Here is a 54,557-nt window from a genome sequence, read left to right as displayed (position 1 = left end):
GATTCCCCGCCGTCTTTTCGCGGCGCGCGCCCAGCCCAAAACGACACCTCCGCATTCGAGTTCGAAGCCGCCGTTTATTGCGTGGTGCATGAATGCACCTGTGTGGATTGCTACTGCAAAGCAAGACATACCTGAAACTAATTTCGCGCAGGTTCCAAGCTGACGTGTGTCCAGCCCTATAACGCAGCGCAGACGGACGCTGGCCCTCCCTCTCATCGCTGCAAGCAGCCACTGCCGGGCAGTGGATGGTTTCTGCAAACCAAGTCCCAAACCGCTTCTCGGACAATAGATGTCTCTGACATTCGACGGGATGTCTTGGCTGACGGGCTGACTATGCTCAATCATTTCAATGGTCTTGCTGTCTCGTGTGTTCTGTTCTCCTCAGTTTAGGCCTTATGGGGTCTGTAGTGTTCGTTCTTGGTCAGGACTGCCCAAATGATCCGGGCGGTTTGTTTGCCATTGCCACTGTGGCCAGGCTGACGGGTTTGCGTTCAAGCAGGGCCTGCGTCCACGGATCGTGCGCAGTCAGGGTGGGGCACGACCGCGGTTGAGACCGACATCAATCCGGTTATTTCTGTGCCGTTGAAAGAACTAAAGGCGCGTGAATCCCATCACGACAGGTTGATCATCAGATCACCATCCGGCGGCTGGCTAAGCCGGATCGATCCGAACGCATCGGGCATTATGCTCAACATCCATTTTGAGAACGCGCTAAAGCACACCAGAGGCGACTTGCCAGTGCATGTGGATGCCAGTCAGATGGGCCGCGTTGTGATCTCCAACCATCGTGACACACTCGCTCCGGAAGACCTCGATGTGATCAAACAAAGGTTTAAGCGCAAGGGACCGATGTCAGACGGATATTGCTTGGGCCTGTCGATTGTTCATGAGCTGTGCAACCATTCCGGCTGTACGGTTGAGTTGATTTCACCGCAAAGCGGCAAACACCGTGGTTCCACTGCGATCCTGAACATCCCGCTCACGCGCGAATAGCACTTTGGCCAGCTTCGCCACTGAAATGCCTGCTACTCTGCGCACCTCGTCAAAACACCTGCTTGTGTCCCTGATGTGATCCGGGCAATCCTAGCGGCCATGACCAATCAACAATCCATCAACATCAGCTCTGACACCCTGTGCGCCACCATATTGCCGCAAGGGGCCGCATTGGTGGGTGTGCGTTTTGCGGGTCAGACCCGAAATCTGGTCATCGGGTTCGCAAATCCCGCAGATCATATCAATGTGCCGATTTGCGCAGGATCGCTGGTCGGGCCGATCGCCAACAGGGTGGAGGACGGGCGGATCACACTGGACGGCCAGACCTACCAAATGCCACAGAATGAAAACACCAATTGCCTGCATTCCGGGCCGGACGGGCTGCACACACGTTTCTGGCAAATCGAATTGCAGACCCCTGAAAGCGTGACGCTGTCTTGCGTCCTGGCGGACGGTGTGAATGGCCTGCCCGGCAATCGGCGGATCCTGGCGCGCTACAGCGTCAAGGCAGACACACTGACCCTTACCATCAAGGCTACCACCGACCGGGCGACACCGATGAACGTCGCAGCGCACCCCTATTGGAACCTGGATGGGATGCCCGACGTCGGCGGGCACCGCATCGCCGTCAATGCAACCCATTATCTGCCGACCGATCCACAAGGGCTGCCCAAAGGTGAAGAACGCCAAACGCGCGGCAGTGAGTTTGACTTTGAAACCGGGAAACCCGTGCCACTGACCCCGTCGCTGGATGTAAACTTTTGCCTCGCGTCAGCCCCTTTTGCCTCGCCAAGCCATGCCGCGACCCTCACGGGCAGCGACGGCACCCGGCTTGATATCGCCACCACGGCCCCCGGATTGCAGGTCTACGCAGGGGCATCCCTGCCTGATCTGGCAGTTGAAATGGCCGATTGCCCGCCGCTGAAACCCTATTCCGGGATCGCCCTTGAGCCCCAGCATTGGCCGGATGCACCGCATCACGATCATTTCCCCCAAATCACTTTGCTACCGGGCCAAACCTATGCCCAAAGTACCCATTTCAGGCTGACCCCGCCCAAAGATTAACGTTCAATCACCTCAATTGCGCCCTGCCCCGGGCCAAATTTGCCGGCATCCTTGCTCTGGGGCAAACCCGACCGGCCTGCCTGCCGGGGGGAAGGAGCATCCTGCAATGGCCCGTTTTGTTAAGAGTGACCTTGGGAAAGACGACTCCGCGCCGGAATCGCCCCCGCACCCTGAGCCTGTGCCGCAACCAGAGACCGACACCTCAGATGAGACACCGCCGCCGCCGGAACCTGCAATTACGGATTATGCCAGCCTCTGACCCCCGTGACATGATCGCGCGTTCATCCTAAAATCGCCGGATGAAGACACCCGTTTCGTCGATCCGCAACCTTGGCCCCGCGTATGAGGCCAGTTGCACCAAAGCTGGCATCAACAGCGCCGAAGAATTGCGCGCCCTTGGTGCCGACACCGCCTATGCGCAATTGCTTAAAAGCGGCATGCGCCCCCATTTCATTGGCTATTATGTATTGGTCATGGGCCTGCAGGGACGCCCATGGAACGATTGCAAGGGGGCAGAAAAAACTGCCCTGCGCGCAAAATTCGATGCCATAAAGGCCCAAAACCATGATCCCGGCACATCAGAATTTGAACGGATGATGAATGTCATCGGCGTGCGCCATTCCTGAATTAATGCAACAGAAGCCGTTGAAACAAAGTGCTAAACCCCTAACTTCAATCATATGAACCTTGATCATCACCCCCATGCCACTGATCTGGCCCGGCTCCGCAAATTGGCGCAGCGCATGGACAGTGCATTCCGCGTGCCGGTCCTTGGCATTCGCGTCGGCTGGGATTCGATGTTTGGTCTGGTGCCCGTCGTCGGCGACGCGCTGACACTGGTGCCGTCGGTCTTTATCTTGCGGGAATCGCTCAGATTGGGGGCATCGAAATCGATCATGGCCCGCATGGGCCTCAATATTGGCATTGACCTGGCCATCGGGGCGATCCCGCTGGTGGGCGATGTCTTTGACATCGGCTGGCGGTCCAACACCCGCAACGTTGACCTGCTGCACAGCCATCTGGCGCAACAGGGTCCGGTTGGTCCGCTCCCCGATCAAAGCGTGACCACCGATACCGCGTAACGAAAAAGGGCCGCATCGCTGCGACCCTTTCTTGTTTGTACTGAACTCTGGCGGCTTAACCGACCAGTTCCAGACCCGAAAAGAAATAGGCGATCTCAACCGCTGCGGTTTCCGGCGCGTCCGACCCGTGAACAGAGTTTTCGCCAACACTTTCAGCAAAATCTGCTCGCACAGTGCCTGCGGCTGCATCTGCGGGGTTTGTGGCCCCCATGACTTCACGGTTCTTGGCAATGGCCCCTTCGCCTTCCAGAACCTGTGCCACAATCGGTGCCGACGCCATGAATTCGCACAGCTCATCATAGAATGGACGCTCTGCGTGCACCTTGTAAAACTCGCCCGCCTGCGCCTTGGTCAGGTGGATGCGCTTTTGTGCAACAATGCGCAGGCCCGCATCTTCGAACTTCTTGTTGATCGCACCTGTCAGGTTGCGGCGTGTTGCATCGGGCTTGATGATCGAAAATGTGCGTTCGAGGGCCATGTGGCGTGCTCCTATCGGTGTTGAATTTGGCCGCTCCCTAACATGGGGTCCGGCCCATGAAAAGCTGTGATTGACGCCGCGCACCCGTTGGTCCACACCGCGCCCATGTTACGCATCTCAGAAATCAACTATTCCGTCGAAGGCCGCCCTCTGTTTGAAGAGGCCAGCGCCGTCATTCCAGATGGTCACAAGGTTGGCCTTGTCGGCCGCAACGGTGCGGGCAAGACGACATTGTTCAAAATCATCCGCGGCGAATTGGGGCTGGACGCCGGTGCCATCTCATTGCCGTCACGCGCCAAGATCGGCGGCGTCGCCCAAGAGGTGCCATCATCCGAAGTATCCTTGATCGACACAGTTCTGGCCGCCGACACCGAACGCGCCGCGCTGATGCTGGAATCAGAGACCGCCACCGAGCCTGCCCGCATTGCCGACATTCAGGCGCGTCTGGCCGACATCGACGCATGGTCCGCCGAAGGCCGAGCCGCCTCGATCCTTAAAGGTCTCGGCTTTGACCACGAAGAACAACAAATGCCCTGCTCCGAATTTTCGGGCGGCTGGCGCATGCGCGTGGCCCTCGCGGGCGTGCTCTTTGCCCAACCCGACCTGCTGTTGCTGGATGAACCGACCAACTACCTCGATCTTGAGGGCGCGCTTTGGCTGGAAAACTACCTCGCCAAATATCCGCACACAGTCATCATCATCAGCCACGACCGCGGCCTGCTGAACCGCGCCGTCAACGGGATATTGCATCTCGAAGACCGCAAACTGACCTTTTACCAAGGGCCCTACGATCAATTCGCCCGCCAGCGCGCCGAAAAACGCGCACAACTGACAGCGATGGCCAAGAAACAACAGGCCCGCAAGGAGCATATGCAAAGCTTTGTAGACCGCTTCAAAGCCAAGGCATCCAAGGCCAAGCAGGCCCAGTCACGCCTCAAAATGATCGAAAAGATGGACATGATCACCCCGCCGGAAGAGGCGGCGCGCAAGGTGTTCACCTTCCCTCAACCCGAAGAATTGTCACCGCCAATCATCAACATTGAGGGTGGTTCAGTCGGCTATTCCGAAGACAACCCGGTGCTGACGCGTCTCAACCTGCGCATTGATCAAGATGACCGTATCGCCCTGCTGGGTAAAAATGGTCAGGGCAAATCGACACTGGCGAAACTATTGTCGGATCGTTTGCCGTTGATGGCTGGCAAGCAGATCAACTCCAACAAACTGCGCGTCGGTTTCTTTGCCCAACATCAGGTTGATGAACTGGTCATTAACGAAACGCCATTGCAACACATGCTGACTGCGCGGCCCGGCGTGATGCAATCCAAACTGCGCGCCCAGCTTGCGGGCTTTGGCCTTGGCCCTGACCAGGCTGACACCGAAGTGGGCCGTTTGTCTGGTGGCCAAAAGGCACGTCTGTCGCTGCTGCTGGCCACACTACATGCCCCGCACTTACTGATCCTCGATGAACCGACCAACCACCTCGACATCGAATCGCGCGAGGCCTTGGTCGAAGCGCTAACACGTTACTCGGGGGCCGTGATCCTTGTCAGTCACGACATGCACTTGCTCTCCATGGTCGTGGATCGTCTTTGGCTGGTCTCTGACGGCACCGTCACCCCCTATGACGATGATCTTGAGGAATACCGCAAGATGCTGCTGACCCCGGCGAAACCCGTCAGCAAAAATCCAAATAAAGCAGCCAAGGAAGCCCCAAAACCCAAACGTGCAAGCCGCGACGAGGTGTTGGCCCTGCGTTCAGAAGCCCGCAAATCCGAAGAGCGCGTCAAGAAAATTAACGACATGCGTGACAAGTTGGCAAAGAAACTTGCCGATCCCGACCTTTACGAAGACGCCAAAAAAGGCGAGCTTGAGGTCTGGAACAAGAAATATGCCGAAGTAATGCAAGCGCTCGACCGAGCCGAAGCGCTCTGGATGACCGCACTTGAAAAACTCGAAAAAGCCACCGCCTGACCATTCTTTTCGCCTTAAATACTTGGGGGTTTGGGGGCAAAGCCCCCATTCGGAATAAACAATGACACTCGACACCGCCTATATGGTCACTGCCCTTGTCACCATGTTTGTGGTGGTCGATCCGATTGCCATTGCGCCGCTGTTTCTGGCTTTGACCCCCGGCATGACCGATGCAGAGCGCCGCCGCGTGGCCTGGCGTGCCTGCATCATTGCCGGTGCCGTGCTGATCATCTTTGCAGCCTTTGGCGAGGCGGTGCTTGGCTTTATCGGCATCTCGATGCCCGCTTTCCGGGTCGCGGGCGGTATCTTGCTGTTCATCACTGCCCTAGACATGCTTTTTGCACGGCGCACCAAACGCCGCGCCGATACCGCCGAAGAAGACGACCACAACGATCCATCCGCCTTTCCGCTTGGCATCCCGCTTATCGCTGGGCCTGGGGCAATTGCGACGGTGATCTTGCTCACCGGCGAAAAACCCGGCTGGGAAGGGTTAATGACTGTCAGCGGCATTACTCTTTTCGTGCTTGTGGTGATGGCGCTGACCTTGCAAGCCAGTGGCTATCTGGAACGGGTGATTGGCAAATCGGTGATCAACGTCATCACCCGGTTGCTGGGCATGTTGCTGGCCGCATTGTCCGTACAATTTGTGCTCGATGGCCTTTCCGCTTTTGGTTTTGGTCCCGGCATGGGCTGACAACCCGGCAAACCGCCCCTATATGACTTCAGTTACCATAAAGGGCACCAAATGGCCGATTTCGACACCTCACGCCTGATCTACCTCATTGTCCTTTTGGTGATGATTGCCGGCTGGTTCCTGATGCAGACCCGCGAAGGTCTGAACAAGACGCTGCAACATGCTGCGGTTTGGGCGATGATCTTTGTTGGCGGTGCCGCAGCCGTGGGCCTGTGGCAAGACATCAGCCGCTCCGCATCCCAGACCCGCATGACAGATGCCGGTCAGATCATTGTTCCGCGCAGTGCGGATGGCCACTATTACCTCACGGTTCAGATCAACGGCACCGATGTGCGCTTTGTGCTCGATACGGGCGCAACCGACATGGTGCTCACCCAGTCTGACGCACGACGTGCAGGGCTGGACCCCGATCAACTGACCTACCAGGGGCGCGCAAACACGGCCAACGGCGAGGTACGGACCGCTTTTGTGCGCCTTGATGCAGTGCAATTGGGTGATGTGACCGACCGCGACGTAGCGGCGGTGGTCAACGGAGGTCAGATGGAGGATTCCCTGCTTGGCATGGGATATCTGCAACGCTGGGGCCGTTTGGAAATCGCCAATGGCGAGCTGATGCTGACCCGTTAGGTTTCCGCCTTCTTTTCCCAGCGACCTGAGGCCTCGGACCAATACTGCGCCGAGGCTCCCGCGTCTTTCAGCGTCTTCCATTGCCCGCGTGCGCGGTCCAATGCAACCTCGTCATCGCCATCAAACAAGATACAGACCCGGTCCAGTGCTGCGACCTCATCCACACCAACATCCGCCCCATGTACCGACATGACACACTGTGGCGCGTTGGCGGCCTCTGTCCCGAAGGTCAACAAAACGGGCTGATCAGCGTCATGCGGCCCGCCTGCAAGCCCATGCGGCAAAAATCCATCCTCCGGCCCCATCCACAGCGCCTTGTCCAGCGCTTCAAGCCCCGCCATATCCGTTCCACGCACCGCAACTTTCCAATCGTTTTCCAACGATTTGCCCAAGAGCATGATCAGCGTGTCCACCAGTGGCTTGCGTGTCAATTGATAGAAATAGGCGGCACCCATGGCCTGATCAATCCTTCTCAAACATATCGGATATCAGACGGTTCAGTGTCGCCACGCCCCATCCGGTCGCTCCTTTTGGGGCCAGCGTTGTATCGGTCTTGACCGACGCCACACCTGCAATGTCCAGATGGATCCATGGCATCCCGTCCTTTACGAACCGTTGCAGGAACTGTGCTGCCGAAATGGCCCCGGCCATGCGACCACCGATGTTCTTCATATCGGCAATGCGGCTTTTCAGCAGATCATCATAGGCTTTGCCCAATGGCATCCGCCAGGCCCCTTCACCTTCGGTTTTGGCGGCTTTCAAAAACGCAGCGCAGAATGCGTCATCATTTGAAAACACGCCTGCATTCTCGTGGCCAAGACTGACGACAATTGCACCCGTCAGTGTTGCAAGATCAATCATCGCCGCAGGTTTGAACCGATCCTGCGCGTACCACATCACGTCACACAAAACCAAACGCCCTTCGGCGTCGGTGTTGATCACTTCTACCGTGTCGCCTTTCATCGAGGTGATGACATCGCCGGGGCGGGTGGCATTGCCCGAGGGCATGTTTTCGACAATGCCCACCAACCCCACGACATTGGCCGCCGCCTTGCGCCGCGCCAGTGACCGCATAACACCCGAGACCACGCCCGCACCGCCCATGTCCATGGTCATGTCTTCCATGCCAGCGCCGGGTTTCAGGCTGATCCCGCCCGTGTCAAAAACCACGCCTTTGCCAACCAGCGCCAGCGGGGCCGCGCCTTTTTTGCCGCCGTCCCAACGCATCACCACCACATGCGATGGGCTATCTGATCCCTGACCAACCGACAAAAGCGTTCTCATTCCAAGGCTTGCAAGATCATCCTCATTCAGAACCTCAACTTTCAGGCCAATGCTTTTCATCTGCGCCAATTGATCCGCAAACGCAGTAGTGGTCAGCACATTTGCTGGTGCATTGGTCAGATCGCGGGTCATAAACGCGCCTTCGGCAATGGCCATCAACGGGGCATAGGCTTCTTGCGCGGCATCCGGCTTGCTGCACATCACACGCACAGCACCTTTGCGCGCTTCCGCGTCGCTTTTATGGTCATCAAAGCGATAATCCCGCAGGGCGACACCATAGGCGACCTCGGCCACCCGCCGGGTTCCCGCCGCAAGGATCAACACATCCGACTGACCGCGCAATTTGGCCAAGGATGCGCCCGCGCGGCGCGCTACATGGCGGTCCGCCCCTTTTGGCAGGCACACCACATCCACTGCATCAGCAGCCAAGCCGCCGGGATAGGCCATCGCCACCGCATCCCCCGGTTTGAGCTTGGCAAAGGGCGCACCCTCGATCAGACGCGCCAAACCGCCACGCGTTAATTTATTCACCCGCCGCGCACCTGCATCCAGGCGGCCATCCCGGTCAATAAGCACCGCAATCCGGCCAGCATGGCCAGCTATTTGGTCAATATCTGTATCGGCAAAAGAGATAGGTGTCAGGTCAGTCATATTGCGCGCCTCAGCTAGAAATTCAAACAAGACCTATCGCGGCACAACGCCCATGACCAGATGGATGAACAGATATCAGTTTTCCCGCACCACATTATGGGTTACGATGCCGAAAAACAGCCGTCAGAGCATCTTTTTGGGGGATCGCAGTGGCCAAATTCGACCGCTATATGCTGTCGCAGCTTCTTGTGCTGTTTGGCTTCTTTGCGCTTGTGCTTGTGGCGTTGTTCTGGATCAACCGTGCTGTCGTTTTGTTTGATCGGTTGATCGGTGACGGCCAATCCGCCCTTGTTTTCCTTGAATTTGCATCACTTGGCCTGCCCAAACTGATCACCACCGTTCTGCCCATCGCGGCATTTGCCGGCGCGGTCTATGTCACCAACCGGATGATGAGCGAATCTGAATTGACCGTGCTGCAATCAACCGGGACCGGCCCATGGCGGTTGGCGCGTCCGGTGCTGGCCTATGGCATCTGCGTCGCCCTCATGATGTCGATTTTGACGCATATTCTGGTGCCGCTGGCGCAGGCGCAGCTGAACCAGCGGGAAAATGAGATATCCCAGAACGTGACCGCGCGGCTCTTGACCGAAGGCACATTTTTACATCCCACCGAAAAAGTTACCTTCTATACCCGCATTATCGACGCCGATGGGGTGCTGCGCGATGTGTTTCTGTCCGATCGCCGAACCCCGAATGAAGGTGTGATCTACACCGCTGCTGAGGCATATCTTGTGCGCAATGGCGATGGGACAACACTGATCATGGTCGATGGTTTGGCGCAACGGCTGAGCAACATCGACAAACGTCTGGCCACGGCAAAGTTTCGCGATTTCTCGTTCGATATTTCCGCCCTCGTGGACAAAAGCACATCTGGCAGCCAATCCATCGGCAATATCACCACGCCGGATCTCATGTCAGATTGGTCCAATCTCGAAAAACGCACCGGCACCAGCGCGGGCGTCATTGCCGAGGAATATCATTCACGTTTTGCCCAACCCTTGTTTTGCATCATCGCGGCGATGATCGGGTTTTCGACGCTGATGGTCGGCGGTTATTCACGGTTCGGCGTGTGGCGCGAAGTGGTGATCTCGTTTGGCCTGTTGATCACCATCGACGGCATCCGCGGGGTGTTGGTCGACCCCGTGCGCAGTGATGCATCTGCCTGGCTGTTGATGTATGTCCCCTCGGCGATTGGATTTATTTTGGTTCTGGCGATGTTATGGCAGGCGTCACACCCCAATTGGCTGCGTCGTTTGCGCCGCAAAGAGGTTGCGCCATGATCCTGCACCTTTATTTCGCCCGCCGCTTTGCAGCGGTGTTCATGATGATCACCATCGCGCTCTTTGCACTGGTGGTGCTGATTGATGGCGTTGATCAGGCACGCAAATTCGGCAGTCTCGACATCGGCTGGAAAAACATCATGGGACTGACCCTGCTGAATACGCCGCAAACCATCAACCTGATCCTGCCGCTGATCGTGATTCTGGCCACCGTCGCGCTGTTTATCTCATTCGCCCGGTCCTCAGAAATGGTGGTCACGCGGGCGGCGGGCCGTTCTGCCATGCGCGCGCTGATTGCCCCTGTGGTTGTTGCCTTTATCATCGGTGTGATGGCGGTGGGCGTGTTGAACCCTATCGTTGCGGCCACTGGCAAACGGTATCTGCAATTGTCCGAGAGTTACCGCGCCGGTGGTGCCTCGGCCTTGTCGATCAGTGACGAAGGGTTGTGGCTGCGTCAGGGCAGCGCCCTGGGCCAGACCGTGATCCGGGCGTGGCGGTCAAACGACGATGCCTCGGTCCTTTATGACGTGACCTTCTTGTCGTATGCGCCGGATGGCGGACCAACACGGCGCATTGAGGCGGCAAGCGCCGCACTCACCGATGTCGGATGGTTGTTGCGCGATGCAAAATCCTGGCCACTGCAGGCAGGCACCAATGCCGAAGGCAACGCGCAATACTACGAGAACCTTACCATACCTTCCACGCTGACCCTCGAACGCATCCGCGAAAGCATTGGGAAACCCGCCGCCGTTTCGATCTATGATTTGCCTGAATTCATTCTGCAGCTCGAACAGGCAGGGTTCAGCCCACGCCGCCACAAAGTGTGGCTTCAAACTGAGCTTGCGCGGCCATTTTTCCTGATCGCGATGGTTCTTGTTGCGAGCGCCTTTACCATGCGTCATACCAGATTTGGTGGTACAGGGGTGGCTGTACTGGCATCTGTGCTATTGGGGTTTGGTTTGTATTTCATCCGCAGCTTTGCGCAAATTTTGGGCGAGAACGGTCAGATACCTGTGGTTCTGGCCGCTTGGGCTCCGCCGACAGCCGCCATTTTGCTGGCGTTGGGCCTGCTCCTACATGCAGAGGACGGCTGATCACATGCGGCTTGTCCTTGCATTTCTTGCACTGATCTCGCTACCAGCTTTGCTGGCCGCACAGGACGCGCCCCCGGCGGCCGCCGTTCTGGTGGCAGATCAGGTGTTCATCACCCACGACCGAACATTGGTGGCACAAGGCAATGTCGAGGCGTTTCAGGGCACGACCCGCATCCGCGCCCAGTCTATCCGCTACAGCCGACAAACCGGGGCTTTGATCATTGAAGGTCCAATTGTGTTAAGCGAAGGCGATGACACCGTCATTCTGGCCGATGCTGCACAGCTTGATCAGGATCTGCAAACCGGCCTTCTGACGGGTGCGCGGTTGATCCTGGATCAGCAATTGCAACTGGCCGCAGTTCAGATCAATCGGGTCGAGGGACGCTACAGCCAGCTTTACAAAACCGCCGTGACCTCCTGCAAGATTTGCGATGACGGCGAAGCACCCCTTTGGCAAATTCGCGCGAAACGCGTTGTACATGACCAGCTCGAACAGCAGCTTTTTTTCGACGAAGCGCAGTTTCGCATCAAGAACATCCCGGTCTTTTACCTGCCCCGGCTGCGGCTGCCAGATCCGACATTGGACCGAGCCACTGGCTTTTTGACGCCCTCCATCCGCACCACATCGCAGTTGGGCACTGGCCTCAAGATCCCCTATTTCATCAAGATAGGCGACAGACGCGACTTGACCGTGACACCCTATCTTTCCAGCAGCACCCGCACCCTTGAGTTGCGCTATCGGCAAGCATACCGGACGGGACGCATTGAATTCAACGGCGCAGTGTCGCGCGATGATGAACGCCCTGGCAAAACACGCGCTTATCTGTTCGGGTCCGGGCACTTTGATCTGGCCCGCGACTACAAGCTGGACTTCGCGATTGAGACAACCAGCGACCGCGCCTATCTGACGGAATATGGGTATTCGGGCAAAGACAGGCTGACATCAGAACTGACCGTAAGTCGGGCGCGCCGGGACCAATATGTCCGTGCCAGCCTCTTTAATTTTGAATCCCTGCGGGACAACGAAAACAACGACACTTTGCCCACGCTGGTATTGGACGGTGAATACCAGCGGCGTTACTTCCCCGCGTCCATGGGCGGCGAGTTTCGCGTCGCGCTGCAGGCGCACAGCCATCGGCGCACTTCCGACCTGAGCATAGATGGACCGGACCCGGACCTGATCGTGGATGGACGCGATGTGGCCCGGATCAATGGCGAGGTTGACTGGCTGCGGCGTTTGACATTGCAATCAGGGGTGGTCGCAGATTTTCGTGTCGGTGCCAATTTTGGCTTTTTCGATATCACGCAGGATTCAACCTTTGCCCAGAACCATTCGGACTTTGTTCCGCATGCAGCGCTGGCGTTGCGCTATCCGATGGTGCGCCGGGGCCGCAACGGCGTCGTGCAAACCTTGGAACCCGTGGCACAGCTTGGGTGGATCGGTGGCGACCGGCTTGTCATTCCCAACGAAGAAAGCACCCGTGTCGAATTCGACGAAGGCAACCTGCTGGCATTGTCACGTTTTCCACGCCCTGATCGCCGCGAACGCCATGGGATCGCCGCCGTGGGCCTGAACTGGTCCCGCATCGATCCCGCAGGCTGGGACGCGCATATTACCGTGGGTCAGGTGCTGCGCGAAAAGGCGGACCCGGCATTCACCAACACCTCCGGATTGGCCGGCACCTCGTCTGATCTGTTGCTTGCGGGCCAGATCAAGACCGCGAACGGCCTGTCACTGACGGGGCGCAGCATTTTTGACAAAGAGTTCAAATTCTCCAAAGCCGAACTGCGCGGCGACTGGGACTTCGCGCGGGGCAGCATGGGCGGCAGTTATGTCTGGCTTGACGCTGACCCGGCCGAGGCCCGCCCCCAGGACATCTCGGAAATATCACTGGATGGCCTGTACAAAATCAGCAGCGCATGGTCTGCCAGCGCAGACTATCGCTTTGACATCGCCGATGACCGCTCCGCAACGGCGGGCTTTGGTCTGACCTATAACAATGAATGTGTCACGGTCGACCTTTCGGTCAATCGCCGCTATTCGTCCTCAACAAGTGTTGAGCCCTCTACCAATATCGGGTTTAACATCGGCCTAAGGGGTTTTGCCGCCTCAACCGGAAAAGAAAGATACGTGCGCTCATGTCGGAACTAATCAAAATGAAATTTTCCAAAGTGATCCGATGCATTGCCGCCTTTGGCCTGATCGCAGTGATGGGTCAGGGGGCTGCGGCGCAAGATTTGTTTGCACCGGTTGCGCGGGTCAACGATTCTGTGGTGACGGAATTTGAAGTCCAGCAGCGGCAGCGGTTCCTGCAATTGCTGAATGCGCCCGGTTCTGATCGCAAAAGCGTGGTTGACGGGCTGATCGATGACCGGTTGCGCAGCGCACTGATGCGCCAGGCGGGCGGCGAACTTTCCCCTGAAGAGGTCCGACAGGGCCAGACCGACTTTGCCGCAAGGGCAAACCTGACCGCAGAAGAATTCATCACCGCTCTGGGCCAGTCTGGTGTGGACGAGGAAACTTTTCGCGATTTTGTGACCATATCGGTGCTTTGGCGTGATTATATCCGCGCCCGCTATGGCAACACCGTGACCATTTCGGACGCCGAAATAGACCGCGCCCTTGGGGCGGACGGCTCAGGCTCCGGCATCCGCGTTCTGTTGTCCGAGATCATCATTCCCGCCCCTCCCCAAAACGCCGCGCGGGTTGCGGCATTGGCGGATCAGATTTCCCAAACCCAGTCCGAGGCAGAGTTCTCAAGCTATGCGCGACGCTATTCCGCGACCGCATCGCGCGGCAACGGGGGTCGGATGCCATGGACCCCACTTGAAAAGCTGCCTCCTTCCTTGCACCCGATCATTCTGGCTCTGGCCCCGGGCGAAGTGACCGCTCCGCTGCCAATTCCGAATGCTATCGCGCTGTTCCAACTGCGCGGCATCGAAGAAACCGGAACCCCCTCACGCGCCTATTCCGAGATTGACTATGCGGCCTATTACATTCCCGGTGGCCGGTCAGAGGCTGGATTGGCGCAAGCGGCCAAAGTGCGCGCCAAGGTTGATGTCTGCGATGATCTTTACGGCATCGCCAAGGGACAGCCCGCCGAAGTGCTTGACCGTGGGGCCAAAAAGCCCGGCGAAATCCCCCAAGATGTCGCCATTGAACTGGCCAAGCTCGATCCCGGTGAATCCTCCATTGCGCTGACCCGCGCGGATGGCCAGACGCTGGTGTTCCTGATGCTGTGCAAACGCACCGCCGAAGCCAACGCTGAGGTTGACCGCGACAGCGTGATCGCATCCATCCGCCAGCGTAAATTGCAGGGCTACGCCGATCAATTGCTCGAACAGCTGCGTGCGGATGCCCAAATTTCGATAAATGAGTAACGGCACCGGCCCGATCGTCATTTCCTGCGGCGAGCCTGCGGGGATCGGACCGGAGGTCGCCGCGCGCGCATGGTCGGCCATCTGCGGTGAAATCCCGATGCTCTGGCTTGGTGACCCGCGTCATCTGCCGGGCGACATACCGCACCGGACCATCCAATCCGCAGATCAGGCGATGACGATCTGCGCCGATGCCCTGCCCGTTCTGGCCTTTGATTTTGGCAGCGACGCGGTACACGGGCACCCGCAACCGGGTCATGCGCAAGGGGTGATTGACATGATTGCACAGGGCGTTGCGATGGTGCGTGACGGTCTGGCCGCAGCGCTTTGTACGGCACCCATTCACAAAAAGGCGCTGAAAGACGGGGCCGGTTTCGCCTACCCCGGCCATACCGAATATCTGGCGGCCCTTGGTGGTGTGGATGATGTGGTAATGATGCTCGCCTCTGACCAATTGCGTGTGGTCCCGGCGACCATCCACATCGCCTTGGAACAGGTCCCGGACCAACTGACCCCAAAGGGATTGCGCCGCACGATCGAGATCACCCATGCCAGCCTCAAGGACCATTTCGGCATTTCGACACCACGCATCACCGTTGCGGGTCTGAATCCGCATGCGGGTGAAGGCGGCACAATGGGCACGCAGGAACGCGACTGGATTGTACCCTTGCTGGCTGAGATGCGGTCAGAAGGGTTTGATCTGACCGGTCCCCTGCCCGCGGACACGATGTTTCACGCCGCCGCGCGCGCACGCTATGATGTGGCCATCGCCATGTACCATGATCAGGCGCTGATCCCGATCAAGACCCTGGACTTTGACAAAGGTGTGAATGTGACCCTCGGCTTGCCGTTTATCCGCACCTCGCCCGACCATGGCACCGCTTTTGACATCGCCGGCAAGGGCATCGCTAACCCAACCAGCATGATTGAAGCTATCAAACTGGCGCACCACATGGCCACGCGTACCACATGAGGTTTCATTGTTTCAAAAATACACATATCCCGGCCCCACCACCCGGCGCGAGGCCTGCAAGATGAGCGCCATCGACACCCTGCCGCCACTTCGCGATGTGATCGCCAGCCACAGCCTCTCTGCGCGCAAATCGCTGGGCCAGAATTTCCTGCTGGATCTGAACCTGACGGCCAAGATTGCCCGGCAGGCCGGTGACTTGAGCGCCTGTGATGTGCTTGAAATCGGTCCCGGCCCCGGCGGGCTGACCCGTGGATTGCTGTCTGAGGGGGCGCGCCATGTGCTGTCGATTGAGAAAGACGCACGCTGCCTTCCTGCTTTGGCCGAGATCGCAGCCGCCTATCCCGGCAGGCTGACGGTCATCGAGGGGGACGCCCTTGAAATTGATCCCCTCGCCCATCTGACACCACCGATCCGGGTTGCAGCGAACCTGCCGTATAATGTCGGCACTGAACTCCTTGTGCGCTGGCTAACCCCGCCGACATGGCCCCCGTTCTGGCAAAGCCTGACCTTGATGTTTCAGCGCGAGGTCGCAGAGCGGATCGTCGCCGCCCCCGGTTCCAAGGCCTATGGTCGTCTGGCCATACTCGCCCAATGGCGCAGCGATGCCCGTATTGTCATGCAATTGCCGCCCGGTGCCTTCACGCCCCCGCCAAAGGTATCCTCAAGTGTGGTGCATCTGACCGCCCTGCCCGCGCCGCGCTTTCCCGCTGATCCCCCCACGCTCAGCCGGGTTGTCGCCACCGCATTCAATCAGCGCCGCAAAATGCTGCGTGCAGCCCTCAAAGGGGCGGCACCGGACATCGAAGCCCATCTGCGCGCCGCTGGCATCAAACCCACCGACCGCGCCGAACAGATCCCGCTTGAAGGCTTCTGTGCACTGGCCCGCGAAATCGAAAAGGCTGCCAAAGCATGATCAGATTACTCGCCCTTTTCTTTTCGCTTGCAGTGCTGAGCGCCTGTGCCGCCGGCCACGGGGAAAACGGACCGCCACGCGGATCAGAGGCCCAGATTGCCCAACTGGCCCAAAGCCTGCGCGCACTTGACCCGCAGGTCGACCCCAGCGAGGCCGCCCGCGCAGCGCGGATTTCCTATGAGTATTCGCACACCCTTGCGATTGCCTATCAAATCACCGATCCGCCGCTGATACACAACGCCAAAGTCAACCGCGGTGAAAAACCGCGCGGCCTGTGCCGCCACTGGGCCGAAGATATGGAGGCACGCCTAAACCAAGAGGGTTTCCAAACGCTGGAGGTTCACCGCGCCATCGCCAATGCCAACAGACGCTTCCTGATCGAACACAGCAGCGCCGTTATTTCGGCGCGCGGCCATACGATGGAACAAGGCATCGTGGTAGACCCCTGGCGCAAGGGCGGCGTGTTGTTCTGGTCGCGTGTTCCCGAGGACACGAAATACCCTTGGCGGCGTCGCTTTGACGTGCAGCGCGAAAAAGGGCTGGTGCGCTATGCATTGCCGGGGGAAGTGGCGGGGTAAAGGCATTTCCCACAGCGGACTGGTCCGCGCAAGATGAACGATTCAGACAACGCCCACACCAAGCAGAACCGGCAGCGACATGCCGTCAGCTTCAATATCAAAAGCAGGCTTTGCGCGAACAGACCTCAACCGTGCTGAAGTGAGCGCATTTCTGATTCGCATTTCCGTCATTCCAACGTCGTCGTCATCCGTTGCCTGCCAGTCCCATTGGATGAATGTCCCGCTGGGCTTGAGCAATCCGACCAAAGACTTTACCGCCCCTTCGTAGTCAGACAAGAACCCACATACAGAGGATGCATAGATTAAATCGAAGCTTGATTGCCAGGCGTGCGCACGTTGAAAGTCAGCATCAAGAACGTTGCCATGCATCGCCACGACATTCGCAATACCCTTGGCGTCCAAAACAGCAATCATCTTTTCTGATGTGTCGATAGCGACCACCTCCCGTACAAAGGGAGCAACGCGTTCAGCCATCAATCCTGTACCGCACCCAAAGTCGAGGATCCGTTTCGATTTCCAGCCTGTGGTGCGAATTTCAACCTCAGTGACGAGAGAAACAAAGGCCAGTTCTGAGTACCGTTGTACGTCGGCATTGTCGTCCCAGCCTTCTGCGTGGTCATTCCAGTTTGCAGTCATCCGATATCTGCCTTGTTGCCTTCGGCGTCTTTATGTCGATTAGAATCAACCCCCATCCCATCTGCAGATCGCTTTGTATGAAACAGGTTTTATCGCCGTTGAAAGTCATTCCGTCACACTTCCAACACCCTCCAAAAAAAGGCCCCGCATCCTGCGAGGCCTTTCCTAACTCATTCTGCCGCTTCGGGCTGATCGCCGCCGCTGCCATCGCCGCCGTTATCATCAGCCTTTGGCTGGTCGGGTTTGCGGCGCGGGGCACGCTTTGGCTTGGGCTTGCTTTCAGGCGTCTCGACCAGACCATTGTCGGGTTCCGCCGCTTCGCCCTGCGTCACAAAATCAGGCAACTGTGACACGGTTTCAGGCTTGCGCCGTGATCTAGGCTTGGGCTTGGGCTGTTGTTGTGGCTGGTCGCCGCTGTGATCGGCATCGCGACGCGGACCGCCCTCATTTTGTTGATTGTCATTCTGCTGCGCGTGCGGCTGTTGGCCCTCGCCCTGATGCTGCGGGGCGTTGTTTTGTGGATTGTTATCTTGAGGGTTGCCTTCGCGCTCCTGGCGCTCTTGGCGCTCGCGGTCACGTTCAATCTGGCGTTCGCGGTTCTGACGCTCTTGCTCTTCACGCTTTGAATCTATTTCACGCTGTGCCTCTGCCAGCAGCCGCAGGTAATGCTCTGCGTGTTGCTGGAAATTCTCCATCGCAACGCGGTCATTGCTAAGCTGGGCGTCACGGGCCAATTGATTGTATTTCTCAATCACCTGACTTGGCGTGCCACGCACTTTGCCTTCCGGGCCTGAGCTGTCGAATACCCGATTGACGACATTGCCGCCTTGATTGTTCTGCGAACGGTTGCGGTTGCTCTTCGACCGGCCCCGAGATCTGGTTGATTTCATGTAAATTTTTCAGCCTTCAATGCTGTTATTCGTAAAACCCGGGTGGCGTAGCAGCACCAATGAATGTCCCGGTTGTGCGAGTTGTTGGGCATAATGCCGCGCGGGACCGCCCGTAAGCATCCACCGCTGCAACAACCTTGAATAAGCATGCCAAATCGCCCACGGCAAGTGTAAAGTGCAATATTAATCCGATGATAGGTTGTTTTTCGCCGTTTTATGCTGGTCTGTCGGCACAAACGACACGCGCGCGGCCATCAAGATCATGTGCAAGCGTAACACGTCCCCATCCAGCGGCACTGAAGATATCGCTGACTTCGCTGCCCTGTTGCCAGCCGATTTCCACCATCACACGCCCCTTTGCCGTCAGATATCCCTGCGCCTGCTCGGCAATTATGCGGTAGGCCGACAAGCCATCAGCGCCATCCGTCAGCGCGATGGCAGGCTCATGCAAGGCAAGCTCAGGCGCAACGTCGGCCATTTCACCCAGCCCCAGATACGGCGGGTTCGACACGATCAGATCAAAGCGCCCTTCGACCGCCTCGAACCAATCGGACTGACCGATCTCTGCACGGTCCTGAACCCCATGCGCCACCGCGTTTGCACTGGCCTGAAGGCATGCAGCCTCCGACACGTCCACGCCAAGGCCGCGCGCGTCCTGCTGCTCGGCCAGCAGCGTCACCAGAATGCACCCCGATCCGGTGCCTAGGTCCAGCACCCGCTCAAACGGTTCCATCAACGCCAATTCAATCAACGTCTCAGTTTCAGGGCGCGGGTCCAGCACATCCCGGCTGATTCTGAAATCACGTCCATAAAACGCACGGCTGCCGATCAGATGCGACACCGGCACCCGCACCGCCCTGAGCGCGATCAGATGCTCGAACCGTTCGGCAATTTCCGGCGCGATTCTTTCGGGGGCAATCAGGGTCACGCGGGCGGCATCAACAGAGGCCGCATGGGCCAGCAATATTCGCGCATCCCGCGCCGGGTCTGGCACCCCGGCAGCGCGCAATCGCGATGCCGCCGCCGCCATGGCCTGCGCTGCGGTCGGCGCGCTCATCCGTTCATCTCGGCCAGCATCCGTGCCTGGGCATCGGCAGTCAGCGCATCGACAATCTCGTCCAGATCACCCTGCATCACCGCATCCAACCGATAAAGCGTCAGGTTGATCCGGTGGTCCGTCATCCGACCTTGCGGGAAATTATAGGTTCTGATCCGTTCTGACCGATCACCCGATCCGACCTGTGCCGCCCGGTTCGCCGAGCGTTCGCTGTCCATCCGGGACCGCTCCAGATCATAGAGCCGCGCCTTGAGCACCTGCATGGCTTTTTCACGGTTGCGGTGCTGGGATTTCTCCGATGACGTGACCACAATGCCGGTCGGCAAATGGGTGATGCGCACAGCAGAATCAGTGGTGTTTACATGCTGGCCGCCTGCCCCCGAGGACCGCATGGTATCAATGCGCAGATCGTTCTGGTTGATCTCGATGTCGACATCTTCGGCCTCCGGCAGCACCGCCACAGTGGCAGCAGAGGTATGGATGCGCCCACCGCTCTCTGTCGTCGGCACCCGCTGCACCCGGTGCACACCGCTTTCGAACTTCAACCGCGCAAACACGTTTTGCCCGGTAATATGCGCCACCACTTCCTTGACACCGCCAAGTTCGGTCATCTGTTCTTCGATCAACTCGAACCCCCAACCGCGCGCTTCGGCATAACGTTGATACATCCGCAGCAAATCAGCAGCAAAAAGCGCGGCCTCGTCGCCGCCCGTACCCGGTCTGATCTCAAGCATTGCGGGCTTGGCATCCGCCGCATCCCGCGGCAAAAGCGCCAGTTGCAACGCCGCTTCGGCACGTGGCAGCGCCGCCCTGAGCATCGGCATTTCCTCTTGTGCCAGTTCCGCCATTTCCGGGTCCACCAACATCGCCTTGGCCTCTGCCATATCGCTCAGCAATTGCTTATAGGCGTCAATCTGTTCAACCACCGGGCGCAGATCGGCATATTCCTTGGCCAAAGCGGCAAAATCCGCCCCGTCCGAGCCAGCCGCCATAGACGCTTCCAAATACTGAAAACGCTGCGAAATTTGTTCAAGGCGGTCCATTGGGATCATATTGTCGTGTCGCTGATGAAACGGCTTTGGTCAAGAGCCTCCGCTGTGCTATATAAGGCACATGATACGCTATGCTATGATCCTGACGCTCCTGCCTTTCACCGCTCTGGCCGATGTCGCGGCACCGGGCGGCAAAACCATTGATTGCTATTGCACCGACCGCAACCACAACCGCGTTGAGCTGGGCGAAACGATCTGTCTGCAGGTCGATGGGCGCATGTTCATGGCGCAATGCCAGATGTCGCTGAATGTACCGATGTGGCGCGAAGTACAACAAGGCTGTCTGAGCAGCCAACTGACCCCGCCAATATCAAAGATAGCTCAGGCCGGTTAAGTCTATTTCAGGTCTGCGCGGTCTGCCCAATCCTTCATGCGCGCTTCATTCACCCCAAAATCCATCTTTCCAAACCTAAGACGTCCGAAAAGCTGAAGGGTGGTCTTGCCTGTGCCTGGCAGCGGCGTCAGCGTAACTGTGGAAAAGTCGGGAAATCCGATTACCTTTGAGCGGGTCATATAGGTGATCTTCCCCGCGTCAGGGCTGCCTGCAATCACCTGCGTGTGCGGCGTGGCCAGTGCCACCGCATGCAGCCGAGCCAGGGCGTCGCGCCCATCACCCTCCTGCACATACTGACCGACAAAACGCCCCACACCGGGATATTCACCCGGCCCCATCACCGGCAATTGCGGATTATGCCATTTGTCGACATCCACAGGGGCAAGACGGACGTAAGCCAAAAAACCCGCAATCAAGATCAGCACGATCCATCCAACCATGCGCAGCCGCCCCCGCTTCTTTTCGCCAAAAAAACTCAATCCCGCCCGCTCAACGATACGCAACGCCGGGCAGAACACACAACATCTCATAGAGGATATTCGCTCCGGTCAGCGCGGTATTGCCAGAGGTGTCATAGGGGGGCGATACCTCAACCAGATCGCCGCCAACAATGTTCAACCCTTTCAGCGCGCGGATCAGCTCCAGTGCCTGCGGCGTGGTCAGCCCGCCAATTTCCGGAGTGCCGGTGCCGGGCGCATAGGCCGGATCAAGGCTGTCGATGTCATAGGTGACATAGACAGGCACATCGCCAATATCGCGCCTGATCTCAGCCCCAAGCGACGCAAGCGACCGCCCCCATAATTCGTGCGCCGGAAATTGCTGAAATCCCCACCCGGCGGCCTCACTGAAGTCTTCAGCCGAATATCCGGTCCCGCGCAACCCGATTTGATAGGTTTTCAAAGGGTTTATCAGCCCTTCTTCATGTGCCCGGCGAAACACCGTTCCATGGGTTTCGCGTTCACCAAACATATCCTCATTCACATCCGCATGGGCATCGACATGGACCAATGCCAGGGGGCCGTGACGCTTCGCCATCGCGCGTAAGATCGGCAGGGTAATCGAATGGTCTCCACCAATCGCCAATGGCATCGCGTCATACTTGAGGATCGCATCATAACTTTCTGAAATAATACGTAAACTATCGCTCAGAGAGAAGGTATTGATCGCCAGATCACCAATGTCCGCCACCTGCAAACTGTCAAAGGGTGCCGCCCCGGTGGCCAGATTATAGGGCCGCAGCATTGCGCTTTCGCTGCGCACCTGCTTGGGCCCAAACCGGGTGCCAGACCGCCACGACGTGCCGATATCCATCGGAATGCCCAGCACCGCCACATCAAGGCCTTTCAGATCATTAACCGACGGCAGACGCATAAATGTGTTCGGCCCGGAAAACCGGGCCAGATCATTGCCGCTGATCGGTTGGTTCTTAATACTCATGTGGTCCTCATCCGATGTCCCAAAAGGCACAAAATCTCGGTCGCAACATGCGCGCCCGCAATGGCCGTGGCCCCCGTGGCGTCAAAGGGCGGCGACACTTCGACAACATCACCGCCCATGATGTTGATCCCCGCCAGATCGCGCAGCATGATGGCGCATTGTGCCGACGTCAGACCACCCCAGACCGGCGTGCCGGTGCCGGGGGCAAAAGCCGGGTCGAGCGCATCAATATCAAAGGTCAGATAGGTTGGGGTATCTCCCAAAACCTCTTTGATCCGCGCAACCGTGGCCACCGGCCCTTTTTCATGCACCTCGCGGGCATCAATGACAGTGACCCCCATTGTGTCCTCATTGGTGGTCCTGATCCCCACCTGCACGGATGTTTTCGGGTTCACGATCCCCGATTTGACCGCTTTGTAAAACATCGTGCCGTGGTCAATCCGGTCCATGTCATCATCGGGCCATGTGTCACTATGCGCATCGAATTGCAGCAGGCTGATCGGCCCATATTTCTCTGCATAGGCCTTGAGCACTGGAAAGGTGATATAGTGATCGCCACCCAGGACCACGCTGGCCGCACCTGCATCCAATATCCCCTTGATATGCGCTTTGAGCGCAGCAGGAAACTGGCTGACGTGACCATAATCAAACGCCAAATCGCCATAATCCGCTATCGCAAATTCGCTGAGCACATCAAAATCCCAGCCATAGGGCGGATCATAGGGTTGCAACGTGCTGGCCTCACGGATCGCACGAGGGCCAAGCCGGGTCCCGGTGCGGTTGGTCACGGCCTGATCAAACGGAATGCCGGTCACCGCGATGTCCACACCGCGCAGGTCCTTGGTATAGCGCCGCCGCAAAAACGACGTCGCCCCACCAAAGGCATTCTCAAAACTCGGCCCCTTGAGGTCCTCACGGGTAAACGCCTGATCCACCTGCGTTTTTGCGTCCTCTAATGCCATTTTTTCCCTCCCAAAGGCTGGGCCTGTTCTACAATCTGCGCAAAGAACGAGGCACCCACTGGGGCCACATCATCGTTAAAGTCATACTCGGGATGATGCAGACCTGGCCCCTCACCCTGACCCAGAAAGAGATAAGCACCGGGGCGTTTTTCCAGCATGTAACTGAAATCCTCGGCACCCATTTCGCGGCTGTATTCCGCGATCACATGATCCGCGCCCGCCACGTCCATTGCCACCTGCGTTGCAAATCTGGCCTTGTCGGCATCGTTGATCGTTGCAGGGTATCCAATTTCATAGATCAGCTCTGCGTCAACACCGTAGCTTGCGGCCTGCCCCGCAGCGATCTCTTTCAGCCGCCGCATCACCATGTCCTGCACGTCCTTGTCAAAAGTGCGCACGGTACCGTTGATATAGGCGGTATCGGGGATCACATTATCAGCAGACCCGGTATGGATCTGAGTGACCGAGACGACCAGTTCCTGCGTGGCCAAATTATTGCGGCTGACAATCGACTGGATGGCCTGTGCTATACCGCAGGCTGCAATCACCGGATCGCAGGTCTCATGCGGCATCGCGCCATGCCCGCCCTTGCCCTTGATGTAAATGTGAAATGAATCAACCGCCGCCATGATGGCCCCGGTCGTCGTATAAAACCCGCCCTGTTCAAACCCCGGCGCATTGTGCAGCGCATAGACCTCGGCGATGTCGAACCGGTCCATCATGCCCTCGTTGACCATCACCTCGGCCCCACCGCCGGTTTCCTCTGCCGGTTGAAAGATCAGCGCAACGCGGCCCGCAAAATTGCGGGTCTCAGCCAGATACTTTGCCGCGCCAAGCAGCATGGTCGTATGCCCATCATGCCCACAGGCGTGCATTTTGCCTGGGTGGATGCTGGCATAGTCCACGCCCGTCGCCTCGATAATCGGCAATCCGTCCATATCGGCGCGCAACCCGATGGTCGGCCCGTCACCCTGGCCATTGATGATTGCCACCAACCCCGTCGTCGCCAACCCTTCGTGCAGTTCATCCACGCCAAATTCGCGCAGCCGTTCTGCCACAAAGGCCGCTGTCTTGTGACATTCCATGCCCAGTTCTGGGATGGTGTGCAGATATTGCCGCCATTCCTTCATCACGGGCGCAAAGGCGGCGATACGGTTCACCACTGGCATGGGCTGGACTCCTTGAGTGCATTCTTGTTGAGGTATCTGACACCAGACAGGACCCAGCCGCAATGCCAGATACACCAAACAATGACGCCCTGATCCACGATACGAATGCCGGCATTGAGCGCCTGTTGGAAATCATGCGCCGCCTGCGCGATCCCGCGTCGGGATGTCCGTGGGATATCGAACAGGATTTTGACAGCATCGCCCCCTACACCATTGAAGAGGCTTACGAAGTCGCCGACGCCATCGCACGCCGTGATTGGCCGGAACTTGAGGGCGAATTGGGCGACCTGCTGCTGCAATCGGTCTATCACACGGCCATGGGCGAAGAGGCCGGGCTGTTCAGTTTTCAATCCGTGGTCCGCAACATCTCGGACAAGATGGTCGCGCGGCATCCACATGTTTTTGGCACCGAGAGCCGGGATAAATCTGCTGAACAACAGACCGCCGATTGGGAAGCGATCAAGGCGCAAGAACGCGCTGGCAAAGCGCAAGGCGGCGCATTGGAAGGTGTGGCCATTGGACTGCCTGCCCTACTGCGCGCGCTCAAGCTGCAAAAACGCGCGGCAAGGGTTGGCTTTGACTGGCCCTCAACCACGCAGGTCATCGCCAAGATCACCGAAGAGGCAACCGAATTGGTCGAGGCCCGCGAATCGCTAAGCCCCGCAGAGGTCGAAGAAGAGTTTGGCGATCTGATGTTTGTCATGGCCAATCTGGGTCGCCATCTGGGCCTTGATCCAGAGGCAGCTTTGCGTGCCGCCAATGCCAAGTTTACCAGACGCTTTGAGGCGGTTGAGGCGCGCCTGGCGATCCTTGGCAAGACACCTGCAGAAAGCGATCTGGCCGAAATGGACGCGCTTTGGGATGCGGTTAAGGCGGACGAGCGCGCAGGCAAAACAACGCCGACGTAATACCGACATGTTACTGACGTGGTGCCGACGCCCTTTTACTCAGACGGTACTTGGCCTATCTCTACGCTGAAAAAGGACACCTTTATGCCCGCACGCAAGATCATTATCGACACCGACCCCGGCCAGGATGACGCCGTGGCGATTCTGCTGGCGCTTGCCTGCCCTGATGAGCTGGAGGTGCTGGGTCTGACATGTGTCGCGGGAAATGTGCCGCTGGAATTGACTGCCAAAAACGCGCGCATCGTCTGCGAATTGGCCGGGCGGACGGATATGAAAGTGTTTGCAGGCTGTGACCGGCCCTTGGGGCGCGATCTGGTCACGGCGGAACATGTGCACGGCAAAACCGGTCTTGATGGCCCAAACCTGCCCGATCCGACCATGCCTTTGGCAGACGGTCATGCCGTCGATTTCATCATTGACCAGCTGCGCGAATATGCCCCCGGCACCATCACATTGTGTCCGCTCGGCCCGCTCACCAACATCGCAACTGCCCTGCAAAAAGCGCCTGACATCGCCAAAAGGGTGGCCAAGATCGTGCTGATGGGCGGTGGCTATTTCGAGGGGGGCAACATCACCCCCACGGCTGAATTTAACATTTACGTCGATCCGCAGGCCGCTGATATTGTTTTTAGATCTGGCATTCCGATCGTGGTGATGCCACTGGATGTCACGCACAAGGCCTTGGTCACGAAACCACGCAATGATGCGTTTCGCGCGCTGAACACACCCGTTGGCACCGCCGTGGCCCAGATGACCGATTTCTTTGAACGTTATGACAAGGAAAAATATGGATCAGCCGGTGCGCCGCTTCATGACCCCTGCGTCACCGCCTATCTGTTGAAGCCTGACCTCTTTTCCGGCCGCCACATCAACGTCGAGATTGAAACCCAATCGGAACTCACCATGGGCATGACCGTCGCCGACTGGTGGGGCGTCACCGACCGCGCGCCCAACGCCACTTTTATGGGCGATATTGATGCGGATGGCTTTTTTGCCCTGCTGACGGAACGGCTGGCCCGTTTATGAGCGCCGCCCTGACCCTCGCCAAACCCGAACATCTGACCGGTTTGACGGCACTAGTTGCTGCGTTTCATGCCGAAGAAAATATCACGATGTCGGCTGACGCACTGACGGCGGGCATCTCGCCCTTGCTTGACGGTATTCCGCACGGGGCGGCCTATCTGATCGGACCGCCGCGCGCACCCATCGGCTATATCGTGATCACGTTCGGCTGGTCGGTTGAGTTTGGCGGTCTTGATGCCATCATTGACGAGCTTTACATCCGACCTGGCGTGCGCGGGCGCGGCATCGCGTCAGAGGCGCTGATTGCGCTGCCTCGCGCCTTGGCAGGCGGCGGATTGCGGGCCATTCATCTGGAGGTGGACCGGGACAATGCAGCAGCGGTCAAGCTTTATCGCCGCGCCGGATTTCGCGAACGTGATCGCTATATGTTCATGTCAAAGACGCTTTGAATGCGGATTCCTTTCGACAACAGCTATGCCGCTCTGCCAGACGGGTTTTCCACCCCGCTGAACCCAACACCGGTGAAAACGCCACAGGTTTTGGCCTTTAACGACGGGTTGGCAAAGGTGCTGGGCATTGAGGTGGGCGATCTGGCCGAGGTCGCGCAGGTATTTTCTGGAAATCAAATCCCAAACGGCGCGGCCCCCTTGGCGCAGCTTTATGCGGGCCATCAATTCGGCAACTTCAATCCGCAATTGGGCGACGGCCGCGCCATTCTGCTGGGCGAAGTGATTGATAAAAACGGCACCCGCCGCGATATCCAGCTCAAGGGGTCTGGCCCAACCCCCTATTCACGCAGTGGTGATGGCCGCGCCTGGGTTGGCCCCGTCTTGCGTGAATACGTGGTCAGCGAAGCGATGCATGCACTTGGCATCCCCACCACCCGCGCGCTGGCCGCCGTCAGCACAGGCGAGCCGATTTTCCGCGAACAAGGCGCGCTGCCCGGTGCGATATTGACCCGCGTGGCGCAAAGCCACCTGAGGGTTGGCACGTTTCAGGTCTTTGCCCATCGCGGCCAAACCGAAAACCTCAAAACGCTCACCGACTACGCGATCAAGCGCCATTACCCGGATGCAAAAGATGCGATGGATCTGCTGCGCGCCGTTTGTGCGGCCCAGGCTGAACTGGTCGCGGCATGGATGTCCGTGGGGTTTATTCACGGCGTGATGAACACCGATAACTGCAGCATTGCGGGTGAAACCATTGACTATGGCCCCTGCGCTTTTATGGATGCATTTCACAGTGGCCGGGTGTTCAGCTCAATCGATCAGCAGGGCCGCTATGCCTTTGGTAATCAACCCAATATCGTGATCTGGAACATGGCGCAGCTTGCCACCAGCCTGCTGCAACAGATGGATGACAAAGACGCAGCAGTTGAGCAGGCAACCGAGATTGTGCACGCCATGCCTGCACAGGTTGAGGCCGCCTGGCTGCGCCGTTTCGCACCCAAGATCGGCATTTCAGACCCGCAGCCAGATGATGTTGCGCTGATCGAAAACCTGCTCAACCTGATGCAGACAGACGGTGCTGATTTCACCAACACCTTCCGCGCCTTGGCCACGGCCACGCCGCAAGACCAGTTTACCAACCGCGACGCGTTTCAGGGCTGGGCCGAAATCTGGCAACAGCGCATCGCCAAGGAACCGGACCCGCCTGGTTTGATGAATGCCACAAACCCCGCGGTTATCCCGCGCAATCACCGCGTGGAACAGATGATCGAGGCCGCCGTTGCGGGCGACATGGCCCCGTTTGAGCGGTTGATGAAGGCGCTATCGACACCCTTCAATGGTACCGATACCGATCTACACCGCCCGCCGACCCAAAGCGAAATTGTCCCCGCGACATTCTGCGGCACCTGAGATCAGGCCGCGGGTCTGGGCCTGCGGTTGATCAGGTAAATGCCGCTGGCCACCAGCACCAGCGCGCCCCAGACCGACAACGCCACATCCTCTGACAACAACAACCAACCCAAAAGAACGGAAAACACCGGGGATAAAAAGCTGAATGAGGCGACCGATGACGCTGGATAGATCGACATCAGCCAAAACCACACCAAAAAGCCAAGGCTCGCCACTGCGATGATCTGAAACAACATGCCCGCCAGATGGATCGGTTGCAGATCACGGATCAAGGGGCCAAGGAGCGGTGCAAACAACAACATGATCGGGGCCGAAACAGCCACCTGAAACATCAATTGCTGCGCGGGCGGCACCCGTGACAGCGGGGTGATCCGCACACACAGAACAATCCCGGCCCAGCAAAACGCCGATGTCAGCGCCAGCAAATCTCCGGTCCAGCTCACCTCGCCACCGCTTCGATTGCTCAGCGCCAGCGCAACGCCCGCCATGGCCAGCAACAGCCCCACCCCTTTGAGCCGGGTCAGGCTTTCGCCCGGCAACAGATAATGCGCGATCAACGCCAGCCACACCGGCATGGAATAAAAAATCACCGAGGCCCGGCTGACGGTGGTGATATCAAGCGCTACAAACAAACAGGTAAATTCAAGCGCAAAAAGCAGCCCGGCCACCAATCCCGCCGTCCATGCGTCGCGCGGCACATGCAAGCTGACCCCGCGCAGACGCATCCAGATCAGCAAGACCACAACAGCGCCCGCCGAACGCAATCCGGCAGCAAATACCGGGTTGAACCCACCGGCCGTGACCTTGATGACGACCTGATTAAAAGCGAGATTGAAGGCAAAGGCGATCAGCGCAGCAGCGCCAAAACGATCAATGTGTGCTTTGCGCTCCATTCCCCCAAAAGCAGTTCCAGTGGGCGCGATGTCAATGCGCAATTGCCCGCCGCTGAGGCCGGTCCAACTTTTTTCCCCTCAACTGCGCAAAAAAACATGCCACACTAAGGCAACGTGATTCATTTCTGGGGGAAAACAATGAGTTTGATGAAAACACTGGCCAAAGTGGCCATCGGTGTCGCCGTGGCCAAAGGCGCAAACGCCTTGATCAATAAGGGCGGCGGTGGCAGTACCAGCCACGCTGGTCAGTCCGGCGGTTTGGGTGGCCTGCTGGGCGGTCTGATGAACCAGGCGGGTGGCACCCCCGGTGGGTCGCGCCCGCATGGTGGCGCGCACAGTCCCGGTGCCGGCGGTGGTCTTGAGGACATGTTGGGCGGCCTGCTGGGTGGCGGCGGCGGATCAACTCAACGCGGTGCCGGGGGTGGCATGCCCGGCGGGCTTGGCGGCCTCTTGGAACAATTGGGCGGCGGGTCCAAAGGCGGCGCGGGCGGCCTTGGTGGGCTGCTTGGCGGTCTTGCAAGTGCCGCCGGTGCTGGAGGCCTTTTGGCGGGCACGGATGAAACCCTGCGCCGCCGTCCCCAACGCGAGAGCGGCAGTTTTGGTGAAGTGCTCAATTCACAGTTTGACGCAACCCCCGAGCCCGCAATTGAACCGTCGCAAGATCAGGAAGCCGCGGCCGCGCTGATGCTGGCCGCAATGATCCAAGCCGCAAAATCTGATGGCACTTTTGATGCCGCAGAGCGGGACAAACTGCTGGGCAGGCTTGGCGATGTCGATCCTGAGGAAGCCGCGTTTGTGAACGCCCAGATGAAAGCGCCGGTTGACGTCGATGCTTTGGCCAAACAAACGCCCAAGGGCATGGGCCCGCAGATTTACGCGATGTCGCTGCTGGGGATTGATCTCGATACCCAGGACGAGGCGAAGTATCTGCACAAGTTGGCCAAGGCATATGGGATGAAACCCGCCGAGGTGAATGACATTCACGCGCAAATGGGCGTCCCGTCACTTTATACCTGAAGACAGCGCCCACCGATTACTGAAAAAGGCGGCGTTCCAATGTGGACCGCCGCCTTTTTCTTATTCTTGTGGCGCGGCCCGGTGCAGCCGGAAAATCACCCAGATCAGGACAATTGCCAGCACCAACGGCGTCATCCAGATCATTGCAAGCTCCCCCTTGAACCAATCTGCCATGCTCACGGTACGGCATGGCCCCCCGGTGGAGTTCATGCACATGCCGGACAAGAGTGCGGCAAATATCGGCGGCACAGAAACCAGCAGCGCCACCGCAACATAAAGCAGACCAAGGGTAAATTTGCGCATCGGTTACGCGGCCTTTTGCCCACCGGGCTTGCCGCCACCGCCGCCACCCCGACGGCGGCTGCGCGCCCCGTTCGGCTTGCCAGCAGCGCCGCCGCCGCCACCACCATCCGGACGACCACCGCCACCCGGACGACCACCGCGCCCGCGACCACGGCCCTTGGGCTTGTCGGGGATTTCCATCGCCTCCCACGCGCGGCCAGAGGCCACGGGGATCGCAATGCCCATTGTCTTTTGGATCGCCTTCAATTCGCCCATTTCATCGGGCGCACAAAATGCAATCGCTGCCCCATCCTTGCCCGCCCGCGCGGTGCGGCCAATGCGGTGGACGTAATTTTCAGGCACATTCGGCAGATCGTAATTATAGACGTGTTTCACATCCGGGATATCAAGCCCCCGTGCCGCCACATCCGTGGCCACCAGAACCGTCACATTCCCGGACTTGAACCCGGCAATGGCGCGGTCCCGCTGGCCCTGGCTTTTGTTGCCGTGAATCGACGCCGCATCAAAGCCCGCCTTGACCAGCGTTTTCATCAGCTTTTCAGAGCCGTGTTTGGTGCGGCCAAACACCAGCGCCCGTTCGCCACGGTGCTTGCCCAACAGCTCCTTGAGCAGTTCGGTCTTTTCCGCCTTGGCGATAAAGTGCACCTCTTGCGTCACCTTGTCCGCCGCCTTGCCCGGAGGGGAGACTTCAATGCGGATCGGGCTGTTGAGATAGGTGTTGGCAATCTCGTTCATCAGCTTGGGCATCGTCGCAGAGAACAGCATGGTCTGGCGGTTCTTGGGGATGACAGACGCGATCTTGCGCAGGTCATGGATGAAACCCATGTCGAGCATCTGATCAGCCTCGTCGAGAACCAGAAATGTCGCTTCGTCAAGACGCACGGCGCGGCGGTCCATCAGGTCCAGCAATCGGCCCGGTGTCGCGACCAAGAGGTCCACACCGCCGCCCAATCGCTTGATCTGCGTATTGATCGACTGTCCACCTACGACCATCGCAACCTGCAGCGATGATCCTTTGGCATAGTCGCGCAGGTTCACGGAAATCTGGGTGGCCAGTTCGCGGGTCGGGGCCAGAACCAATCCACGCACACAGCGCGGGTTCGGGCGGCCTTCCATGGCCATCATCTGGGCCACCAGTGGCACACCAAAGGCCGCCGTCTTACCGGTTCCGGTTTGGGCCAGACCCATTACATCACGGCCATTCATGCCGTGCGGGATCGCCTGTTTCTGGATCGGTGTCGGGTCTTTGAGACCCATATCATGCAGCCGTTGCACCAGTTTTCTGGGCAGGCCCATCATGTCAAAATCGCTCATATTCATTCTTTCTGGACGCACACAAAAGCGACGCCCTGTCGGTGCGCAGCACCCCGCCCTCAAAGGTGTCGGGTGTGCCACGTGGGTCACGCAAAACAGATCGCAGGCAGCGGCCAAATGCCGGACACCTGTCTGATCGCGTTTTGGCCCCACGCGTGATTTTGGGAACATCGGCGCGCCTTAAAACCCGGAAAATACGTGAATCATTGATCCAGAACCGGCACTGCTCACGCGGCAGAAGGCATCGCTTGATCCCCACATGGCCCTCTCGCCGCGATAAGTCAACCTTTGCGGCAAAAGCATGTGGTAGCGCGGCGCAAATGCCGCTACACAATGGGCCGATTACCGCAAAGGCCGAAACGCATGTCAAAATCCATCATCAAACGCTGCGAGGCCATGGGCCTGCGCATGACCGGTCAGCGCCGGATCATCGCACAGGTCATCGAGGATGCCGATGATCACCCCGATGTAGAGGAGCTGTTCACCCGCGCCTCGGCTCTGGATGCTGCGATTTCAATCGCGACGGTCTATCGCACGGTAAAGTTGTTTGAAGAGGCCGGCATCCTCGACAAGCTTGAGTTTGGTGACGGCCGGGCCCGGTATGAAGACGCAGAGCGCGATCACCACGACCATCTGATCGACATGCATTCGGGCGAAGTGATCGAATTTGTCGACGCCGATATTGAGGCGTTGCAGGAACGTATCGCGCAAAAACTGGGCTATGAGCTGCGCGGTCATCGGCTTGAATTATACGGCGTGCCGATCAGGAAGTAAGCCATTGCACGACTTTGAGAAACACAGATACCTGAGGAATACATAATGCCAGACCGTGACCGCCCATTGCTTGCCGTTCTGATTGACGCCGACAATGTACGCGCACGCGATGCGGCCAAGATCATGCGCGAAATCGCTTCTATTGGCGAACCTGCGCTGCGGCGTGTCTATGGTGATTGGTCCAGCGAACAACTAAAAGGCTGGCGAGACCCGATACATGCACTTGGTCTGGTTGCCCATCAGGAAACTGCCAATTCGAGAGGCAAGAACGCAACTGACATCGGCCTCGTTATTCATGCGATGGACATCCTGCACTCAGGCAAATTTGACGCTTTTGTCATCGTGTCGTCCGACAGCGATTTCACAGCACTAGTAAACCGATTGCGTGAGGACGGGCTTACTGTAATTGGCATTGGCGAGGAAAAGACCAACCCGGCCCTGCGAAACGTCTATAACCGTTTCATTCTGGTCGAAAACCTCAAAGACGAAGAAGACAGCAACGAAGCCGCTGCCAAGCCCAAACCGAAAGCCGACATGAATCATGCGTATCAGTTGATCCGGACCGCAATTGAGCGTTGTGATACAGAAGACGACTGGGTAGCGCTTAGCCCAGTGGGTAAGAACCTGATGGCAGCACACCCTGACTTTGACACCCGCAGCTATGGATTTGCCAAGCTCAGCAGTCTGATCAAAGCGTTGCCAAAGCTGGAGTTTGCCAACATAGATAACCGCCCTATGGTGCGGCCAAAGACCTAACGCCGCCCCAACATCCACGGCAACAGCACGCTGAGCACCAGCAGCCGGGCAATGTGACAGGCGGCGACAAATCCCGGGATGACCCCCAGAACAGCGCCCATCGCGATCATCGTCTCTAATCCGCCGGGGGCGAAAGCAACCAAAACATGCGCAAGTGGCATGTTCAGAGCCCAGGCAACCGGCAAGGCCCCCAAGCCCGCCAGCCCCACAGCAACCAGCGTGATTGCGACACCCGCACCCAGGCCACCAGCAAAACGCGCTGGCGTGACCCCGCTGAACCGGGTCCCGATCAAAGATCCCAGAACCAGATAGGCAGGCAGGATAATCCACTGGGGCATGACACCCGGCGCAAGGTCTGTCAGATGCCCGATGGCAGACACAACCATCGCGCCCAAAAGCAGCGGTGCCGGCACGGACACGCGTTGAAACAGCAGCCCAACCATGATCGCCAGCACAATCATGATGAACAATTGAACGAGCGCGACAGGCTCCCCCTGAGGGGCAATGTTGCCTGACAACTCCACCCCCATCGCGACAGCCACAAAGGGCACGACAAGCGTCAGTGCCAGCAACCTGACCGATTGGGTGATTGAAATGCGCGCTACGTCCGATCCGGTGTTACTGGCCATCGCAATCACAAAGCTCAGATGCCCGGGCGCAGACGCCAAAAGCGCCGAACGCGCATCAAACCCAAAAAACCGCACCAGCATCGCGCGGCAAATGACCATGATCAGCCAAATGATCACGGCCATAAACATGAATGCCAACGGCCAGCGCAGCATCGCGTCCAGGGCATCGGTGTCAAAGCCGGCCCCCACAGCAAGCCCGATCACCACAAAGCAGGCATCGCGCAGCCGTGAATCGATGATCGTGGGCAATCCTGCAAGACTGGAAAGACTGACCGCAACAACCGGCCCCAGCAACATGTAAACTGGCACCGACAACGCCCAAGCCAGTGCTGCCCCCACAGCCCCAACGCAGATTGTCAGCAAAGAATCGCGGAGCGACAGGGATAGGTTCGGCCATCTCATACGCCGTTGCTATCACTCGATTAGATGCTCTGCCAGCGCCCCTTGCCCTTGCCGTGCAAAACCGTCATGGCCGTCCTATTCAATTATCAAGAGCGCAGGATCATGGACAATATACGCGGCGCTGTTCTGATGGTCCTGGCAATGGCCGGTTTCGCGCTTGAGGACATGTTCATCAAATTGCTGGCGGACGCTGTGTCGGTCGGGCAGATCCTGACCATGCTGGGCATCGGCGGCTCGCTGGTTTTTGGCGCAGTTGTCGTTGCCAGAGGCGAAGCATTGTTTGCCCGCACCATGTTGTCCTATCCGATCGTTTTGCGAGGATTGGGTGATCTGATTGGCGCGTTGGCATTTGTTTCGGCCATCGTGCTAACCCCCCTTTCTAGCGCCTCCGCGATCTTGCAGGCAACGCCGCTGGCCGTCACTTTGGGTGCCGCGGTATTTCTGGGCGAACCTGTTGGCTGGCGCCGGTGGAGCGCAATTTCCGTGGGCCTGATCGGCGTCTTGCTGATCATTCGGCCCGGCCTGGACAGCTTTGAGGCTCTGTCGCTTTTGGCGGTGCTGGCGGTCTTTGCCCTTGCCCTGCGCGATCTGGCCACACGAAGGACGCCCGAGTCCATCACCACAATGCAGCTAAGCTTTCTGGGCTTTGTTGTGATCATACCTGCAGGCATCTTGCTGATGGTTTTCACCGGGTCACAGGTTGTGGCATTGAACGGCACCGAATGGATTTACATCAGTTCTGCCTTGGGCATCGGGCTTTTTGCCTATTACGCCATCGTTGCGGCGATGCGGGTGGGCGATGTGGGGTTTGTCACACCGTTTCGCTATGTGCGGCTGGTGATCGCCCTGGTGATCGGGGTGTCGGTGTTTGGTGAATCCCCGGATGCGTTGACGCTGATCGGGGCCGCAATCATTGTCGCATCGGGCATTTACACCATTCTGCGCGAGCGCAAGGTCCGGGCGAGCACCTGACTCGCCTTTTCAACCTGCGCCGTCCACGTTAAAAGCGCAGAAATCATTCAGCCCGAAGGACAGCCCTCATGAGCACAATCATCGACATTCACGCCCGCGAAATTCTTGACAGCCGGGGCAATCCGACGGTCGAAGTCGACGTGATCCTCGAAGACGGCACCATGGGCCGGGCCGCCGTGCCATCAGGGGCCTCAACCGGCGCATATGAAGCGGTCGAGCGCCGCGACGGGGACAAAGCACGCTACATGGGCAAAGGCGTGCTTGAGGCCTGTGCATCTGTGAACGGTGAGATCGCCGAGGCACTTGTGGGCATCGACGCCACCGAACAGGTCGAAATCGACGAGATCATGATCGAACTTGACGGCACTGACAACAAATCCCGTCTTGGGGCCAACGCCATTCTGGGCGTATCGCTTGCTGCGGCCAAAGCGGCGGCAGATTACTGCACCCAGCCCCTTTATCGCTATGTCGGCGGCACGTCTGCACGTGTTCTACCCGTTCCAATGATGAACATTATCAATGGCGGTGAACATGCCGACAACCCGATCGACATTCAGGAGTTCATGATTATGCCCGTGGCCGCGGAAAACATCCGCGAAGCCGTACGCATGGGGGCCGAAGTCTTTCACACGTTGAAAAAGGAACTCTCTGCAGCGGGTCTGTCCACGGGCATCGGCGATGAGGGTGGCTTTGCCCCCAATATCTCATCCACCCGCGATGCCTTGGATTTTGTGCTGAAATCCATTGAAAAAGCAGGCTACAAACCCGGCGAAGATATGTATCTGGCGATGGATTGTGCCGCTACGGAATACTACAAGAACGGTCGCTACGAGCTTGCTGGCGAAGGAAAATCCCTGAGCAGCGAAGAAAATGTCGACTATCTAGCCGCACTGGTCGCCGATTACCCGATCATCTCAATCGAAGACGGGATGTCCGAGGATGACTGGGACGGCTGGAAGGCGTTGACGGACAAATTGGGTGGTAAAATCCAACTGGTCGGTGATGATCTGTTTGTCACCAACCCTGATCGCCTCGCCATGGGCATCGAACGCGGCAGCGCCAATTCGATGCTGGTAAAAGTCAACCAAATCGGCAGCTTGACGGAGACACTTAAAGCGGTGGACATGGCACATCGGGCGGGCTTTACCAATGTAATGTCGCACCGTTCAGGCGAAACAGAGGATGCCACGATTGCCGATCTGGCGGTCGCAACAAACTGCGGGCAGATCAAGACCGGTTCGCTTGCGCGGTCAGACCGGCTGGCAAAATACAATCAGTTGATCCGGATCGAGGAAATGCTCGGCGAAACGGCGGAATACGCCGGCCGTTCGATCCTGCGTGGCTGAACAAGTTACCATTCGCCCCGCGACCACCGCTGCCGATCTGGCAGCGGTGCGTAGCCTGTGCTGGGACTACCGGGACTATTTGTTGTCCATGCAGGGCGTAAGCGAAGAAGTTACCGATGCCTTTCGCCCTGCCTCAAAATACGAGGCGTTGATGGAAAACCTGCCGATCCTGCACGCCCGCCCCAAGGGTATCATCATGCTTGCGACCGATCCTGCAGGTACGCCAATAGCATGCGGCATGAGCCACCCACTGGATGGACAAACATCTGAAATAAAACGTGTTTTTGTAGCTGATGCAGCCCGTGGACAAAATGTTGCGCACCAGCTTTGCACTTCATTGATTGCCCAAGCACATAAGGACGGGTTTTCCCGCGTCGTATTGGACACCCATAGATTACTTCACGCCGCGCAACGCTTGTATGAAAAGCTGGGGTTCAGTCGCCGAGGCCCTTACCAGCCGATGCCAGACAATGTCCTGCCTGAATTGGTGTTTTTTGAAAAACATCTTGCGCCTGCCATAGCACCGAAATGACCCCAGACCAAATCATCGCCCACCTCAACCTCGCGCCGCACCCCGAAGGCGGCCATTTTCGCCAGACCTGGGTGGCCGAAAACGCGGGCCGCCCGACCGGCACCTGCATCTATTTCCTGCTTAAAGCGGGCGAGCACAGCCATTGGCACCGCGTCGATGCCACCGAGATATGGCTCTATCACGCAGGCGCACCGCTGGTCTTGTCACTGGCTGAAACCGATGCAGGCCCTGCCACCGATCACCTGCTGACTCCCGATCTGTCGCAAGGCGCACCCCAGATCATCGTGCCGGAAAACCATTGGCAGGCCGCGCGCAGCACCGGTGATTACACGCTGGTCAGCTGCACCGTATCACCCGGCTTTACCTTTGACGGCTTCACCCTCGCGCCCGCTGAAATGGACATACCCAGATGAAAAACCGCATGATCCTTTATGTCGGCATTGCCCTGATCGTTGGGCTTTATACCTATGGTCGCAATTCCAGAACCGAAATTCTGTTGCCTGCGACAGTCGTGAACATCGACAGTCAGATTGCGGAAAAAGGCGGCGACACCTGGCACCTCACTGTGGCGATTGATGCCACAGAGGTCGTGCTGGAACCGCGCCTGTCGCGCCCTGATGTGTCCGAAGGCGACCGCATCTGCGTCACCGAAGTTGTCCGTGAAGGCCAGCCATCGGAATATCTCTGGGCACCAAATGCCACCTGTTAAGGGTCCGATTTAACGGCCTGACGGCACGCTGACGGTCCCGCCGCCAACAGCCGCCCGCACCCCAGTGGTGCCGGGGCACGATGTCGGCAATCCACGCGCCACGCGCACCGCAAGATAGGCAAAGGCCTGTGCCTCCAACATATCACCATTGAGCCCGATGTCCTCGACCGGGACCACCGGACAATCAAGGCTCACGGTCAGCATCTGCATCAACACCGGGTTCATCCGCCCGCCGCCTGTGACCAACACGCGCGTCGGCGGGCGTGGGCAATGTTGCATCGCCTCGGCCACCCCGGCGGCACACATGGCGGTCAGCGTTGCCGCCGCATCGGCATCTGACAATTCGCCCACAAGCGCCACCATTTCGGCAAAATCATTGCGGTCCAGTGACTTGGGCGGGACACGGGCAAAGTAGGGCTCTGCCAGAAACAGTTCAAGCGCGCCCTGTTCGACCTGCCCTTTGGCAGCCAGCCTGCCCCCTTCGTCAAAAGGTTTCCCACGCCGCAGCTGCATCAGATCATTCAGCGGGGCATTCGCAGGCCCCGTGTCAAAGGCCAAAAGCGCGCCCATATCCTCGGGACGCGAACAAGACGGGTCCACCCAGGTCAGATTGCCAACCCCGCCGAGGTTCAGAAAAACCACCGGATCTGTCAGACCGGCAAACCGCGCACAGGCATGGTGAAAAAACGGCGCAAGCGGTGCCCCTTCCCCGCCAAACTCAACATCGGCACTGCGAAAATCCCAGACCACCGGCACACCCAGAACATCGGCCAAGGCCGCACCATCACCGACCTGCAATGTGCCTTGCGCCCGCGGGGCGTGGGTTAGCGTCTGACCATGAAACCCAATCAGATCCACAATATTGATCTCAGACAGCACCTCAATATGAGCGGCCTCAACGATCCCGGCGGCGGCCTGCACCTGAGGTCCTGACCATTTGCCAAACCCGGCGGCAATCACGTCGCGTTCCTGACCGGTATAGGCGCGATAAGCGACCTCTCCAAAGCTCTCAATATCATGTCCATCCGTGCGCAAGACGGCGGCGTCCACACCGTCCAGCGAGGTCCCCGACATCGCGCCCAGTGCGGTCACCACACCTGTCTTGCTTATGGCCTTGTTCATGGCGTTACTCGGGGCCTTTCCCTTTGACTGCTCTGGCCCTATAGATGCCCCGCAACAGACGCCGAGGGCAAGCGCCATGACATACCATCCCAAATCGGAATTCATTCGCATCATGACGGAACGCGGGTTTCTAGCGGATTGCACCGATTATCAGGGGCTGGACGAGGCGCTTTTGCAGGGCGGCCAACCGGGATACATCGGTTTTGATGCTACCGCGAAATCCCTTCATGTCGGATCGCTCATTCAGATCATGATGTTGCGCTGGCTGCAAAAGACCGGTGGCAAACCGATCACCCTGATGGGCGGCGGCACAACCAAGGTCGGTGATCCGTCGTTTCGCGCCGACGAACGCCCGCTGATGGGCCCCGAGCAGATCGACGCCAACATCGCGGGCATCAAAAAGGTGTTCTCGGCCTACCTAACCTATGGCGACGGCCCCTCTGACGCGATGATGATCAACAATGCCGAATGGCTCGATGATCTGAACTACCTCGATTTTTTGCGCGACATCGGGCGGCATTTCTCGATCAACCGGATGTTGTCGTTTGAGAGCGTCAAATCCCGGCTGGACCGCGAACAATCGCTGTCGTTCCTCGAATTTAACTACATGATCCTGCAAGCTTATGATTTCATGGAGCTGCACCGCCGCTATGGCTGCATCCTGCAAATGGGGGGCAGCGACCAATGGGGCAATATCGTCAATGGTATCGACCTGACACGCCGGGTGATTGACGGCGAAGTGTACGGGCTGACGTCACACCTGTTGACGACCTCGGACGGCAAAAAGATGGGAAAATCGCAATCAGGCGCGATCTGGTTGAACGCCGAAATGTTGTCGCCCTACGAGTTCTGGCAGTTCTGGCGCAACACCACCGATGCAGATGTGGGGCGTTTTCTCAAGCTTTATACCGAACTGCCCGTCGATGAATGCGATCGCCTGGGCGCGCTGGAAGGATCCGAGATCAATGAGGCCAAAGTGCGTTTGGCCAATGAAGTCACGACCCTGTTGCACGGGCCTGATGCGGCTGCGGCAGCCGAGGCCACCGCGCGCGAGGTCTTTGAAAAAGGCGGCATCGGCGACGATTTGCCAACCCTGACGTTGTCGGCAGCGGATGTGGGGGATGGCATTTCCATTGTTCAACTGATCGTCAAGTCCGGCCTTGCCGGGTCGGGCAAAGAAGCCAAGCGGCTGATTTCCGAAAACGGTGCGCGGCTGAATGATGAACCGCTGAACGATGCGGGCATGATGATTGATGCGGGCGCATTGGCCACGCCGATAAAGCTGAGTGCGGGCAAGAAACGTCATGCGCTGGTGCAATTGGGCTAAAGACGCGGGCGGACGCGCCTCGCCTGCCGTCCCAGCAGCCCGTACTTAACCCTTTCTTTAGCATATTGGGCGCACCCTTGCGGCCATGTTTGATGCCGGCCCCGCCCAAGATACACCGCTAATGCAGGACCCGGCCTTTGCTGCTGCTTTGCGCAGGTGTGGGAAAAACCCCATTGTCCTGAAATCTGGTCTGATGCTGCTGCATCGTCGCGTGCTGGGCACTCCGATCACGATGCTGCCCCGTGCGGTGCCGCCTGATGATCTTGACGATCAGTTACAAGCCCATAACCTTCACCGAACGCCGGTGATCCTCTCGCCCGACAGGCCCTGCACCCTGCCCCGTGCTCTGCGCCTGCGCGGACCGCAGTATTTGGCACAGTTGCGCTTGCATCCGGATGCGGATGCGGCCCGCGCAGCGCTCCATCCCAAATGGCGCAATCAGCTTGGGCGTGCCGAGGCCGCAGGATTGCGCGTCTCGCATCGGCCCATGTCACCCAAATCAACGCACCCGCTGTTACAATTGGAAACCGCCCAAGCCCGCGCGCGCCGCTATGCGAACTGGCCCGCCGTTTTGACGGCTGCATTTGCGGCAGTGGCCCCGGACCAGACCCGCCTTTTTGTGGTGCACCAAATGGGTGGCGTTGTGGCCCATATGCTGTTTTTGCGCCACGGCGCGCGTGCGACCTATCACATCGGGCACATCACTGCGGTGGGCAAAGCATGCTACGCCCACAATCTTCTGTTGTGGCAGGCATCGCTGTGGCTCGCCGCACAGGGGCATAGCACCCTTGATCTGGGATTGATTGATCCGCGTACACCCGGCCTCAACCGTTTCAAATTGCGCACCGGGGCTGAGAGCATTCAGACCGGCGGCACATGGCTGCGCTGGCGTCCACTTGCGCGGGGCGACGACCCGTGATTATCTGAACATACGTTCAAATCAGGGAGGCACCTATGAAACTCAGTACGTCATCAGCCATCATCACCGGCGGAGCCTCTGGATTGGGCGAAGCCACAGCGCGTCATTTTGCGGATAAAGGTGCACAGGTGACGATATTGGACCGCGATGCAGAGCGCGGACCGAACGTGGCCAAAGAAATTGGCGGGCATTTTATCCAGACAGACGTCACAGATGAGGCATCTGTACAAGCAGCTATTGCGTTTGCCCTTGAAAAGATGGAGAAAATCACTGCAACCGTAAATTGCGCGGGGATCGCCTATGGCATCAAAACCATTGGTCGCGATGGCCCGCACCCGCTTGATGCTTTTCAGCGCACCATTGATATCAACCTTGTCGGCAGCTTTAACGTGGCGCGGCTTGGGGCCGAGGCGATGGTAAAGAACGATCCTGAACCCGATGGCGCGCGCGGCGTGGTCATCAACACCGCATCAATTGCGGCCTTTGACGGTCAAAAGGGACAGGCCGCCTATGCCGCGTCCAAGGGTGGCGTTGTCGGCATGACCCTGCCAATGGCCCGCGATCTGGCCAAGGATGGCATCCGCGTGATGACCATCGCACCGGGCATTTTCATGACGCCGATGCTGGCCGGACTGCCCGATGAGGTTCAGGCATCGCTAGCCGCCGATGTGCCAAATCCGGCCCGGTTGGGCGATCCGTCAGAGTATGCTCGTCTGGCCGGCTTTATCGTTGAATTGGGATATCTGAACGGCGAGGTCATCCGCATTGACGGCGCGCTGCGCATGCGCTGAAGGTGGCGGCAATGTCAGCAACCGAATATGATAAAATGCTGGCGGGCCAATGGTATAGCTGCATCGACGATAAGCTGGAAGCGCTGCGGATGAGGGCGCGACACGCGGTGTTCGCGCATAATTCGATGTCCCCCGATGAGCGTCAGCAGTTGAGCACGCCCTTGGCAGACCTTTTTGCACAACATGGCAAGAACTGCATGATCGAGGTGCCATTCCACTGTTCCTATGGCTTCAACATCAACCTTGGCGACGCCGTTTATCTCAACGCAGGGTGTATTATTCTTGATTCTGCCCCGGTTCTGATCGGCAGTGGCACAATGATCGGACCCGGTGCGCAGATCCTTTGCGCCCAGCACCACAAGGATCGCGACAAGCGAAAAGCAGGCATTGAAATCGCCAAACCCGTGACGCTTGGGGTCGATGTCTGGATCGGTGCGGGTGCAATCATCATGCCGGGGGTGCGCATCGGCGACGGCGCAATTGTCGGCGCGGGTGCCGTTGTGACGGGTGATGTGGCTCCTGGGCAAAGCGTTGTTGGCGTGCCTGCCCGGGGGATGTGATCACCCGACCTAGGTGCCGGCTTTTTCTTCAAGAAGCAGCCATTCCTCTTCATACAGACCCAGTTTTTTCTGCCTTTCGACAAGGGCTTGCGTGGCTTTGTTAAACTTGACAGGCTGTTGCGTGAACAGATCGGGATCAGCCAATAACCCTTCGAGCTTGGCAATCTCCGCCTCCAGCCGCGCGATCTCATCGGGCAGTGACTCAAGCCTGTGCTTTTCGGTGAAGCTCAGCCCCGATTTAGCCTGTTTATCCTGCTTGGCTTTAGCGGGCTGCGCTTTGGATTTGATCACACTTTCCGAAAAGTCATCCTGCCCCCGTTGCGACAGATAGTCGGTCCATCCGCCCGCATAAATCGTGGCCTTGCCATCGCCTTCCATCGCGATTGTGGTCGCGGCAACCCGGTCCAGAAAGTCGCGGTCGTGGCTTACCAAAATGACAGTACCGTCGTAATTGCCCAGCAGTTCTTGCAAAAGATCCAATGTTTCCACATCCAGATCATTGGTGGGTTCATCGAGAACCAACAGATTGCTCTGCCGTGCCATGATCTTGGCTAACAGCAGCCGCGCTTTTTCGCCCCCCGACAAAGACCGGACCGGCGCACGTGCCTGTGCTTCGTCAAACAGGAATTCTTTGAGGTATCCAACCACATGCTTGGGATTGCCCCGCACCAGCACCTGATCTGCCTTGCCAGACACCCGCATGTCGGGATCACCTGTCAGGCTTTCCCAAAGCGTCATCTCGCCATCCAGCTGTGCACGCGCCTGATCAAACAGTGCAATTTCCAGATTGGTGCCAAGCGACACAATGCCGCTGTCAGGCTCTTCGCGGCCAATCAGCATATTCAGAAGTGTGGTTTTGCCAACGCCATTTGGCCCCACCAAGGCAATGCGATCGCCACGCTGCACCTTGAGGGAAAAATCGCTCAGAATCGTGGTGTCGCCGAAGCTTTTGCTGATGTTATCAGCCTCGATCACCTTGCGCCCTGACTTAGGTCCGGCATCCAGTGCCATCGCGGCGGTGCCTTGGCGGGTGATCTGGGCAGAGCGTTCTGCACGCAGTTCCTGCAACGCGCGCACCCGGCCCTGGTTGCGCTTGCGGCGCGCTGAGATGCCTTCAACGGCCCACCGCGCCTCGGACTTGATCTTGCGGTTCAGCTTGTGCCGCTGCATGTCCTCTTCGTCCCAGACCTGATCGCGCCATGCCTCGAACCCAGCGAAACCGGTTTCTTGCCGCCGCACCTTTCCTCTATCAATCCAAAGCGTTGCGCGGGTAAGTTCACGCAAAAATGCACGGTCGTGGCTGATAATCACAAAGGCTGTGCGGGTCTGCTTCAGCTCAGCCTCAAGCCACCGGATCGCTTCGATATCCAAATGGTTCGTCGGCTCATCAAGCAGCATCAATTCAGGTTCTTCGGCCATCAGCCGCGCCAATGCTGCGCGCCGCCGTTCGCCGCCACTGGCGGTGGCCACAGGGCGTGTTGGATCGAACTTGAGCCCCTCGCCCGCGCGTTCAACCTTGTACATCTCGCCGGGATCCAGCCCGTGCGCCGCAAAATCGCCCAGCGTGTCAAACCCGGCCAGATCGGGATCTTGTTCCATGTACCCGACGGACACACCGGGGCCTGCGATAACATCGCCCTTGTCCGCCTCAACAAGGCCCGCCATCACCTTCATTAGTGTTGATTTACCTGACCCGTTGCGCCCGACCAGGGCCACCCGGTCACCCGGCTGAATGACCAGCGACAGGTCGTCAAAAACAGGATCGCCGCCAAAAGTCAGCGATATTTCATTGAGTTGTAATAGAGGTGCACGTGCCATGACCGCCAGCTATCTGCGCCTATCTCGGAGGTCAATGTCCCCTGACCCCTGTGACGCACAAATTCCTGCTAGACCAACGCGCGCAGTATCCGTTTTCGGGGTGCCGGGATCGACCCGATTTCAAGCCCCGTGAACACATGCAAAGTGTTCATCTGATGATCGATCACCGCATGGTCACTGACCCAGCCGCCCATCAAAAGATATGTTCGCAAAAGCGGTGGCAAGCCCAACATCGCCTTTTTCGCATCAGGCTTTTGGCTGATCTGGGCCGCAAAGCGAAACACATCTGGTGCCTTGATCCCGGGTCGCCAGCATTCGGGGCCCAGATGGCGCGCCTTGAGCATCGCGAAAGCATCCAGATAGGCATTGGGGTCAACGCCGGCAAAGGATGAACACCCAAACAGCATCCGAACGTCATTGGAATCAACCACATCGGTCATCTCGGCCCATGCCACCCGCAAAATATCAGGATCACACCAATCGGGGTGTACACAAAAACGGCCCATTTCCATCATCAGACCTTTGTAACGCTGCAAGGCGCTCAACTCATAAAATTGCGCGGCGTAACTGCTTGCGAGGTCACGACCGTTGACCGCATAGAGCCGAAAACAGCACACCAACGTGTTGCTCGCCACTTCTTTTATCAGAATATGAGTGCTGATGGCATCAAAAGCATCACAATCATGGGGCTGCTGGCACCCAAAGCAGCGCGCGCGCAATTTCTGGGCGGCTGCAACGTCACGCGGCGTTTTGGCTTGATAGGCGCTGAATTTACCTTTGGTCAGCGTCTTGATCTGCGCGGTCAACGGAGCGGCCATGCGCCAGACACCCTATGGCCGATCCCGCAGGACCGCACAAACTGCCTTAACTGCCGAAGGCAGGACTGAACCGGCCAATGTTGCCCAAAAGCTGACGCAACAGCGATTGATCTCTGACCGACGACGATGTCACACGCCGTGACAATGGCACAACCCGACCACGTTCCAGACCAAAGCGTTCAACATTTGTCACGACACCATTGTCGGAAAAGCTGATCGCGACCACCTGTCGGTCGATTTCTTTGGGGGCCAATGGACCGATCACCCGTTGCCTCATCTTGACGTAATAAAAGCCGCTGTTGCTTAGAACCCCGGCGGAAGTTGGCACGCCAACTTTTTCTGTGACACTCTCGCGGGTGTCTGTGCCAACCTGAATTTGGTCCAACTCCTCTTGGGGTGGGATATAACCATGGTTTTCAAATTGCGGGCTACAGGCGGCAAGCGCCAGCACTGCGGCAAATGTCGTGGCTCTAAATGCCCTAACACGGGTCTGACTTTTGATGCGCATATGGTCTGGCCCTTGCCCTTGGAAGTTTTGGCTTTTATTCCGCATACACCAATGCCCCCCCCGGTATCAAGAAACTAGGTTCAAGAAACGAAAGGTGACATCCCATGTCGCGCACTCCGCCAAGCCCCACAGCCCTGCGTGTGGCTGACCTGTCACACAATGTAGATAATACATTTGAGCTGCGCCCCGACGCCGCCACGACAAAAGCGCTTGCAGAAATGCTGGACGTGTCCGCCCTGCGCAAGCTCAGCTTTGTCGGGCGCATCATTTCTATGGGCAGCACCGATTGGCAGCTTGAGGGCCGCCTTGGTGCCACTGTGGTACAGCCTTGTGTGGTGACCTTGGACCCTGTGACCACCCGGATTGAGACAAAGGTGGCGCGCCGGTTCATCCATGATTTCGGCGATCCTGATGAACCTGAGGCCGAAATGCCAGAAGATGAAACCGCTGAACCCCTTGGCCCGTGGATTGATCCGGCCATCGCAATGCAAGAGGCACTGGCACTGGCGATCCCTGACTATCCGCGTAAGGACGACGCCGAACTAGGCCAGATGGTTTATACCAAGCCCGGCGAGGCCCCGATGACAGACGAAGACGCCCGTCCCTTTGCCGGTTTGGCCGACCTCAAGGATCAAATGAAAAAGGGCGGTCACTAGCCAAGCGGCAATTCATCACCGGCAGCCGCGAAATACCTGCTTGCATCATGCCGCGTTCCCAGTATTTTGCCGCCCTTACCCCAATTAAGGTTGGACATTGCGAGGCCTTGCGCCTAAAGCGACGACACGCCCGAATGGGACCCAGATTGAAACATGGTTGTTACATGGCTTGGCCCATGTCCTGACCCCAAAGACAAAGGCACCAGACATGGCTGTCCAGCAGAATAAAGTTTCCAAGTCGCGTCGCAATAACCGTCGTGCGCATGATTCGCTCTCAGCAGCGAATCCAAACGAATGTACAAACTGTGGTGAGCTGAAACGCCCGCATCACATTTGTCCGTCTTGCGGTCATTATGCCGACGCGGAAATCGTCGCATTGACCGAAGAGATCGACTTGGAAGACGACGCAGCATAAGCTGAGTTCACTATCGCTCCAGATCACAAGAGGTTTTCGCAACAGATGACGGCCCCGACCGATCACAGCTCCGCGAATGCCAAGCCTGCACGTTCAGGTCGCACCCTCATTTCGGTTGACGCGATGGGGGGCGATCAAGGTGCGGCTGCCGTTGTTGCCGGATGCGCTTTGTCCGCATCGGCCAATTCCGATATCGCATTTATCCTGCACGGTGACGAAAAGCTGCTGACCCCGCTTGTGGCCAAACGCCGCGAACTGGCGGGACGCTGTGAAATTCGCCATACGACAGACGTTGTCACCATGGACGACAAGCCCAGCCAGGTGTTGCGCACTGGCAAAGACACGTCGATGTGGTCGGCCATTGAATCGGTGCGTACAGGCGATGCGGCGGTTGCCGTTTCATGTGGCAACACCGGTGCATTGATGGCCGTCTCGATGATCCGCCTCAAAAAACTGCCCGGTGTGAATCGCCCCGCGATTGCCGTGCTTTACCCCTCTTCTAACCCTCAGGGTTTCAACGTGATGCTGGATGTGGGCGCTGATATCCGGGCGGATGCGGATGACCTTATGCGCTTTGCCCTGATGGGCATGTCCTATGCCCGCAACGGGATGAACATGGAACGCCCCCGGGTGGGTCTCTTGAACGTCGGCACCGAAGAACACAAAGGCCGCAGCGAATTGAAAGAAGCCTATGACTTGATTCGCGACCAATCCGAGATTGCAGGCTATGAATTTGTCGGTTTTGTCGAAGGCGGCGATATTTCGGGCCACCGCGCAGACGTCATCGTCACCGATGGTTTCACTGGTAACGTGGCAATCAAAACCGGCGAAGGCACGGCAAGCATGATCGGTGCCCGGTTGCGCGAGGCGTTCAGATACTCGCCCCTTTCACGGCTGGCGTCGCTGCTGGCCTACACATCGCTGATGCGGCTGCGCAAAGCGATTGATCCGCGCCGCGTGAACGGCGGTGTGTTTCTGGGGCTGAATGGCACGGTGGTGAAATCACACGGTTCTGCGGACGCCACCGGCGTTTCTGCGGCGATCAAACTGGCCGCACAGCTGTCAGCAAACAGATTTAATGACAAACTGGCCGCCCGAGTCGCTGCTGCTTTGCCGGTTGAGGAAACGGAAGAATGACCCAGCGCGCTGTTGTCATTGGCTGCGGCCATTACTTGCCATCGCGCGTGGTCGAAAACGCCGAATTTGAGAAAACGCTTGATACAGATGACGCATGGATCAAATCCCGCAGCGGAATTGAGCGGCGTCATTTTGCGGCTGAAGGTGAAACCACATCCTCTATGGCCACCGCCGCGGCACAGGCGGCCCTGAAAGACGCGGGCCTGACCGCTGACGATGTCGATGCGATCATTTTGGCGACGTCCACACCTGATCTGACCTTCCCCTCAGCGGCGACAATGGTACAGGCGCAATTGGGCATGACAAAGGGCTTTGCCTTTGATGTTCAGGCCGTTTGCGCCGGTTTCATCTATGCTTTGTCAAACGCCAATGCGCTGATCGCGTCTGGTCAAGCACGTCGCGTGCTGGTCATTGGTGCCGAAACATTCAGCCGGATCATGGACTGGACGGACCGATCCACCTGCGTGCTGTTTGGTGATGGTGCGGGTGCGATACTGCTTGAGGCGCAGACGGGCACCGGTGCACCCACGGACCGGGGGATTCTGGCGACCGACCTGAATTCGGACGGGCGTTACCGCGATCTGCTTTATGTTGATGGCGGTGTCAGCACCGGCACGACCGGATACCTGCGCATGCAGGGCAACCAGGTGTTCCGTCATGCGGTTGAAAAACTGGCATCGACCGCGACCACCGCGATGGAACGCGCTGGCGTCAATGCTGATGACGTCGACTGGATTGTCCCCCATCAGGCCAACATCCGCATCATTCAGGGCACTGCCAAGAAACTGAACCTGCCGATGGAACAGGTTGTGGTCACGGTGCAGGATCATGGCAACACGTCTGCGGCGTCAATTCCACTGGCGATGTCCGTGGGTCGCGCCCGCGGTCAGATCAAAGATGGCGATCTTATCGTCACCGAGGCCATTGGCGGCGGGCTGGCCTGGGGTGCGGTTGTACTGCGCTGGTAAATACTTACAACCACACGTTAATAATTGGCAGAAACAAGCCCGTCCAAGTCATTGATATTGACTCCTAAATTCCGCAGGGCCTAAGGTAGCCAAAACCACGGGGGACGTAATGGCGAATAAAACTTTGACGCGGATGGATCTTAGCGAAGCTGTATTCAGCGAGGTTGGTCTGTCGCGCAATGAAAGCGCACAGCTGGTAGAAGCCGTGCTGGATCATATGTCGGATGCGCTGGTCGCTGGCGAACAGGTCAAAATATCATCCTTTGGCACGTTTTCCGTGCGTGACAAAACGGCACGCGTGGGCCGTAATCCGAAGACTGGCGAAGAAGTCCCGATCAACCCGCGCCGCGTGCTGACGTTCCGGCCATCACACCTGATGAAGGACCGCGTTGCAGACGGGAACAAGTCCTGATCCATGGCCAAATCCCCAGACGCCTTTCGCACCATTTCTGAGGTCGCTGAGTGGCTGGGCATTCAGGCCCATGTGCTGCGCTTTTGGGAAAGCAAATTTACCCAGGTAAAACCGATCAAACGGGCCGGCGGGCGTCGGTACTATCGCCCGTCGGACATGTTGTTGTTGGGTGGCATCAAGCAACTGCTGCATGAGGACGGGCTGACCATCAAAGGCGTGCAGAAAATTCTGCGCGAAGAAGGGATGAGCCATGTCGCTGGCATGTCCGCCCCCCTTGATGATCTGACCCTTTCACAGCTTGGAGAAGACAAGCCGAAAACGCCTCCGCACACCGCAGTAAAAACGCCGGAAGACGAAAAAGGTGTCGTACTCAGTTTTGACGGTGGCACTGAATCCAAATCAGATAAGAACGTCTTGCAAGACGTTGAAATAATGCAAGAGCTCACAAAGATACCCGACGCCGAAATGGCCGATGATGAATCAGAGGTCGCGGTGGATGCAGCACCGGATGACAGCGCGGAACCTCAGCAACCACAAGTCCAGGAAAATGAGATCGAGGCATCTGAGCCAGCACAAGAGAGCGCAGAAGAACCGCCGTTATTGGAGCCTGAAGAGGCGACAGACCCCGAACCGCTGGATGCCACACCCGAGGATGAACCCGCGCTAGAAGACGCAAGTGAACCTGCCTCCGTTGACGCATTGCCGGCCTTCCTGCGGCATCCACTGACCGATCAGGACGGGCAGGATGAAAAGCCTGTCGTCGCCGCGCAACCGGACGCAGAACCGCAAGTCGAAACGCCCAGGAAACCACGTGTCATTGACCTGCCAGCATTCGCAACAGAGGCTGATTTTGACGCAGTCCCTGCGGCGCTCACTGCGGCATTCAGAGCCCGTGAGATCGCACCGGAGAATCGCAAAAAAGCCAGTACATTGCTGCGCCAGCTCACCGCACTGCGTGATTCGATGGCGACACGGCCCAGACCTTCCCCGCCGCCATCAAACCAAGACTGACCTCGGCAATGTCACATCTGGCAATTCCCTCTTGCGTGCGGGGCAAGATCGGTTATGTACCGCCCCAAGTCGGGCTATGGCGCAGCCTGGTAGCGCGTCCGTCTGGGGGACGGAAGGTCGCAGGTTCGAGTCCTGCTAGCCCGACCAATCATCAACAATACGCCCGCTTCCCTGGGATGCGGGCGTTTGTCATTGCGAAAGGCCCCACCAGATGACCACCCCGGTGCATGGCGTTATTCCAAACCAAGATATCTCAGCGATGATCAGGGACGGTGCAATTCTCGCCGATCCTGCGGTGATCCCTGCGCAAATCCAGCCTGCCAGCCTAGATTTGCGACTGGGTACAAAAGCCTACCGCGTGCGTGCCTCTTTTCTGGCAGGCAAAGACGCCAAGGTTGCGGACCGTCTGGCCGAGTTTGAGATGCATCAGGTCGACCTGACCAATGGTGCGGTGCTTGAAAAGGGCTGTGTGTATGTGGTGCCCTTGATGGAGAATCTCGCCCTGCCCGTAGACCTGTCTGCGGTGGCCAATGCCAAAAGCTCAACCGGTCGTCTGGACCTGCTGACACGCACGATCACCGATGGCGGCACAGAATTTGACCGTGTCGCACCGGGATATCACGGGCCGCTCTATGCCGAGATTTGCCCACGGTCTTTTTCGGTGCTGGTACGTCCGGGGATGCGGCTGAACCAGATCCGGTTTGGCCGGGGGGATGCGACGCTGAACGATGATGACCTGCGCGCATTGCATGCACAGACGCCACTGGTCAATGGTGACGCCGTGATTGATGATGGACTGGGGTTCTCAGTGGACCTGAAGCTGCCGGATACCACGCTTGTTGGATACCGAGCCAAGCCCCATACCGGCGTCATAGACCTTGATAACATTGGATATTATGATCCTGCTGAGTATTGGGAAGAGGTCCACACCAGCAATGGCCAGATCATTCTTGACCCCGGCGCGTTCTATATCCTGGTGAGCCGCGAGGCCGTCACCATCCCACCAGAATACGCAGCTGAAATGGCCCCATATCTGGCGATGGTCGGGGAATTCCGGGTGCACTACGCGGGCTTTTTTGATCCCGGTTTTGGCTTTGCTGACGCAGGTGGTGCCGGCTCACGAGGTGTGCTTGAGGTCCGATGCCATGAGGCCCCGTTTGTGCTTGAACACGGTCAGGTCGTCGGGCGGCTGGTCTATGAGCGCATGGCACACGTCCCGACGCAAATCTACGGCGCAGGCATCGCGTCAAATTATCAGGGTCAGGGCCTGAAGCTCAGCAAACATTTCAAAACGGTTGCAGCTTAGAACTTCATGATCCGGCGCATGGCCTTCATCGATTGTTTTGCATTGCCTGTATTCAGATGCCGCTGCTGGCGGGCCTGACGGCGGGCCTGACGTTCTTCGCGGGTCAATTGCGGCTGAGCAGGGTTGCCATAGTCGTCAATCTCGCCTTGCGGCTGCTGGCGGCGCTTGCCAATCTTGCCCGCCTGATCAAATCCGGCGTTCACACCGCGTCTGACCAATTGATTCATCACCTGACGGATAATCATGTTAATAATCTGGTTCATTGCCCGTTTCCCTTTTTGCCTCAGCGCGCAATATAGCATGGAATAAGGCGATTTTCAGGCCACCATCTGATTAATCTTCAAAAAGCTCGCTTTGACCTTCTGTGCTTTCTTCCTCATCGCTGTCGCTTTCCCCCATGATCGGCAAGGTGCCCGGCGGCGGTCGGTTCTCAAGCAGCCCGGCAGAACGCAATTCCTTGAGCCCCGGCAGGTCGCGGGCATTTTCAAGGCCAAAGTGATCAAGAAAACCTTGTGTCACGACGAAAGTCACAGGCCGCCCCGGAGTCATTTTGCGCCGTCCAAAGCGGATCCATTCCAGTTCCAGCAGCTGGTCCACCGTACCCCGCGACACCGAAACCCCGCGAATTTCCTCAATCTCGGCGCGGGTCACGGGCTGATGATAGGCAATGATTGCGAGCGTTTCGATCGCGGCACGGCTCAGCTTGCGCACCTCAACCGTTTCCTTTTGCATCAGGAACCCCAGATCAGAGGCCGTTCGAATGGCGTAAGCATCGCCGATCTTTGCCACCTGCACACCGCGGCCGTCATAGCGTTTGCGCAGATGCACCATCGCTTCGGCCGCGTCACAGCCATGCGGCATCCGCCCCTCAAGTTCTTTGAGGGTGATCGGTTCTGACGTTGCAAAAAGCACCGCCTCCAACATGCGCTCCTGCTCGGCAATTGGCGGGGCCTCAAACAGGCTTTCTTCTTTTTCTTCAAACTCTTCCGACACGCACCTAATCCTTTTTGCGCAACTGGATCGGGGCGAACAACGCGCTCTGCCTGATCTCAACTTGGCCTTCTTTTACCAGCTCCAGTGACGCCGCAAAGGTCGACGCTGTGGCGGACCTGCGCCGCATCGGGTCGGCCTCCCAGCCTTCGGGCAGAAAGCTCATCAGGTCCCCCCAGTCGCCTGCATACCCGATCAATCCACGCAACCGGTCCAGTGCCTGTTCCATGGTGAAAACGGAGTCCCGATCCATGACAAAGGGGCGAAAATCATCACGGGTACGGATGCGCGCGTAACCTTGCATCAGATCCAGCAGGGTCGCGGTATATGTCACACGGCGGGTCCGGGTTACCTCGTGGGTTTGGCCACGGGCAAAGAAATCACGCCCCAGCTGGTCGCGGGCCATCAGTCGGGCGGCGGCGTCGCGCATCGCCTGCAATCTCTCCAGTTGGAACGCCAGATGTGCGGCCAGTTCTTCACCAGATGGGCCATCTTCGGTCGGGTCGGGCGGCAGCAACAAGCGGGATTTCAGGAACGCCAGCCATGCGGCCATCACCAGATAGTCCGCGGCCAGTTCAAGCCGCAGCGCTTTGGCTTTCTCCACAAAGGACAGATATTGCCGCGCCAATTGCAAAACGGATATCTTGCGAAGATCGACCTTTTGGGTGCGGCTGAGCGTCAGGAGCAAATCAAGCGGCCCCTCGAACCCATCCACATCGACGATCAACGCCTCGGCGGCCATCCGCTCTGCGACAGATACGGGGTCTTCTTCAAATGTGGTTTCAGCCATGTCCAGCCCCGCCCAAAAGCGCCTCAAGCTGGGCGTCCAAGGCGGAAATGTCAACATCATCGGGGGCTTTGCGCATCGACAATGCACGCCGGGCGCGGGTCATTGCAGCAGGCGTCATTTCACCTGCGGCCTCAACGACGCGACGGCGGTCTTCCAAATGGGCATTGCAGTACAAAACAACGTCACAGCCCGCCTCGATCGCCGCCTTTGCATTTTCCGCTGGCGTGCCACTAAGCGCCTTCATCGAGATGTCATCGGTCATGATCAGGTTGTCAAAGCCAATGTCCTCGCGGATCAATTGCATCATGGCAGCCGACAGCGTCGCAGGGCGCGGGTCAATCGCGTCAAAGACCAGATGCGCTGTCATGCCCATTGGCAGGTCATTCAAGGCCCTGAAAGGGGCAAAATCGAGCGCATCAAGATCGGAGCGTGCGGCATCGACGCAGGGAAGGTCAAAATGGCTGTCCATTGTGGAACGGCCATGACCGGGGATATGCTTGACCACAGGCAAGACACCGCCAGCCAACAGAGCGTTCGCCACGGCGCGCCCAATGTTTCCAACCCGCGCCGGATCGCTGCCATAGCAACGGTTGCGCAAAAATTCATGGGTTGCGTGGCCGGCGACATCAACCATTGGCGCACAATTGCTGTCGATGCCAACGCCTCTCAGCTCGTGGGCGATAATCCGATATTTCAGATACATCGCCTCTTCGGCGCGCTCGCCCGCAATCGCCACAAAATCAAGCGGCGGCAGCCATTCACGCCAGTGGGGCGCGCGCATCCGCTGGACGCGGCCGCCCTCCTGATCAATGGTGATCACTGCATCATGGCCCACCGCTTCGCGCATTTCGTCGCACAGCGCGCGAACCTGATCTGGAGTTTCGATGTTGCGGGCGAACAGAATGAAACCGAAAGGATTGGCATCACGAAAGAACGCTTTTTCATCTGCCGTCAGACGCTGGCCTGTTGCATCA

The 54,557-nt window shown here is 58.2% G+C and carries 61 protein-coding genes, 1 tRNA gene and 2 pseudogenes; 40 read left to right on the top strand and 24 right to left on the bottom strand.

The annotated features are described in order from the left end of the window. Positions 1–386 precede the first annotated feature (386 nt). Positions 387–517, bottom strand: a pseudogene (locus ACEWL3_RS15505) (IS110 family transposase); the annotation flags it as partial. Positions 518–582: 65 nt separating this feature from the next. Here ACEWL3_RS15505 and ACEWL3_RS15500 point away from each other — a divergent pair. The 5 genes from ACEWL3_RS15500 (at position 583) to ACEWL3_RS15480 (ending at position 3,140) form a co-directional block, all read left to right on the top strand. Next, complete coding sequence (locus ACEWL3_RS15500) at positions 583–993, top strand: sensor histidine kinase (protein WP_435001130.1); 411 nt, start codon at positions 583–585, stop codon at positions 991–993. A 99-nt stretch (positions 994–1,092) separates the two neighbouring features. Beyond that, positions 1,093–2,058 carry an aldose epimerase family protein gene (locus ACEWL3_RS15495; protein WP_386180371.1) on the top strand — a complete coding sequence of 322 codons (966 nt, stop codon included), beginning with the start codon at positions 1,093–1,095 and terminating at the stop codon, positions 2,056–2,058. A gap of 106 nt (positions 2,059–2,164) precedes the next feature. Beyond that, positions 2,165–2,317 (top strand): hypothetical protein, encoded by a 153-nt coding sequence (locus ACEWL3_RS15490; protein WP_386180368.1) that lies wholly within the window; start codon positions 2,165–2,167, stop codon positions 2,315–2,317. Between the two features lie 40 nt (positions 2,318–2,357). Next, on the top strand, positions 2,358–2,684 hold the full coding sequence (locus ACEWL3_RS15485; RefSeq protein ID WP_386180365.1) for a TfoX/Sxy family DNA transformation protein: 327 nt from the start codon (positions 2,358–2,360) through the stop codon (positions 2,682–2,684). Positions 2,685–2,738: 54 nt separating this feature from the next. Further along, the gene (locus ACEWL3_RS15480) at positions 2,739–3,140 is read left to right on the top strand and encodes a DUF4112 domain-containing protein (RefSeq protein ID WP_386180363.1); all 402 of its coding nucleotides are present in this window, start codon (positions 2,739–2,741) and stop codon (positions 3,138–3,140) included. Positions 3,141–3,195: 55 nt separating this feature from the next. On the opposite strand, the gene ndk is transcribed toward ACEWL3_RS15480, so the two are convergent. Next, positions 3,196–3,618, bottom strand: a complete 423-nt coding sequence (ndk, locus tag ACEWL3_RS15475) for a nucleoside-diphosphate kinase (protein ID WP_114878866.1) — start codon at positions 3,616–3,618, stop codon at positions 3,196–3,198. 105 nt (positions 3,619–3,723) lie between these two features. Here ndk and ACEWL3_RS15470 point away from each other — a divergent pair, with 105 nt between their 5' ends. The 3 genes from ACEWL3_RS15470 (at position 3,724) to ACEWL3_RS15460 (ending at position 6,910) form a co-directional block, all read left to right on the top strand. Beyond that, complete coding sequence (locus ACEWL3_RS15470) at positions 3,724–5,589, top strand: ABC-F family ATP-binding cassette domain-containing protein (protein WP_386180497.1); 1,866 nt, start codon at positions 3,724–3,726, stop codon at positions 5,587–5,589. 61 nt (positions 5,590–5,650) lie between these two features. Then, positions 5,651–6,283 carry a MarC family protein gene (locus ACEWL3_RS15465; protein ID WP_386180359.1) on the top strand — a complete coding sequence of 211 codons (633 nt, stop codon included), beginning with the start codon at positions 5,651–5,653 and terminating at the stop codon, positions 6,281–6,283. A 51-nt stretch (positions 6,284–6,334) separates the two neighbouring features. Next, positions 6,335–6,910 carry a retropepsin-like aspartic protease family protein gene (locus tag ACEWL3_RS15460; RefSeq protein ID WP_386180356.1) on the top strand — a complete coding sequence of 192 codons (576 nt, stop codon included), beginning with the start codon at positions 6,335–6,337 and terminating at the stop codon, positions 6,908–6,910. Here ACEWL3_RS15460 and ACEWL3_RS15455 read toward each other — a convergent pair. Together ACEWL3_RS15455 and ACEWL3_RS15450 are read right to left on the bottom strand one after the other, a co-directional pair. Further along, complete coding sequence (locus ACEWL3_RS15455; protein WP_386180353.1) at positions 6,907–7,365, bottom strand: DNA polymerase III subunit chi; 459 nt, start codon at positions 7,363–7,365, stop codon at positions 6,907–6,909. The two genes, ACEWL3_RS15460 and ACEWL3_RS15455, sit on opposite strands and share 4 nt — an antisense overlap. A gap of 7 nt (positions 7,366–7,372) precedes the next feature. Further along, positions 7,373–8,845, bottom strand: coding sequence for a leucyl aminopeptidase (locus tag ACEWL3_RS15450; protein ID WP_386180350.1), 1,473 nt, complete (start codon positions 8,843–8,845; stop codon positions 7,373–7,375). A gap of 149 nt (positions 8,846–8,994) precedes the next feature. Between ACEWL3_RS15450 and lptF the strand changes: the two genes are divergently transcribed. The 7 genes from lptF to ACEWL3_RS15415 all read left to right on the top strand — a co-directional run bounded on the left by lptF (position 8,995) and on the right by ACEWL3_RS15415 (position 17,061). Beyond that, complete coding sequence (gene lptF, locus ACEWL3_RS15445; RefSeq protein ID WP_386180347.1) at positions 8,995–10,125, top strand: LPS export ABC transporter permease LptF; 1,131 nt, start codon at positions 8,995–8,997, stop codon at positions 10,123–10,125. Next, entirely contained in the window at positions 10,122–11,219 is a 1,098-nt protein-coding gene (gene lptG / locus ACEWL3_RS15440; RefSeq protein WP_386180344.1) for an LPS export ABC transporter permease LptG, read from the top strand. Before lptF ends, lptG begins: the two co-directional genes overlap by 4 nt. A 4-nt stretch (positions 11,220–11,223) precedes the next feature. After that, the gene (locus ACEWL3_RS15435; protein ID WP_386180341.1) at positions 11,224–13,371 is read left to right on the top strand and encodes an LPS-assembly protein LptD; all 2,148 of its coding nucleotides are present in this window, start codon (positions 11,224–11,226) and stop codon (positions 13,369–13,371) included. A 5-nt stretch (positions 13,372–13,376) separates the two neighbouring features. Then, complete coding sequence (locus ACEWL3_RS15430) at positions 13,377–14,600, top strand: peptidylprolyl isomerase (protein WP_386180338.1); 1,224 nt, start codon at positions 13,377–13,379, stop codon at positions 14,598–14,600. Next, the gene (gene pdxA / locus ACEWL3_RS15425; protein ID WP_386180335.1) at positions 14,593–15,570 is read left to right on the top strand and encodes a 4-hydroxythreonine-4-phosphate dehydrogenase PdxA; all 978 of its coding nucleotides are present in this window, start codon (positions 14,593–14,595) and stop codon (positions 15,568–15,570) included. Before ACEWL3_RS15430 ends, pdxA begins: the two co-directional genes overlap by 8 nt. 61 nt (positions 15,571–15,631) lie before the next feature. Then, positions 15,632–16,483: a 16S rRNA (adenine(1518)-N(6)/adenine(1519)-N(6))-dimethyltransferase RsmA gene (gene rsmA / locus ACEWL3_RS15420; RefSeq protein WP_386180332.1), complete on the top strand. Its 852-nt coding sequence runs from the start codon at positions 15,632–15,634 to the stop codon at positions 16,481–16,483. Beyond that, positions 16,480–17,061, top strand: a complete 582-nt coding sequence (locus ACEWL3_RS15415; protein WP_386180329.1) for a putative periplasmic lipoprotein — start codon at positions 16,480–16,482, stop codon at positions 17,059–17,061. Before rsmA ends, ACEWL3_RS15415 begins: the two co-directional genes overlap by 4 nt. A gap of 42 nt (positions 17,062–17,103) precedes the next feature. On the opposite strand, the gene ACEWL3_RS15410 is transcribed toward ACEWL3_RS15415, so the two are convergent. The 4 genes from ACEWL3_RS15410 to prfA form a co-directional block, all read right to left on the bottom strand. After that, positions 17,104–17,697, bottom strand: a complete 594-nt coding sequence (locus tag ACEWL3_RS15410; protein ID WP_386180326.1) for a class I SAM-dependent DNA methyltransferase — start codon at positions 17,695–17,697, stop codon at positions 17,104–17,106. A gap of 170 nt (positions 17,698–17,867) precedes the next feature. After that, a complete protein-coding gene (locus tag ACEWL3_RS15405; RefSeq protein ID WP_386180323.1) occupies positions 17,868–18,587 on the bottom strand; it encodes a DUF4167 domain-containing protein in 720 nt (239 codons plus the stop codon). A gap of 214 nt (positions 18,588–18,801) precedes the next feature. After that, positions 18,802–19,644, bottom strand: a complete 843-nt coding sequence (prmC, locus tag ACEWL3_RS15400; protein WP_386180320.1) for a peptide chain release factor N(5)-glutamine methyltransferase — start codon at positions 19,642–19,644, stop codon at positions 18,802–18,804. Continuing rightward, the gene (prfA, locus tag ACEWL3_RS15395; protein ID WP_386180317.1) at positions 19,641–20,696 is read right to left on the bottom strand and encodes a peptide chain release factor 1; all 1,056 of its coding nucleotides are present in this window, start codon (positions 20,694–20,696) and stop codon (positions 19,641–19,643) included. The genes prmC and prfA overlap by 4 nt, the downstream gene beginning before the upstream one ends. Positions 20,697–20,757: 61 nt before the next feature. Between prfA and ACEWL3_RS15390 the strand changes: the two genes are divergently transcribed. Then, on the top strand, positions 20,758–21,030 hold the full coding sequence (locus tag ACEWL3_RS15390) for a hypothetical protein (RefSeq protein WP_386180314.1): 273 nt from the start codon (positions 20,758–20,760) through the stop codon (positions 21,028–21,030). 2 nt (positions 21,031–21,032) lie between these two features. Here the strand turns inward: ACEWL3_RS15390 and ACEWL3_RS15385 are convergent, their stop codons facing one another. The 4 genes from ACEWL3_RS15385 to ACEWL3_RS15370 are packed head-to-tail and all read right to left on the bottom strand — an operon-like array spanning position 21,033 to position 24,598. Then, positions 21,033–21,470: a DUF1499 domain-containing protein gene (locus ACEWL3_RS15385; RefSeq protein WP_386180311.1), complete on the bottom strand. Its 438-nt coding sequence runs from the start codon at positions 21,468–21,470 to the stop codon at positions 21,033–21,035. A gap of 49 nt (positions 21,471–21,519) precedes the next feature. Then, positions 21,520–22,467: an agmatinase gene (gene speB / locus ACEWL3_RS15380; protein WP_386180308.1), complete on the bottom strand. Its 948-nt coding sequence runs from the start codon at positions 22,465–22,467 to the stop codon at positions 21,520–21,522. Continuing rightward, entirely contained in the window at positions 22,464–23,429 is a 966-nt protein-coding gene (gene speB, locus ACEWL3_RS15375; protein ID WP_386180306.1) for an agmatinase, read from the bottom strand. Before speB (ACEWL3_RS15375) ends, speB (ACEWL3_RS15380) begins: the two co-directional genes overlap by 4 nt. Beyond that, positions 23,420–24,598: a M20 aminoacylase family protein gene (locus ACEWL3_RS15370; RefSeq protein ID WP_386180303.1), complete on the bottom strand. Its 1,179-nt coding sequence runs from the start codon at positions 24,596–24,598 to the stop codon at positions 23,420–23,422. Before ACEWL3_RS15370 ends, speB (ACEWL3_RS15375) begins: the two co-directional genes overlap by 10 nt. 62 nt (positions 24,599–24,660) lie before the next feature. Between ACEWL3_RS15370 and mazG the strand changes: the two genes are divergently transcribed. The 4 genes from mazG to ACEWL3_RS15350 all read left to right on the top strand — a co-directional run bounded on the left by mazG (position 24,661) and on the right by ACEWL3_RS15350 (position 28,388). Then, entirely contained in the window at positions 24,661–25,506 is an 846-nt protein-coding gene (gene mazG / locus ACEWL3_RS15365; RefSeq protein ID WP_386180301.1) for a nucleoside triphosphate pyrophosphohydrolase, read from the top strand. 84 nt (positions 25,507–25,590) lie between these two features. Then, positions 25,591–26,532 (top strand): nucleoside hydrolase, encoded by a 942-nt coding sequence (locus ACEWL3_RS15360; RefSeq protein WP_386180298.1) that lies wholly within the window; start codon positions 25,591–25,593, stop codon positions 26,530–26,532. After that, a complete protein-coding gene (locus ACEWL3_RS15355) occupies positions 26,529–26,978 on the top strand; it encodes a GNAT family N-acetyltransferase (RefSeq protein ID WP_386180295.1) in 450 nt (149 codons plus the stop codon). Before ACEWL3_RS15360 ends, ACEWL3_RS15355 begins: the two co-directional genes overlap by 4 nt. Further along, a complete protein-coding gene (locus tag ACEWL3_RS15350) occupies positions 26,979–28,388 on the top strand; it encodes a protein adenylyltransferase SelO (protein WP_386180292.1) in 1,410 nt (469 codons plus the stop codon). It begins immediately after the preceding gene. Between the two features lie 2 nt (positions 28,389–28,390). Here the strand turns inward: ACEWL3_RS15350 and ACEWL3_RS15345 are convergent, their stop codons facing one another. Then, a complete protein-coding gene (locus ACEWL3_RS15345) occupies positions 28,391–29,281 on the bottom strand; it encodes a DMT family transporter (protein ID WP_386180289.1) in 891 nt (296 codons plus the stop codon). 138 nt (positions 29,282–29,419) lie between these two features. Between ACEWL3_RS15345 and ACEWL3_RS15340 the strand changes: the two genes are divergently transcribed. Further along, the gene (locus ACEWL3_RS15340) at positions 29,420–30,298 is read left to right on the top strand and encodes a tellurite resistance TerB family protein (RefSeq protein WP_386180286.1); all 879 of its coding nucleotides are present in this window, start codon (positions 29,420–29,422) and stop codon (positions 30,296–30,298) included. A gap of 60 nt (positions 30,299–30,358) precedes the next feature. Here the strand turns inward: ACEWL3_RS15340 and ACEWL3_RS15335 are convergent, their stop codons facing one another. Both ACEWL3_RS15335 and ACEWL3_RS15330 read right to left on the bottom strand, forming a co-directional pair. Then, positions 30,359–30,601, bottom strand: a complete 243-nt coding sequence (locus ACEWL3_RS15335) for a hypothetical protein (protein ID WP_386180283.1) — start codon at positions 30,599–30,601, stop codon at positions 30,359–30,361. Between the two features lie 3 nt (positions 30,602–30,604). After that, entirely contained in the window at positions 30,605–31,915 is a 1,311-nt protein-coding gene (locus ACEWL3_RS15330) for a DEAD/DEAH box helicase (protein WP_386180280.1), read from the bottom strand. Positions 31,916–32,278: 363 nt separating this feature from the next. On the opposite strand from ACEWL3_RS15330, the gene ACEWL3_RS15325 reads away from it, so the two are divergent. Both ACEWL3_RS15325 and ACEWL3_RS15320 read left to right on the top strand, forming a co-directional pair. Next, positions 32,279–32,689 carry a Fur family transcriptional regulator gene (locus ACEWL3_RS15325; RefSeq protein ID WP_386180277.1) on the top strand — a complete coding sequence of 137 codons (411 nt, stop codon included), beginning with the start codon at positions 32,279–32,281 and terminating at the stop codon, positions 32,687–32,689. 45 nt (positions 32,690–32,734) lie between these two features. After that, positions 32,735–33,445, top strand: a complete 711-nt coding sequence (locus ACEWL3_RS15320; RefSeq protein ID WP_386180274.1) for an NYN domain-containing protein — start codon at positions 32,735–32,737, stop codon at positions 33,443–33,445. Here ACEWL3_RS15320 and ACEWL3_RS15315 read toward each other — a convergent pair. Continuing rightward, positions 33,442–34,476 carry an AbrB family transcriptional regulator gene (locus tag ACEWL3_RS15315; protein WP_386180271.1) on the bottom strand — a complete coding sequence of 345 codons (1,035 nt, stop codon included), beginning with the start codon at positions 34,474–34,476 and terminating at the stop codon, positions 33,442–33,444. The two genes, ACEWL3_RS15320 and ACEWL3_RS15315, sit on opposite strands and share 4 nt — an antisense overlap. A 102-nt stretch (positions 34,477–34,578) precedes the next feature. Here ACEWL3_RS15315 and ACEWL3_RS15310 point away from each other — a divergent pair, with 102 nt between their 5' ends. The 5 genes from ACEWL3_RS15310 to ACEWL3_RS15290 all read left to right on the top strand — a co-directional run bounded on the left by ACEWL3_RS15310 (position 34,579) and on the right by ACEWL3_RS15290 (position 38,035). Next, on the top strand, positions 34,579–35,448 hold the full coding sequence (locus tag ACEWL3_RS15310) for a DMT family transporter (RefSeq protein ID WP_386180268.1): 870 nt from the start codon (positions 34,579–34,581) through the stop codon (positions 35,446–35,448). A 68-nt stretch (positions 35,449–35,516) separates the two neighbouring features. Beyond that, a complete protein-coding gene (gene eno, locus ACEWL3_RS15305) occupies positions 35,517–36,794 on the top strand; it encodes a phosphopyruvate hydratase (RefSeq protein ID WP_386180266.1) in 1,278 nt (425 codons plus the stop codon). Next, positions 36,787–37,326, top strand: coding sequence for a GNAT family N-acetyltransferase (locus tag ACEWL3_RS15300; protein ID WP_386180263.1), 540 nt, complete (start codon positions 36,787–36,789; stop codon positions 37,324–37,326). The genes eno and ACEWL3_RS15300 overlap by 8 nt, the downstream gene beginning before the upstream one ends. Then, positions 37,323–37,739, top strand: a complete 417-nt coding sequence (locus tag ACEWL3_RS15295) for a cupin domain-containing protein (protein WP_386180260.1) — start codon at positions 37,323–37,325, stop codon at positions 37,737–37,739. The genes ACEWL3_RS15300 and ACEWL3_RS15295 overlap by 4 nt, the downstream gene beginning before the upstream one ends. Next, positions 37,736–38,035, top strand: a complete 300-nt coding sequence (locus tag ACEWL3_RS15290; RefSeq protein ID WP_386180257.1) for a hypothetical protein — start codon at positions 37,736–37,738, stop codon at positions 38,033–38,035. Before ACEWL3_RS15295 ends, ACEWL3_RS15290 begins: the two co-directional genes overlap by 4 nt. A 9-nt stretch (positions 38,036–38,044) precedes the next feature. Here the strand turns inward: ACEWL3_RS15290 and ACEWL3_RS15285 are convergent, their stop codons facing one another. Next, positions 38,045–39,157, bottom strand: coding sequence for an anhydro-N-acetylmuramic acid kinase (locus ACEWL3_RS15285; protein WP_386180254.1), 1,113 nt, complete (start codon positions 39,155–39,157; stop codon positions 38,045–38,047). Between the two features lie 76 nt (positions 39,158–39,233). Here ACEWL3_RS15285 and tyrS point away from each other — a divergent pair, with 76 nt between their 5' ends. The 4 genes from tyrS to ACEWL3_RS15265 all read left to right on the top strand — a co-directional run bounded on the left by tyrS (position 39,234) and on the right by ACEWL3_RS15265 (position 42,754). Then, positions 39,234–40,484 (top strand): tyrosine--tRNA ligase, encoded by a 1,251-nt coding sequence (gene tyrS / locus ACEWL3_RS15280; RefSeq protein WP_386180251.1) that lies wholly within the window; start codon positions 39,234–39,236, stop codon positions 40,482–40,484. Positions 40,485–40,569: 85 nt separating this feature from the next. Further along, positions 40,570–41,403: a GNAT family N-acetyltransferase gene (locus ACEWL3_RS15275; protein ID WP_386180248.1), complete on the top strand. Its 834-nt coding sequence runs from the start codon at positions 40,570–40,572 to the stop codon at positions 41,401–41,403. 35 nt (positions 41,404–41,438) lie between these two features. Continuing rightward, on the top strand, positions 41,439–42,194 hold the full coding sequence (locus ACEWL3_RS15270) for a 3-hydroxyacyl-CoA dehydrogenase (RefSeq protein ID WP_386180245.1): 756 nt from the start codon (positions 41,439–41,441) through the stop codon (positions 42,192–42,194). 11 nt (positions 42,195–42,205) lie between these two features. Further along, entirely contained in the window at positions 42,206–42,754 is a 549-nt protein-coding gene (locus tag ACEWL3_RS15265; protein ID WP_386180242.1) for a sugar O-acetyltransferase, read from the top strand. Positions 42,755–42,763: 9 nt separating this feature from the next. Here the strand turns inward: ACEWL3_RS15265 and ACEWL3_RS15260 are convergent, their stop codons facing one another. The 3 genes from ACEWL3_RS15260 to ACEWL3_RS15250 form a co-directional block, all read right to left on the bottom strand. Further along, positions 42,764–44,572 carry an ABC-F family ATP-binding cassette domain-containing protein gene (locus ACEWL3_RS15260; RefSeq protein ID WP_386180240.1) on the bottom strand — a complete coding sequence of 603 codons (1,809 nt, stop codon included), beginning with the start codon at positions 44,570–44,572 and terminating at the stop codon, positions 42,764–42,766. Positions 44,573–44,640: 68 nt separating this feature from the next. Continuing rightward, a complete protein-coding gene (locus ACEWL3_RS15255) occupies positions 44,641–45,390 on the bottom strand; it encodes a GNAT family N-acetyltransferase (RefSeq protein ID WP_386180237.1) in 750 nt (249 codons plus the stop codon). 46 nt (positions 45,391–45,436) lie between these two features. After that, the gene (locus ACEWL3_RS15250; protein WP_386180234.1) at positions 45,437–45,898 is read right to left on the bottom strand and encodes an outer membrane protein assembly factor BamE; all 462 of its coding nucleotides are present in this window, start codon (positions 45,896–45,898) and stop codon (positions 45,437–45,439) included. Between the two features lie 104 nt (positions 45,899–46,002). On the opposite strand from ACEWL3_RS15250, the gene ACEWL3_RS15245 reads away from it, so the two are divergent. The 8 genes and pseudogenes from ACEWL3_RS15245 to ACEWL3_RS15210 all read left to right on the top strand — a co-directional run bounded on the left by ACEWL3_RS15245 (position 46,003) and on the right by ACEWL3_RS15210 (position 51,803). Continuing rightward, positions 46,003–46,554, top strand: coding sequence for a YceD family protein (locus tag ACEWL3_RS15245; protein ID WP_386180231.1), 552 nt, complete (start codon positions 46,003–46,005; stop codon positions 46,552–46,554). A 208-nt stretch (positions 46,555–46,762) separates the two neighbouring features. After that, positions 46,763–46,969 carry a 50S ribosomal protein L32 gene (gene rpmF / locus ACEWL3_RS15240; RefSeq protein WP_114880545.1) on the top strand — a complete coding sequence of 69 codons (207 nt, stop codon included), beginning with the start codon at positions 46,763–46,765 and terminating at the stop codon, positions 46,967–46,969. Positions 46,970–47,014: 45 nt separating this feature from the next. Next, complete coding sequence (gene plsX / locus ACEWL3_RS15235) at positions 47,015–48,106, top strand: phosphate acyltransferase PlsX (protein WP_386180228.1); 1,092 nt, start codon at positions 47,015–47,017, stop codon at positions 48,104–48,106. Beyond that, positions 48,103–49,074 carry a beta-ketoacyl-ACP synthase III gene (locus tag ACEWL3_RS15230; protein ID WP_386180225.1) on the top strand — a complete coding sequence of 324 codons (972 nt, stop codon included), beginning with the start codon at positions 48,103–48,105 and terminating at the stop codon, positions 49,072–49,074. Before plsX ends, ACEWL3_RS15230 begins: the two co-directional genes overlap by 4 nt. Positions 49,075–49,174: 100 nt before the next feature. Next, a pseudogene (gene ihfA, locus ACEWL3_RS15225) lies at positions 49,175–49,486 on the top strand (integration host factor subunit alpha); the annotation flags it as partial. Between the two features lie 3 nt (positions 49,487–49,489). Beyond that, entirely contained in the window at positions 49,490–50,497 is a 1,008-nt protein-coding gene (locus ACEWL3_RS15220) for a MerR family transcriptional regulator (RefSeq protein WP_386180222.1), read from the top strand. A gap of 70 nt (positions 50,498–50,567) precedes the next feature. Further along, positions 50,568–50,644, top strand: a tRNA-Pro gene (locus ACEWL3_RS15215). A gap of 64 nt (positions 50,645–50,708) precedes the next feature. Further along, positions 50,709–51,803 carry a 2'-deoxycytidine 5'-triphosphate deaminase gene (locus tag ACEWL3_RS15210; protein WP_386180219.1) on the top strand — a complete coding sequence of 365 codons (1,095 nt, stop codon included), beginning with the start codon at positions 50,709–50,711 and terminating at the stop codon, positions 51,801–51,803. Here the strand turns inward: ACEWL3_RS15210 and ACEWL3_RS15205 are convergent. The 4 genes from ACEWL3_RS15205 to nagZ form a co-directional block, all read right to left on the bottom strand. Continuing rightward, positions 51,800–52,066, bottom strand: coding sequence for a hypothetical protein (locus tag ACEWL3_RS15205; protein ID WP_386180216.1), 267 nt, complete (start codon positions 52,064–52,066; stop codon positions 51,800–51,802). The two genes, ACEWL3_RS15210 and ACEWL3_RS15205, sit on opposite strands and share 4 nt — an antisense overlap. Before the next feature lie 70 nt (positions 52,067–52,136). Next, positions 52,137–52,796, bottom strand: a complete 660-nt coding sequence (gene scpB, locus ACEWL3_RS15200) for an SMC-Scp complex subunit ScpB (protein ID WP_386180213.1) — start codon at positions 52,794–52,796, stop codon at positions 52,137–52,139. Positions 52,797–52,800: 4 nt separating this feature from the next. Further along, positions 52,801–53,583: a segregation and condensation protein A gene (locus ACEWL3_RS15195; protein WP_114878914.1), complete on the bottom strand. Its 783-nt coding sequence runs from the start codon at positions 53,581–53,583 to the stop codon at positions 52,801–52,803. Then, positions 53,576–54,557 (bottom strand): beta-N-acetylhexosaminidase (gene nagZ, locus ACEWL3_RS15190; protein WP_435001104.1); only part of this gene is annotated, 982 nt, incomplete at its 5' end. The genes ACEWL3_RS15195 and nagZ, both read right to left, overlap by 8 nt.

It is taken from the genome of Sulfitobacter sediminivivens (assembly GCF_042611115.2).
Taxonomy (GTDB): Bacteria; Pseudomonadota; Alphaproteobacteria; order Rhodobacterales; family Rhodobacteraceae; genus Sulfitobacter; species Sulfitobacter sediminivivens.
Note: the sequence above shows the minus strand (reverse complement) of the source record. Positions and strands in the feature narration are given on the sequence as shown.

Coding starts and splice junctions, on each gene's coding strand:
- ACEWL3_RS15295 (WP_386180260.1), top strand. CDS start 37,323: ATGACCCCAGACCAAATCATCGCCCACCTCAACCTCGCGCCGCACCCC.
- ACEWL3_RS15265 (WP_386180242.1), top strand. CDS start 42,206: ATGTCAGCAACCGAATATGATAAAATGCTGGCGGGCCAATGGTATAGC.
- rpmF (WP_114880545.1), top strand. CDS start 46,763: ATGGCTGTCCAGCAGAATAAAGTTTCCAAGTCGCGTCGCAATAACCGT.
- ACEWL3_RS15255 (WP_386180237.1), bottom strand. CDS start 45,390: ATGGCCGCTCCGTTGACCGCGCAGATCAAGACGCTGACCAAAGGTAAA.
- pdxA (WP_386180335.1), top strand. CDS start 14,593: ATGAGTAACGGCACCGGCCCGATCGTCATTTCCTGCGGCGAGCCTGCG.
- ACEWL3_RS15485 (WP_386180365.1), top strand. CDS start 2,358: ATGAAGACACCCGTTTCGTCGATCCGCAACCTTGGCCCCGCGTATGAG.
- ACEWL3_RS15330 (WP_386180280.1), bottom strand. CDS start 31,915: ATGAGCGATTTTGACATGATGGGCCTGCCCAGAAAACTGGTGCAACGG.
- ACEWL3_RS15205 (WP_386180216.1), bottom strand. CDS start 52,066: ATGAACCAGATTATTAACATGATTATCCGTCAGGTGATGAATCAATTG.
- ACEWL3_RS15385 (WP_386180311.1), bottom strand. CDS start 21,470: ATGGTTGGATGGATCGTGCTGATCTTGATTGCGGGTTTTTTGGCTTAC.
- ACEWL3_RS15360 (WP_386180298.1), top strand. CDS start 25,591: ATGCCCGCACGCAAGATCATTATCGACACCGACCCCGGCCAGGATGAC.
- mazG (WP_386180301.1), top strand. CDS start 24,661: ATGCCAGATACACCAAACAATGACGCCCTGATCCACGATACGAATGCC.
- ACEWL3_RS15315 (WP_386180271.1), bottom strand. CDS start 34,476: ATGAGATGGCCGAACCTATCCCTGTCGCTCCGCGATTCTTTGCTGACA.
- ACEWL3_RS15460 (WP_386180356.1), top strand. CDS start 6,335: ATGGCCGATTTCGACACCTCACGCCTGATCTACCTCATTGTCCTTTTG.
- ACEWL3_RS15320 (WP_386180274.1), top strand. CDS start 32,735: ATGCCAGACCGTGACCGCCCATTGCTTGCCGTTCTGATTGACGCCGAC.
- ACEWL3_RS15325 (WP_386180277.1), top strand. CDS start 32,279: ATGTCAAAATCCATCATCAAACGCTGCGAGGCCATGGGCCTGCGCATG.
- ACEWL3_RS15430 (WP_386180338.1), top strand. CDS start 13,377: ATGAAATTTTCCAAAGTGATCCGATGCATTGCCGCCTTTGGCCTGATC.
- ACEWL3_RS15415 (WP_386180329.1), top strand. CDS start 16,480: ATGATCAGATTACTCGCCCTTTTCTTTTCGCTTGCAGTGCTGAGCGCC.
- ACEWL3_RS15470 (WP_386180497.1), top strand. CDS start 3,724: ATGTTACGCATCTCAGAAATCAACTATTCCGTCGAAGGCCGCCCTCTG.
- prmC (WP_386180320.1), bottom strand. CDS start 19,644: ATGAGCGCGCCGACCGCAGCGCAGGCCATGGCGGCGGCGGCATCGCGA.
- lptG (WP_386180344.1), top strand. CDS start 10,122: ATGATCCTGCACCTTTATTTCGCCCGCCGCTTTGCAGCGGTGTTCATG.
- eno (WP_386180266.1), top strand. CDS start 35,517: ATGAGCACAATCATCGACATTCACGCCCGCGAAATTCTTGACAGCCGG.
- ACEWL3_RS15340 (WP_386180286.1), top strand. CDS start 29,420: ATGAGTTTGATGAAAACACTGGCCAAAGTGGCCATCGGTGTCGCCGTG.
- ACEWL3_RS15245 (WP_386180231.1), top strand. CDS start 46,003: ATGTCGCGCACTCCGCCAAGCCCCACAGCCCTGCGTGTGGCTGACCTG.
- ACEWL3_RS15495 (WP_386180371.1), top strand. CDS start 1,093: ATGACCAATCAACAATCCATCAACATCAGCTCTGACACCCTGTGCGCC.
- ACEWL3_RS15260 (WP_386180240.1), bottom strand. CDS start 44,572: ATGGCACGTGCACCTCTATTACAACTCAATGAAATATCGCTGACTTTT.
- ACEWL3_RS15290 (WP_386180257.1), top strand. CDS start 37,736: ATGAAAAACCGCATGATCCTTTATGTCGGCATTGCCCTGATCGTTGGG.
- ACEWL3_RS15210 (WP_386180219.1), top strand. CDS start 50,709: ATGACCACCCCGGTGCATGGCGTTATTCCAAACCAAGATATCTCAGCG.
- speB (WP_386180306.1), bottom strand. CDS start 23,429: ATGGCATTAGAGGACGCAAAAACGCAGGTGGATCAGGCGTTTACCCGT.
- ACEWL3_RS15310 (WP_386180268.1), top strand. CDS start 34,579: ATGGACAATATACGCGGCGCTGTTCTGATGGTCCTGGCAATGGCCGGT.
- ACEWL3_RS15455 (WP_386180353.1), bottom strand. CDS start 7,365: ATGGGTGCCGCCTATTTCTATCAATTGACACGCAAGCCACTGGTGGAC.
- ACEWL3_RS15335 (WP_386180283.1), bottom strand. CDS start 30,601: ATGCGCAAATTTACCCTTGGTCTGCTTTATGTTGCGGTGGCGCTGCTG.
- ACEWL3_RS15465 (WP_386180359.1), top strand. CDS start 5,651: ATGACACTCGACACCGCCTATATGGTCACTGCCCTTGTCACCATGTTT.
- ACEWL3_RS15270 (WP_386180245.1), top strand. CDS start 41,439: ATGAAACTCAGTACGTCATCAGCCATCATCACCGGCGGAGCCTCTGGA.
- prfA (WP_386180317.1), bottom strand. CDS start 20,696: ATGATCCCAATGGACCGCCTTGAACAAATTTCGCAGCGTTTTCAGTAT.
- ACEWL3_RS15285 (WP_386180254.1), bottom strand. CDS start 39,157: ATGAACAAGGCCATAAGCAAGACAGGTGTGGTGACCGCACTGGGCGCG.
- ACEWL3_RS15480 (WP_386180363.1), top strand. CDS start 2,739: ATGAACCTTGATCATCACCCCCATGCCACTGATCTGGCCCGGCTCCGC.
- ACEWL3_RS15220 (WP_386180222.1), top strand. CDS start 49,490: ATGGCCAAATCCCCAGACGCCTTTCGCACCATTTCTGAGGTCGCTGAG.
- ACEWL3_RS15355 (WP_386180295.1), top strand. CDS start 26,529: ATGAGCGCCGCCCTGACCCTCGCCAAACCCGAACATCTGACCGGTTTG.
- ACEWL3_RS15490 (WP_386180368.1), top strand. CDS start 2,165: ATGGCCCGTTTTGTTAAGAGTGACCTTGGGAAAGACGACTCCGCGCCG.
- ACEWL3_RS15435 (WP_386180341.1), top strand. CDS start 11,224: ATGCGGCTTGTCCTTGCATTTCTTGCACTGATCTCGCTACCAGCTTTG.
- rsmA (WP_386180332.1), top strand. CDS start 15,632: ATGAGCGCCATCGACACCCTGCCGCCACTTCGCGATGTGATCGCCAGC.
- ACEWL3_RS15350 (WP_386180292.1), top strand. CDS start 26,979: ATGCGGATTCCTTTCGACAACAGCTATGCCGCTCTGCCAGACGGGTTT.
- ACEWL3_RS15195 (WP_114878914.1), bottom strand. CDS start 53,583: ATGGCTGAAACCACATTTGAAGAAGACCCCGTATCTGTCGCAGAGCGG.
- ndk (WP_114878866.1), bottom strand. CDS start 3,618: ATGGCCCTCGAACGCACATTTTCGATCATCAAGCCCGATGCAACACGC.
- ACEWL3_RS15405 (WP_386180323.1), bottom strand. CDS start 18,587: ATGAAATCAACCAGATCTCGGGGCCGGTCGAAGAGCAACCGCAACCGT.
- ACEWL3_RS15345 (WP_386180289.1), bottom strand. CDS start 29,281: ATGGAGCGCAAAGCACACATTGATCGTTTTGGCGCTGCTGCGCTGATC.
- ACEWL3_RS15230 (WP_386180225.1), top strand. CDS start 48,103: ATGACCCAGCGCGCTGTTGTCATTGGCTGCGGCCATTACTTGCCATCG.
- plsX (WP_386180228.1), top strand. CDS start 47,015: ATGACGGCCCCGACCGATCACAGCTCCGCGAATGCCAAGCCTGCACGT.
- ACEWL3_RS15250 (WP_386180234.1), bottom strand. CDS start 45,898: ATGCGCATCAAAAGTCAGACCCGTGTTAGGGCATTTAGAGCCACGACA.
- ACEWL3_RS15390 (WP_386180314.1), top strand. CDS start 20,758: ATGATACGCTATGCTATGATCCTGACGCTCCTGCCTTTCACCGCTCTG.
- tyrS (WP_386180251.1), top strand. CDS start 39,234: ATGACATACCATCCCAAATCGGAATTCATTCGCATCATGACGGAACGC.
- speB (WP_386180308.1), bottom strand. CDS start 22,467: ATGAGTATTAAGAACCAACCGATCAGCGGCAATGATCTGGCCCGGTTT.
- ACEWL3_RS15410 (WP_386180326.1), bottom strand. CDS start 17,697: ATGACTGCAAACTGGAATGACCACGCAGAAGGCTGGGACGACAATGCC.
- ACEWL3_RS15275 (WP_386180248.1), top strand. CDS start 40,570: ATGTTTGATGCCGGCCCCGCCCAAGATACACCGCTAATGCAGGACCCG.
- ACEWL3_RS15370 (WP_386180303.1), bottom strand. CDS start 24,598: ATGCCAGTGGTGAACCGTATCGCCGCCTTTGCGCCCGTGATGAAGGAA.
- ACEWL3_RS15450 (WP_386180350.1), bottom strand. CDS start 8,845: ATGACTGACCTGACACCTATCTCTTTTGCCGATACAGATATTGACCAA.